General features: G+C 65.5%; 46 protein-coding genes and 1 pseudogene (1 of these 47 running past the window's edge). 34 read left to right on the top strand and 13 right to left on the bottom strand.

Translation table 11 applies throughout. The features are described from left to right. From QZ613_RS11915 to QZ613_RS11890, 6 genes are all read left to right on the top strand, one after another. Positions 1-67: the final stretch of a rod shape-determining protein gene (locus tag QZ613_RS11915; protein WP_043565700.1), read on the top strand. The gene continues 977 nt to the left of window position 1, outside the view; 67 of the gene's 1,044 nt are visible here — the last part of the coding sequence; its start codon lies off the left edge, out of view; the stop codon is at positions 65-67. Between the two features lie 48 nt (positions 68-115). Next, on the top strand, positions 116-1,048 hold the full coding sequence (gene mreC / locus QZ613_RS11910) for a rod shape-determining protein MreC (RefSeq protein ID WP_043565696.1): 933 nt from the start codon (positions 116-118) through the stop codon (positions 1,046-1,048). A 5-nt stretch (positions 1,049-1,053) separates the two neighbouring features. Continuing rightward, positions 1,054-1,575 carry a rod shape-determining protein MreD gene (mreD, locus tag QZ613_RS11905; protein ID WP_043565695.1) on the top strand — a complete coding sequence of 174 codons (522 nt, stop codon included), beginning with the start codon at positions 1,054-1,056 and terminating at the stop codon, positions 1,573-1,575. Positions 1,576-1,670: 95 nt separating this feature from the next. Then, positions 1,671-3,566, top strand: a complete 1,896-nt coding sequence (mrdA, locus tag QZ613_RS11900; RefSeq protein ID WP_043565693.1) for a penicillin-binding protein 2 — start codon at positions 1,671-1,673, stop codon at positions 3,564-3,566. Positions 3,567-3,569: 3 nt separating this feature from the next. After that, on the top strand, positions 3,570-4,673 hold the full coding sequence (gene rodA / locus QZ613_RS11895; protein WP_043565691.1) for a rod shape-determining protein RodA: 1,104 nt from the start codon (positions 3,570-3,572) through the stop codon (positions 4,671-4,673). Next, positions 4,670-5,776, top strand: coding sequence for a septal ring lytic transglycosylase RlpA family protein (locus QZ613_RS11890; protein WP_043565689.1), 1,107 nt, complete (start codon positions 4,670-4,672; stop codon positions 5,774-5,776). The genes rodA and QZ613_RS11890 overlap by 4 nt, the downstream gene beginning before the upstream one ends. Here the strand turns inward: QZ613_RS11890 and QZ613_RS11885 are convergent, their stop codons facing one another. After that, positions 5,777-6,703: a GAF domain-containing protein gene (locus QZ613_RS11885; RefSeq protein ID WP_291982648.1), complete on the bottom strand. Its 927-nt coding sequence runs from the start codon at positions 6,701-6,703 to the stop codon at positions 5,777-5,779. Between the two features lie 193 nt (positions 6,704-6,896). On the opposite strand from QZ613_RS11885, the gene QZ613_RS11880 reads away from it, so the two are divergent. The 5 genes from QZ613_RS11880 to lipA all read left to right on the top strand — a co-directional run bounded on the left by QZ613_RS11880 (position 6,897) and on the right by lipA (position 10,910). Then, positions 6,897-8,030 (top strand): D-alanyl-D-alanine carboxypeptidase family protein, encoded by a 1,134-nt coding sequence (locus QZ613_RS11880; protein WP_291982646.1) that lies wholly within the window; start codon positions 6,897-6,899, stop codon positions 8,028-8,030. Positions 8,031-8,061: 31 nt separating this feature from the next. Continuing rightward, positions 8,062-8,928 carry a D-amino acid aminotransferase gene (locus QZ613_RS11875; protein WP_043565684.1) on the top strand — a complete coding sequence of 289 codons (867 nt, stop codon included), beginning with the start codon at positions 8,062-8,064 and terminating at the stop codon, positions 8,926-8,928. After that, positions 8,921-9,190 carry a DUF493 domain-containing protein gene (locus QZ613_RS11870; RefSeq protein WP_043565769.1) on the top strand — a complete coding sequence of 90 codons (270 nt, stop codon included), beginning with the start codon at positions 8,921-8,923 and terminating at the stop codon, positions 9,188-9,190. The genes QZ613_RS11875 and QZ613_RS11870 overlap by 8 nt, the downstream gene beginning before the upstream one ends. A gap of 179 nt (positions 9,191-9,369) precedes the next feature. Next, a complete protein-coding gene (lipB, locus tag QZ613_RS11865; protein WP_291863605.1) occupies positions 9,370-9,930 on the top strand; it encodes a lipoyl(octanoyl) transferase LipB in 561 nt (186 codons plus the stop codon). Continuing rightward, positions 9,927-10,910, top strand: a complete 984-nt coding sequence (gene lipA / locus QZ613_RS11860) for a lipoyl synthase (RefSeq protein WP_291982645.1) — start codon at positions 9,927-9,929, stop codon at positions 10,908-10,910. The genes lipB and lipA overlap by 4 nt, the downstream gene beginning before the upstream one ends. A gap of 62 nt (positions 10,911-10,972) precedes the next feature. Here lipA and QZ613_RS11855 read toward each other — a convergent pair whose 3' ends face one another. Further along, positions 10,973-11,491, bottom strand: a complete 519-nt coding sequence (locus QZ613_RS11855; protein WP_291982643.1) for a hypothetical protein — start codon at positions 11,489-11,491, stop codon at positions 10,973-10,975. A 294-nt stretch (positions 11,492-11,785) separates the two neighbouring features. Between QZ613_RS11855 and QZ613_RS11850 the strand changes: the two genes are divergently transcribed. The 16 genes from QZ613_RS11850 to QZ613_RS11775 all read left to right on the top strand — a co-directional run bounded on the left by QZ613_RS11850 (position 11,786) and on the right by QZ613_RS11775 (position 40,942). Next, on the top strand, positions 11,786-12,325 hold the full coding sequence (locus tag QZ613_RS11850; protein WP_291982641.1) for a septal ring lytic transglycosylase RlpA family protein: 540 nt from the start codon (positions 11,786-11,788) through the stop codon (positions 12,323-12,325). Between the two features lie 133 nt (positions 12,326-12,458). Continuing rightward, positions 12,459-13,634 carry a 2-methylcitrate synthase gene (gene prpC, locus QZ613_RS11845; RefSeq protein ID WP_291982639.1) on the top strand — a complete coding sequence of 392 codons (1,176 nt, stop codon included), beginning with the start codon at positions 12,459-12,461 and terminating at the stop codon, positions 13,632-13,634. Between the two features lie 479 nt (positions 13,635-14,113). Next, complete coding sequence (locus QZ613_RS11840) at positions 14,114-15,556, top strand: bifunctional 2-methylcitrate dehydratase/aconitate hydratase (protein WP_291863794.1); 1,443 nt, start codon at positions 14,114-14,116, stop codon at positions 15,554-15,556. Positions 15,557-15,602: 46 nt separating this feature from the next. Then, positions 15,603-15,797: a DUF5668 domain-containing protein gene (locus tag QZ613_RS11835; RefSeq protein ID WP_043565679.1), complete on the top strand. Its 195-nt coding sequence runs from the start codon at positions 15,603-15,605 to the stop codon at positions 15,795-15,797. Between the two features lie 245 nt (positions 15,798-16,042). Then, positions 16,043-17,416 (top strand): HlyD family efflux transporter periplasmic adaptor subunit, encoded by a 1,374-nt coding sequence (locus tag QZ613_RS11830; protein WP_291982637.1) that lies wholly within the window; start codon positions 16,043-16,045, stop codon positions 17,414-17,416. A 1-nt stretch (position 17,417) separates the two neighbouring features. After that, positions 17,418-19,562, top strand: coding sequence for a biotin/lipoyl-binding protein (locus QZ613_RS11825; RefSeq protein WP_043565674.1), 2,145 nt, complete (start codon positions 17,418-17,420; stop codon positions 19,560-19,562). A gap of 25 nt (positions 19,563-19,587) precedes the next feature. Beyond that, complete coding sequence (locus tag QZ613_RS11820) at positions 19,588-20,091, top strand: hypothetical protein (protein WP_291982636.1); 504 nt, start codon at positions 19,588-19,590, stop codon at positions 20,089-20,091. 28 nt (positions 20,092-20,119) lie between these two features. After that, a protein-coding gene (locus QZ613_RS11815; RefSeq protein WP_291982415.1) for an IS3 family transposase occupies positions 20,120-21,684 on the top strand; the annotation gives its coding sequence in 2 pieces (ribosomal slippage) (positions 20,120-20,561 and positions 20,561-21,684; 1,566 coding nt in all). Positions 21,685-21,702: 18 nt separating this feature from the next. Continuing rightward, positions 21,703-23,241 (top strand): hypothetical protein, encoded by a 1,539-nt coding sequence (locus tag QZ613_RS11810; RefSeq protein WP_291982634.1) that lies wholly within the window; start codon positions 21,703-21,705, stop codon positions 23,239-23,241. A gap of 23 nt (positions 23,242-23,264) precedes the next feature. Continuing rightward, positions 23,265-24,212, top strand: a complete 948-nt coding sequence (locus QZ613_RS11805) for an efflux RND transporter periplasmic adaptor subunit (protein WP_291864343.1) — start codon at positions 23,265-23,267, stop codon at positions 24,210-24,212. Between the two features lie 24 nt (positions 24,213-24,236). Continuing rightward, entirely contained in the window at positions 24,237-31,223 is a 6,987-nt protein-coding gene (locus QZ613_RS11800) for a DUF4347 domain-containing protein (RefSeq protein ID WP_291982632.1), read from the top strand. Position 31,224: 1 nt separating this feature from the next. Continuing rightward, complete coding sequence (locus tag QZ613_RS11795) at positions 31,225-33,714, top strand: ATP-binding protein (RefSeq protein ID WP_291982630.1); 2,490 nt, start codon at positions 31,225-31,227, stop codon at positions 33,712-33,714. A 181-nt stretch (positions 33,715-33,895) separates the two neighbouring features. Beyond that, entirely contained in the window at positions 33,896-35,773 is a 1,878-nt protein-coding gene (locus QZ613_RS11790) for an EAL domain-containing protein (protein ID WP_291982628.1), read from the top strand. 230 nt (positions 35,774-36,003) lie between these two features. Next, positions 36,004-37,776 (top strand): HlyD family efflux transporter periplasmic adaptor subunit, encoded by a 1,773-nt coding sequence (locus QZ613_RS11785; protein WP_291982626.1) that lies wholly within the window; start codon positions 36,004-36,006, stop codon positions 37,774-37,776. Positions 37,777-37,807: 31 nt separating this feature from the next. Beyond that, entirely contained in the window at positions 37,808-38,803 is a 996-nt protein-coding gene (locus tag QZ613_RS11780; RefSeq protein ID WP_291982624.1) for an efflux RND transporter periplasmic adaptor subunit, read from the top strand. A gap of 1,824 nt (positions 38,804-40,627) precedes the next feature. Then, complete coding sequence (locus QZ613_RS11775; protein ID WP_291982622.1) at positions 40,628-40,942, top strand: phospholipase D-like domain-containing protein; 315 nt, start codon at positions 40,628-40,630, stop codon at positions 40,940-40,942. A gap of 79 nt (positions 40,943-41,021) precedes the next feature. On the opposite strand, the gene QZ613_RS11770 is transcribed toward QZ613_RS11775, so the two are convergent. After that, positions 41,022-41,861: an ethylbenzene dehydrogenase-related protein gene (locus tag QZ613_RS11770; RefSeq protein ID WP_043568290.1), complete on the bottom strand. Its 840-nt coding sequence runs from the start codon at positions 41,859-41,861 to the stop codon at positions 41,022-41,024. Between the two features lie 112 nt (positions 41,862-41,973). Beyond that, positions 41,974-42,579, bottom strand: a complete 606-nt coding sequence (locus QZ613_RS11765; RefSeq protein WP_291982620.1) for a NapC/NirT family cytochrome c — start codon at positions 42,577-42,579, stop codon at positions 41,974-41,976. A gap of 37 nt (positions 42,580-42,616) precedes the next feature. Here QZ613_RS11765 and QZ613_RS11760 point away from each other — a divergent pair, with 37 nt between their 5' ends. Further along, entirely contained in the window at positions 42,617-43,975 is a 1,359-nt protein-coding gene (locus QZ613_RS11760; protein WP_291863770.1) for an IS1182 family transposase, read from the top strand. Positions 43,976-44,300: 325 nt separating this feature from the next. On the opposite strand, the gene ccmI is transcribed toward QZ613_RS11760, so the two are convergent. The 9 genes from ccmI to ccmA are packed head-to-tail and all read right to left on the bottom strand — an operon-like array spanning position 44,301 to position 51,414. Continuing rightward, positions 44,301-45,515, bottom strand: a complete 1,215-nt coding sequence (ccmI, locus tag QZ613_RS11755; RefSeq protein ID WP_291982618.1) for a c-type cytochrome biogenesis protein CcmI — start codon at positions 45,513-45,515, stop codon at positions 44,301-44,303. Then, on the bottom strand, positions 45,512-45,988 hold the full coding sequence (locus tag QZ613_RS11750; protein WP_043568283.1) for a cytochrome c-type biogenesis protein: 477 nt from the start codon (positions 45,986-45,988) through the stop codon (positions 45,512-45,514). Before QZ613_RS11750 ends, ccmI begins: the two co-directional genes overlap by 4 nt. Before the next feature lie 8 nt (positions 45,989-45,996). Continuing rightward, the gene (locus QZ613_RS11745) at positions 45,997-46,581 is read right to left on the bottom strand and encodes a DsbE family thiol:disulfide interchange protein (protein ID WP_043568281.1); all 585 of its coding nucleotides are present in this window, start codon (positions 46,579-46,581) and stop codon (positions 45,997-45,999) included. A 9-nt stretch (positions 46,582-46,590) separates the two neighbouring features. Then, a complete protein-coding gene (locus QZ613_RS11740; protein WP_291982615.1) occupies positions 46,591-48,594 on the bottom strand; it encodes a heme lyase CcmF/NrfE family subunit in 2,004 nt (667 codons plus the stop codon). Positions 48,595-48,627: 33 nt separating this feature from the next. Then, the gene (gene ccmE / locus QZ613_RS11735; RefSeq protein WP_043568276.1) at positions 48,628-49,107 is read right to left on the bottom strand and encodes a cytochrome c maturation protein CcmE; all 480 of its coding nucleotides are present in this window, start codon (positions 49,105-49,107) and stop codon (positions 48,628-48,630) included. A gap of 3 nt (positions 49,108-49,110) precedes the next feature. After that, entirely contained in the window at positions 49,111-49,341 is a 231-nt protein-coding gene (gene ccmD / locus QZ613_RS11730) for a heme exporter protein CcmD (RefSeq protein WP_043568272.1), read from the bottom strand. Between the two features lie 4 nt (positions 49,342-49,345). After that, positions 49,346-50,095, bottom strand: coding sequence for a heme ABC transporter permease CcmC (gene ccmC / locus QZ613_RS11725; protein ID WP_043568270.1), 750 nt, complete (start codon positions 50,093-50,095; stop codon positions 49,346-49,348). Next, positions 50,096-50,764, bottom strand: a complete 669-nt coding sequence (ccmB, locus tag QZ613_RS11720) for a heme exporter protein CcmB (protein WP_043568268.1) — start codon at positions 50,762-50,764, stop codon at positions 50,096-50,098. 8 nt (positions 50,765-50,772) lie between these two features. Then, complete coding sequence (gene ccmA / locus QZ613_RS11715) at positions 50,773-51,414, bottom strand: cytochrome c biogenesis heme-transporting ATPase CcmA (protein WP_291982613.1); 642 nt, start codon at positions 51,412-51,414, stop codon at positions 50,773-50,775. A 140-nt stretch (positions 51,415-51,554) separates the two neighbouring features. Between ccmA and QZ613_RS11710 the strand changes: the two genes are divergently transcribed. The 6 genes and pseudogenes from QZ613_RS11710 to hypD form a co-directional block, all read left to right on the top strand. Further along, positions 51,555-52,547: a nickel-dependent hydrogenase large subunit gene (locus QZ613_RS11710; RefSeq protein WP_043568265.1), complete on the top strand. Its 993-nt coding sequence runs from the start codon at positions 51,555-51,557 to the stop codon at positions 52,545-52,547. Then, a complete protein-coding gene (hypA, locus tag QZ613_RS11705) occupies positions 52,540-52,881 on the top strand; it encodes a hydrogenase maturation nickel metallochaperone HypA (protein ID WP_043568263.1) in 342 nt (113 codons plus the stop codon). The genes QZ613_RS11710 and hypA overlap by 8 nt, the downstream gene beginning before the upstream one ends. A gap of 21 nt (positions 52,882-52,902) precedes the next feature. After that, positions 52,903-53,907: a hydrogenase nickel incorporation protein HypB gene (gene hypB / locus QZ613_RS11700; protein ID WP_043568261.1), complete on the top strand. Its 1,005-nt coding sequence runs from the start codon at positions 52,903-52,905 to the stop codon at positions 53,905-53,907. Position 53,908: 1 nt separating this feature from the next. Further along, positions 53,909-56,212, top strand: coding sequence for a carbamoyltransferase HypF (gene hypF, locus QZ613_RS11695; RefSeq protein WP_043568259.1), 2,304 nt, complete (start codon positions 53,909-53,911; stop codon positions 56,210-56,212). A 12-nt stretch (positions 56,213-56,224) separates the two neighbouring features. Then, a complete protein-coding gene (locus QZ613_RS11690; protein WP_043568256.1) occupies positions 56,225-56,473 on the top strand; it encodes a HypC/HybG/HupF family hydrogenase formation chaperone in 249 nt (82 codons plus the stop codon). A gap of 81 nt (positions 56,474-56,554) precedes the next feature. After that, positions 56,555-57,671: pseudogene (hypD, locus tag QZ613_RS11685) on the top strand (hydrogenase formation protein HypD); the annotation flags it as partial.

The raw sequence follows: 57,671 nt of genomic DNA, 5'->3' as shown, positions 1-57,671 counted from the left end.
GGCCAGGGGTTGTGGGCTGGCGCTCGAGAAGATGGACAATCTCGGCAGCATTTTCGCTTCCGATTGAGGTGCTACGGCCTGAGCGCCGTAGCCTGCTCGCCTAGATGATCGATTGATGGACGAACAGCCGCCGCCTTTTTTCAAGCGCGGGCCGGCCCCGCTCGCGCTGCTGTCGTTTTACGTTGCGCTGGCGCTGGCCCTGCTGGTCGTCGATGCTCGCTTCCAGACGCTCGAGGTGCTGCGCCAGGCGCTGTCGATGTTCACCCATCCGGTGCAGAGCCTGGCGCATCTGCCGGCGCAGTTCCTGGACAACGCAAGAAGCTATTTCGCCAGCGCCGCTCGCTTGCAGACGGAGAGCGCGGAGTTGCAGCGCGGGCGACTGGAGCACGCGGCGATGCTGCAGCGCAGCCAGCACGTCGAGGCCGAGAACGAGCGCTTGCGAAAGCTGCTCGGTGTCAAGGAGCGGCAGCAGGTCAGCGGCCAGGTCGCGCGTATTCTCTATTCGGCACGCGACCCCTACGCCCGCCGCGTGATCGTCGATAAGGGCCAGCAGGACAGGGTGATCGCCGGGCAACCGGTGGTCGACGACATTGGCATCGTCGGGCAGGTCACGCGCGTCTTCCCCTTCGTCGCCGAAGTCACCTTGATCACCGACAAGGAGCAGGCGGTGCCGGTGCAGGTCGTGCGCACCGGCATGCGCTCGGTGGTTTTCGGGCTTGGCAACGGTGAGCTCGAACTGCGTTTCATGCCCCTCAACGCCGATATTCGGAGCGGCGATGTGCTGGTAACCTCGGGGCTGGACGGGATTTTTCCGGCCGGTTTCCCGGTCGCCAAGGTGGTGCACATCGCCAGTGATACCACCTACACCTTTGCCCAGATCCGCTGCGCTCCCGTGGCCGGTGTCGAGCACTTCAGCGAAGTGATGATCCTCGATCCCCGTCCACCGGTGGCTTTGCCCGAGGAACTGGCCGAAGAAGTCGCCGGCAAGAATGCAGCGACTTCGCCAAAAGGCACGCGCGCGAAGAAGAAGCGCCCGAAGAAGGACTGAACGAGATGCAGACCAGCTACTCCTCATCGCGTATCCTGCTGCCGGTTCGCCCGTGGTTCATTGGCTGCAGCCTGTTGCTGGCCTTGCTGCTCAACTTCCTGCCGACATCGGTCTGGCCTGGCGTGCCGGATTGGCTGGCGCTGGTGATCGTTTTCTGGAGTGTTCGCGAGCCTCGCCTGGTCGGAATGGGTCTGGCCTTTCTGCTTGGTTTGGCGATGGACGTTGCCGATGCCAGCTTGTTGGGCCAGCATGCCCTGGCCTACGTGCTGGCCGCCTACGGCGGCGCGGCGCTGTCACGGCGAATTCTGTGGTTTCCTCTCGGGCAGCAAGCGCTGCAGGTGTTTCCGCTGTTGCTGCTGGTCCAGTTGGTGCAGTTCACGGTGTGGGCGATGGTGGGTGCCGACCTGCCGGGGATGGCGTACTTTCTCGGACCTTTTCTGGCAACTTTTCTGTGGCCGCTGCTGACGCTCATCCTCCTGTTGCCGCAGCATCAGCCGGTTGACCGCGATGAAAACCGACCGCTGTGAATGGCTGGGAATCGGTTCGACGCACGCCTATCTAGGCGCGCTCCGGCCTTCGGGCTGCCGCGCGCAGCCGTTTCCCGGATGCTGAGGAGTCTGCCGTGCTAGCTCGTCAGTCGTCGCTTCATGCCTCGGATAGAGAACTTGCCCGTTTCCATTTTCGTGTCGTTCTGGCGGCGGTCGCGGTACTCGCGGCGTTGTCCTTGTTGGGCGCCCGCTTTTTCTATCTGCAGGTCGTTCAGCACGATTACTACAGCACGCGCGCCGAGGACAACCGCATATCGGTCGTTCCGATCGTTCCCAACCGGGGGGTGATTGTCGATCGCGCCGGAATCGTCCTGGCGCGTAATTACTCCGCCTTCACCCTGGAAATCACACCGTCGAAGGTCGACGACCTGGAAGCGACGATCGACGGTCTGGGTAAGCTGATTGAAATCGAGGCCAAGGATCGGCGGCGTTTTCGCAAGCTGCTGGACGAGGGCAAGACCTTCGAAAGCCTGCCCATTCGCACGCGCCTGACCGAAGAAGAGGTGGCACGCTTTGCGGCCAACCGCTATCTCTTCCCGGGTGTCGAAGTCAAGGCTCGTCTGTTCCGTCAGTATCCGCTCGGGTCGACCGCGTCGCACGCCATCGGCTACATCAATCGCATCAACAAGCGTGATCTCGAGAAGATAGCCGAGAGCGAGGAGGCGGCCAATTACAAGGGGACCGACCACATCGGCAAGACCGGCCTCGAACAGAAGTACGAGTTCGCGTTACACGGCGAGACCGGCTACGAGCAGGTCGAGATCGACGCCGGCGGTCGAGCCATCCGCAGTCTGTCGCGCACCCCTCCGGTACAGGGCAGCCACCTGACCCTGACGCTGGACGTCAAGTTGCAGGAAGTGGCCGAAGAAGCCTTTGGCGACCGCCGCGGTGCCCTGGTTGCCATCGAGCCGTCGACCGGTGGCATTCTGGCGCTGGTCTCCAGTCCCACTTTCGATCCGAATCTGTTCATCGATGGTATTCGCAACGAGGACTGGGATGTGCTCAACAAATCACGTGACAGGCCGATGCTCAACCGCGCGCTGAATGGAACCTATCCGCCGGGTTCGACGTTCAAGCCGTTCATGGCCCTGGCCGGACTCGAAACGGGCAGGCGCACGGCGGGCCAGAGCATTTCCGACCCCGGATTCTTCAACTTCGGCGGGCACCATTTCCGGGACGACAAGGTGGGTGGGCACGGAACCGTAGACATGTACAAGTCAATCGTTCAGTCGTGCGACACCTATTACTATCAGCTCGCCACTGACATGGGTATCGATGCCATTGCCGGCTTCATGGGTCAGCTGGGATTCGGTCAGCGCACCGGCGTCGACATCGAGGGTGAATCGGAAGGCGTGCTGCCGTCTCCCGAGTGGAAGAAGCGCCGCTTCCGCAGGCCCGAGCAGCAGAAATGGTATGCCGGCGAGACGGTCTCGATCGGCATCGGCCAGGGTTACAATTCCTACACGCCGATTCAGCTGGCGCAGGCGACGGCCACCGTTGCCAACAAGGGCGTCATGTTCCGCCCCCATCTCGTCAAGTACATCACCGACAGCCGCACTGGCGAAAAGACGATGATCGAGCCGGAGCCCTTGCGCCGGCTGCCGTGGAAGCCGCAGCATGTCGAGACCATCAAGAACGCGATGATTGGCGTGAACACCCAGGGCACGGGCGCGCGCGCCTTCGCCGGTGCCGGCTACACGTCGGGAGGGAAGACGGGTACGGCGCAGGTGTACAGTCTGAAAGGCAGCACCTACAAGGAGTCGGCCATACGCAAGGAACTGCGCGACCATGCTCTGTTCATCGCCTTTGCGCCCGCTGACGAGCCGAAGATCGCCTTGGCCGTGATCGTCGAGAATGGCGGCTTTGGTGCCCAGTCGGCGGCGCCGATCGCGCGCATGGTGATCGATTATTATCTGCTCGGCAAGCTTCCCAAGGGCGCGGCAGCGGAAGATGACGTCAAGGAGGACTAGCTGATGCACGAATTCCTGGCGCGTGTCTGGCGCGGTCTCGTCGCGCATGTCGACGCGCCACTGCTCCTGATTACCCTCACGCTGATGGCGGTCGGGCTGACGACCGTCTATAGCGCGACCTATGATGCCAACAGCCATCTCCTGGCGCAGATGCTCAATATGGCGATCGGATTGTGCGCGATGTGGACGGTGGCGCAGGTTCCCCCGCAGAAGCTGATGCGTTTCGGCGTACCGCTGTACCTTGTTGGCGTCGTGCTTCTGATTCTGGTGTTTTTTTTCGGGATCAAGGTCAATGGTGCCCGGCGCTGGTTGTCGCTCGGATTCACCCGCATACAGCCCTCCGAAGTCCTCAAGATAGCCGTGCCACTGATGCTCGCCTGGTACTTCCACAAGAACGAAGCGGTGCTCAAGTTTCGCCACTACGTCGTCGCCAGCCTGCTGCTGCTGGTGCCCTTCGCGCTGATCGCCAAACAACCCGACCTGGGAACGGCGATTCTCGTTGGCGCTGCCGGTTTCTACGTGATCTTCTTCGCGGGCCTTCCCTGGCGGGTGATCGGCGGCCTGTTGGCGATCGCCAGCGCTGCCACGCCTTTTGCCTGGGGCATGCTGCATGACTACCAGCGAAAACGCATCCTGACCCTGGTCGACCCGACGACCGATCCGCTTGGGTCGGGCTATCACATCATCCAGTCGACCATCGCCATCGGCTCCGGCGGCAAGGTCGGCAAGGGTTGGCTGGCCGGCACGCAGACTCACCTGGAGTTCATTCCCGAGCGCCACACGGACTTCATTCTTGCCGTGTTCTCGGAGGAGCGCGGTCTGCTCGGCAACGGCATTCTGCTCCTGCTCTACCTGCTGATGATTGGCCGGGGGCTGATGATTGCGGCCAGGGCGTCGACGCTTTTCGGGCGGGTGATGGCGGGTTCGGTGACGCTGAGCCTGTTTACCTATGTCTTCGTCAATATGGGCATGGTCAGCGGGATCTTGCCGGTGGTCGGCGTGCCATTGCCGTTCATGAGTTACGGCGGCACCGCACTGGTGACGCTTTCGGTCGGTATTGGTATCCTGATGAGTATCAACACGCACCGGATGCTGGTCAGGTCATGAGGCGAGAAACAACGGAATGGATCACTGCGCGGCGCTGCTGCGCGGCGCTCGCGCTGCTGGCCCTGCCAGTATTGCTCACCGCCTGCGGCGGTTCGCCGTCGCGTTCATCCGAGGCGACGGCCGAGCGCAGCAAGCTGGCCCGCAAGTCGGGCGTGGTGCAGAAGCGCGGAGGTGGCTATTACAAGGACGATGGGCCGGGCGATGAAATCCCCGACAATCTCGACGACATTCCCGACGCACAACCCAGGCTCGAGCCCCTGCATCGTTTTGCCAATCGCCCGTACGTCGTTCTCGGCAAGGCCTACCAGCCAAGAACCAGCCTTGCAGCGTATCAGGAACGCGGCATTGCCAGCTGGTACGGCAAGAAATTTCATGGCCAGAAGACGTCGATTGGCGAGCCCTACGACATGTTCTCGATGACTGCTGCCCATCCGACCCTGGCGATTCCCTCTTATGTCCGGGTGACCAACGTCAGCAATGGCAGGTCGGTGGTCGTTCGGGTCATCGATCGTGGCCCTTTCCATGCTGACCGCGTCATTGACCTCTCCTACGCCGCCGCCTACCGGCTGGACTACGTGGACAGCGGCAGCACCATGGTGCAGGTCGATTCGATTCTGCCGGATGGCGCGACGACCATGACCTACGCGCAGGTGATGCCGGCAGCAGCCCCGGCGCCGGCACCGGTACCGGCACCGCTTCCACGCCAGGCGCCGCTCCCTGGCGAGCGCGACCAGATTGCACTACTGGCGGCCAACCTCGGCTTCGCGGCGGCGCCGGTGGCCTCGTCGTCGCCGGCGGTCGTTCCCGAGCGCCCGTCGCCGCTGCCATCGGCGTCCGTACCGGCCGCGATGCCCGCCATGACGACGGCGCTGCCGGGTGTCTTCCTGCAGCTCGGTGCTTTCGCCAGCGCTGAAAACGCCGAAAGTCTGCGCCTGCATTTGCAGCGTGAGCTGGATTGGCTGAACGAGGGAATCCAGATCAACGCCGGCGGTGGCATGCACCGCGTGCACATGGGACCGTATCGGAGCCGCGCCGACGCCGAAAAGGTCGCCGAGCGGATTCGCCTGGCGCTGGGTTACAAGCCGACCTTCATCAGCCGCTGATCAGGTCTCGCCGTGGCTTTGCCCTGTCGATAGGGGACGGAAAACGCCCTGCACGATCTTGCGCCCGTGTTCGAGCTGTACTTCGTGGCCGATGATCTCGACCGGAATGACCGTGCCGTCAGGGTTGACCACCGTGCTGCGCACGGCTTCGACGCCATTGACCTGGCCCAGGGTGAGCAGTTGGCATATGTCCAGTCCGCCACCACCGGCATGCAGCTCGCTTTGCAGAAGACCGAGGAGCTGCTGCAGTTGCCGTCCGAACAGCTTCTCGGCCTGCGGGTTGGCGTCGAGAATGTGTCCGGTCCTGGCGTCGGAAATGAGAATGGCGTCACGAGCCCCGGTAAAGAGCGCCAGGCGCAGACTGTTTGCGTCGCGCAGTTCCTCCTCAATTTGCAGCACCTGGTGCTGGACCAGCGCCAGGCTCACCAGGTTGGCCACCGCGTGTGCGAACAGCCGCTGTACCGAAGTCCACGCCGAGTGCGGGCCGACGCGTTCGATACACAGCACCCCCTGGAGTTCTCCATTGACATGAATCGGCGAGTTGATCAGGGCGCTGATGCCGTTCATCAGCAGGTAGTCCTCGGTGAGTGCCTGGGTACTGGGATGCGTCATCGCGTCATCGGCAACAATCGGCTCGCCGCGGATCAGTGCCTGGAAATACTCGGGGTGGCGAGCGGCATGCAGGGTCAGGCCGATGCTGTGCCGGTTACGGGAAAGCTCATAGAGATCAATGCACTTCAGACTTGCACGCTGAGCGGTCAGGCCCCACAGGCTGACCCGCTCGATGTTCAGCATGCGCCCGCTTGCGGCGGTGAGTTGGCGCAAGGCGTCGTCCAGGCTGTCGCTGGAGAAGCTGCGTCTTGACAGTTGCGCAAAGGCACCTTGCAGGTCAAGAGAGCTTGAGAGTGGTCGAAAGGGTGGCAGCATACAGTCCAGGGAACGCCACTTTCAAGTGGGCAGGCGGGCAGGGAACTGCCGTCATCGTACGTGCCCCCAGGCCACGGCGAGTGTGCGCAATATCACGGAAGACGGGATTCTGCGTTGTGCGCTGGTCACAAAATGGCTACAGGCCCGAGCCGGAGGGCTTGCTATAATCCGCCCTTTTGCCGTGAATCCCGCCATGCTCAAGCTACGATCCCTGCTTTCCGTTCTGCTCTGTTTTCCCATTCTGGCGCTCGCCCAACAGTTGCCGATACCGCCGGCGCTGGCCGCCAAGTCATGGCTCCTGATCGAAATGACTTCAGGCCAGGAGCTGGCCGCCCAGGCGCCCGACGAGCGCCTCGAGCCGGCGTCGTTGACCAAGCTGATGACCGCTTATCTGGCGTTCTCGGCTCTCAAGCAGGGAACGCTCAAGCTTGACCAGGAAGTGCTCATTTCGCGCAAGGCCTGGAAGACCGGCGGTTCCCGGATGTTCATCCAGGTGGGTACCGAGGTCAAGGTCGAGGACTTGCTCAAGGGCATGATCGTGCAATCGGGAAATGACGCCTGCGTGGCCTTGTCCGAGGCCATTGCCGGCGACGAGGAAAACTTCGCCCAGATGATGAATCGCGAGGCGCACCGACTGGGCATGAAGGGCTCGAATTTCCGCAACTCGAACGGCTTGCCTGACCCCGAGCACTACACCACGGCGCGCGACCTGGCGACTCTGGCCAGCGCGCTGATTCGCGATTTCCCCGAGGAATACGCCAAGTACTGCTCGCTGAAGGAATACACCTACAACGACATCACGCAGCCGAATCGTAACCGTCTGCTGTGGATCGATCCGACGGTCGATGGTCTGAAGACCGGCTACACCGCGGCTGCCGGCTACTGCCTGGTGTCGTCGGCAAAACGCGGTCCGCGTCGCCTGCTGTCGGTGGTCCTCGGCGCGTCGTCGCCGAGCGTGCGCATCCAGGAGTCGCTCAAGCTGCTCAACTACGGCTTCCAGTTCTATGACGGCGTGCAGTTATACGCCAAGAACGCCCCGGTCTCCAATCTTAAAGTCTGGAAGGGCAAGGAAGCGACGGTGAATATCGGTTTTGCCGACGATCTGGTAATTGTCGTGCCCAAGGGCTACGGACCGAAGATCAAGACCGAACTGGTTTCCCAACAGCCCTTGCTGGCGCCGGTGACCTTGGGGCAGCCCTTGGCGACGCTGAAGGTCAGCGTCGATGGCAAGCCCTACGGCGACTATCCGGTGGTGGCGCTTGAAGCGGTGCCGGTCGCCGGAATCGTTGGCCGGGTCATGGACACCGTCCGGATGTGGTTCAACTAGGCGCGGCGTCCGAGGTGAAGGGAGGCTGTCGATGACCGCCTATCTCAACGGGCAGTTCATGCCGCTTGACGAGGCCAGGATCTCGCCGCTCGATCGTGGCTTCCTGTTTGGTGACGGCGCCTACGAAGTGATCCCCGTCTATGCTCGTCGTGCGTTTCGGCTCGAACAACACCTGGCCCGTCTGCAGCGCACCCTCGACGGCATTGCCCTGGCCAATCCGCATACGCTCGCCGAATGGTGCGAACGCCTGCAGCGGGTGATCAGCGAAAGCGAATTCGCCGATCAGTCGCTCTACCTGCAGGTCACTCGCGGCGCCGACAGCAAGCGCGACCAGAGCTTTCCGAGAGCGCTGCCGCCGACGGTCTTCATTTTTGCGACCGCCTTGCCGTCGCTGGCCGCGCAACGCGAGAACGGTGTCGCCGTGCTCAGTGCGGTGGATAATCGCTGGTTGCGCTGCAACCTGAAAACGGTCTCGCTGCTGCCCAACGTGCTCCTGCGCCAGCAGGCGATCGATGCCGGTTGTGCAGAAACGATCCTGCTGCGCGACGGCATTCTCAGCGAGGGGGCGACATCGAACATCCTGATGGTCAAGGACGGCGCGCTGCTGGCGCCGCTGCGGGACCACCGCATGCTTTCCGGAGTAACCTGCGATCTCGTTCTCGAACTGGCCGCAGCGCACGGCATGCCATGCCAATTGCGTGACATTGCCGACGCCGAACTGCGCGTCGCCGACGAGTTGTGGCTGACCTCATCGACGCGCGAAGTACTGCCGATCACCCGTCTCGACGGGCAGCCTGTGGGCAGCGGAAAGCCCGGCCCGGCGGTACGCCAGATGCAGGCCTGGTACACCGCCTTCCGTCAGCAGCTGGCGGGCCAGGGCAATGCCGGCGATGTCTGAAGAGCGTGACAGCCTGTTCGACTTCCCCTGTGCGTTTCCGCTCAAGATCATGGGCCTGGCCGACACCGCCCTGGCGCAGGAGGTGCTCGCCGTCGTCTTGCGGCACGCAGCGGATTTCGACGCGGCGACGATGTGCATGCGCGCTTCGAGCGGCGGCAAGTACGTCAGTCTGACCTGCACCATCAACGCGACCAGTCGAGCGCAGCTCGACACCCTGTACCGGGAACTAAGCAGCCATCCGCTAGTCAAGATCGTCCTATGAGCGACGAAGTGCGGCGCCCGCAGTCGGCGCCTGTGGCGGTCGTGGCAGCGAGGGCGGAGGGCGCGGAGGGGGTGGACTTGGCGGAGGAGGGCGGTGGTGCCCCATTGCGCGCCGTTGCGCCGTTGCCGTTGCGGGTCCGCAATCTCGGCCAAAGCGACTACCAGAAGACCTGGCGGGCGATGATCGATTTCACCGCCGCGCGCACTGACGAGACCGCCGACGAACTGTGGTGTTGCGAGCACCCGCCGGTGCTCACCCTCGGTCAGGCGGGCAGAGCCGAGCACCTGCTGGCCGATCTTGGCCTGCCGCTGGTGAAGACCGATCGTGGCGGCCAGATCACCTATCACGGTCCTGGCCAGGTGGTAGTTTACGTGTTGCTCGACCTGGGCCGGCGCAAGCTGAAAGTTCGCGAACTGGTCACCGCCATCGAGCAGGCGGTCATCGACCTTCTCGCCGCGCACGCGGTGCGGGCCGAAAGGCATGCTGGCGCGCCGGGGGTCTATGTGGGTCCGGCCAAGGTCGCGGCGCTGGGTCTGCGCGTGCGCAGGAGCTACAGCTATCACGGCGTCAGCCTGAACGTGGACATGGATTTGTCGCCTTTTGCGGCGATCAACCCTTGCGGCTACCCTGGTCTTCCGGTCACCCAGACCCGGGACCTCGGCATTTCGCTGACTCCGTCGCAAGCGGCGACGGCGCTGGCAGAACACTTGGCAGTACAACTGGAGCGCAGGCAACGATGAGCACGCAGGATCAAGATCGCGACGTGGCCAGGCCAGCGGCCCGGGTCGCCGGTGTCAAGGAGAGGGGCGAGCTGAAGACGGCGCGCATTCCCATCAAGATCGTTCCGCAGGCGCCGCAACGCAAGCCGGACTGGATTCGCGTCAAGGCCGGCAACGCCTCGGGTCGCTTCGGCGAGATCAAGAAGATGCTCCGCGAGCAGAAGCTGCATACCGTCTGCGAAGAGGCGGCGTGCCCGAATATCGGCGAATGCTTCGGCCGCGGTACGGCCACCTTCATGATCCTGGGCGACGTCTGTACGCGGCGCTGTCCATTCTGCGACGTTGGCCACGGCAAGCCGCTGCCGCCTGATGTTGACGAGCCTGCACATCTCGCCGACAGCGTGGCGCGGCTGCAACTGCGCTACGTGGTGATCACCAGCGTCGATCGCGACGACCTGCGCGACGGTGGCGCACAGCATTTCGTCGACGTGATCAGCGCGGTGCGCCGCAGTTCGCCGGCGACGACGATAGAAACGCTGGTCCCCGATTTCCGGGGGCGCATGGAAATTGCGCTCGAGGTGCTCGGCAGCTCATTGCCCGACGTGCTCAATCACAACATGGAAACCGTGCCGCGGCTCTACCGACAGGCGCGCCCGGGGGCCGACTACGCGCATTCGCTGGCGTTCATGAAAGGTTTCAAGGCGCGCTACCCGCAGATTCCGACCAAATCCGGACTGATGGTCGGTCTCGGCGAAAGCGACGACGAGATCCTCGAAGTGTTGCGCGACCTGCGCGCCAACGAAGTCGAAATGCTCACCATCGGTCAATACCTCGCGCCGTCCAGCCATCACCTGCCGGTCGCTCGCTACGTCCATCCGGACGTGTTCAAGATGTACGAGGAGCAGGCACTGGCGATGGGCTTTACCGGCGCCGCCTGCGGGCCGATGGTGCGTTCGAGTTACTGGGCCGACGTCCAGGCGGAAAGCGCTGGCGTGGCCTGAGCATCGGCGCTTCGTCCTTCGCCGCTCGCGCTCTGGCTGGTCGGCCGCTGGCCCGGCGGCTCTCAGTTATAGCGCATGAAGCGCGTCGGGTAGTGGGCCGTCGCCCAGGCCATGAACAGATACTTGGCGGTCTTGCCGATCGCCACGGCGGCAAGGATGCCGAGCGACGAAACGTCGGCCAGGGCGCAGAAGAGCAGCGCCGGGGTTTGCGGCATCGGTGAGCCGGCGATGATCAGTACGGCCAGCAGCCCCCAGTCCTGCAGCCATTCGCTGGCCCGCTGCCAGACCTCCATGCTGACCAGCTCGGGGTAGCGTGCGACGACGAACTCCCCTCCCAGGTACTGGAATATCTCGACCAGCACGGCTGCTCCACAGCCGCTCGCCAGGCCGCAGAGCAGGCCGAGCGTGCGCCAGCGTCGCGGTGCCAGGAGCACCGCCGGGATGAGGACGGCGACGAACGGGAAGCTGAAGGTGATGGTGGTGACAAAGGCGATGGCCGCGACGACCAGCGAATAGTGGCGGTAGCCGACGCTGCGCATGAGTAGCGCGCGCAACCATTCCGGAAGCAGGTGAGTTTTCATTCTTGCCGCATTTCAGGGTAATGCCGGGGAAATCGCCGTGTCGCCGTGGCTTGTGTCGGCGCCTGCGAGCAGGCTATTCTTACGCGCTCGGGCCACCACCGGTGACCAAAGGCCACGACGGAGGGACGTTGCATGCGCGGTTGCGTACAGATGGCGGGAATTGTAAGCGCTTTGCCGAGCCGCGCGCAGACTTTGGCGTTCGCAGCCCGTGGCAGCTAGGTCGCAGGGAGCGGTGCGGCCCGCATTGGCCGTACGACGGCCGGCCGGGTCGCCGCTGGCCAGGACCGCAGTTCGGTGAAGCTGCTGTTAGCGCTGGTCGCCCTGGCCGTGTCGGCATTGCCCGAACCTGCCTTGGGCGAACCTTCAGCCGCCCTGAAAAGGGCCGGCGAGTGGCCCGAAATTCCGCCGATCCTGGCGGGTCGGGCGAGTTTCTACGGGAAGCGATTCAGCGGCCGGAAGACCGCCTCCGGCAAGTCCTTTCAACACGAGAAGCTCTCGGCGGCGAGTAATCGCTTCCCACTCGGGACGATGGTCGCCGTGCGCCGCCCCTTATCCACCCATTGCGTGGTGGTCAGGATCAACGACCGCATGGGGCACGGTGGTCGCGTCATCGACCTTTCGCGAGCGGCGGCCGAACTCCTCGGAATGATTGAAGTGGGGGTCACCGACGTGGAAATCGTCCCCTTGCCGAAGCCCTTGATCGGGCACGAAAGTGCCTGCACCCTGGCCTTCATGCCGCCGGTCCGGCTGCCCTCCGCCGAAGGACGGCTGTCCGATCGCGCCGCAGACGACCGGCTCGCTGGAGGGCAGGCGTCCGACAATTGGCGCGATTGAGGACGCAGGGGTGGCGAGCGGCTGCCGCTTGCCGAGCAGGCGCTGTGCTGCTTGAACGCCGCCACGGTTGACCGCGCTAGGCAAGCTCGGGAATACTCATCCACAGCGTGCAGGCCCGGTGGCCAGGGGAGGGATGATGGACGAGGTGCTCGGCAACGAAGCGGCGACGAGAGAGGCGCCAAGAGGCAAGAAGTCGGTTGCCCTCTCCGGCGTCGTGGCCGGCGACACGGCCATCTGCGCGGTCGGCCGCAACGGCAATGACCTCCACTACCGCGGCTACGACGTCATCGCCCTCGCCGAGCACGCCACTTACGAAGAAGTGGCGTATTTGCTCCTCTACGGGCGCTTGCCGAGCGTGAACCAGCTCAACCAGTACCGCAAGAAGCTGAAGACGCTGCGCGGCCTGCCGGTGCGTCTGCGGCCGGTCCTCGAAAACCTGCCGGCGTCGGCGCACCCGACCGATGTGCTGCGCAGCGGCTGCTCGGCGCTGGGAACCATCCTGCCGGAGGCGCAGGATCACAACCCCGGTGGCGCGCGCGAGATTGCCGACCGGCTGATTGCCAGTTTCGGGTCGATGCTGCTCTACTGGTATCACTGGTCGCACAATGGTCGGCGCATCGAAACCGAGACCGACGACGACTCGATCGCCGCGCACTTTCTGCACCTGCTCTGCGGCAAGGCGCCGTCGGCGCTGCACGCCAGCAGTCTCGACAAATCGCTGGTGCTCTACGCCGAGCACGAGTTCAACGCCTCGACCTTTACGGCGCGAACCATCGCCGGAACCGGTGCCGACCTGTACGCCGCGGTCAGCGGCGCCATCGGCGCGCTCAGCGGTCCCCGACACGGCGGCGCCAACGAAGCGGCGTTCGAGATCCAGAGCCGCTACAACGATGCGCAGCACGCCGAGAGCGACATCTGCAACCGCCTGGCCAGGCAGGAGATCATCATCGGTTTCGGTCACCCCCTGTACACCATCGCCGATCCGCGCAACAAGGTGATCCGCGCCGTCGCACAGCAGTTGTGCAGCGATGGCGACAATCAGGCGCTGTTCGACATTGCCAGTCGAATCGAGCAGGTGATGTGGGAGCAGAAGCGCATGTTCCCCAATGTCGACTGGTTCTCGGGAGTGGCCTATCACATGCTGGCCGTGCCGACGCCGATGTTCACGCCGCTGTTCGTGATCGCCCGCACCAGCGGCTGGGCCGCACACATCATCGAGCAACGCATCGACGGCAAGCTGATTCGCCCGTCGGCCAACTACGTCGGGCCGGAGGTGCAGGAATTCGTCGCGCTGAACGCACGAAGCTAGCGTTGCCCGCGGAATCAAACCTGGGAATGCCGGCGACGACATGGTTTTGAGCGGCTCTCCTCTCCGGCGTGCTGGAAGTGGCGGCGGAAATGCGGCGCCACAGCCGCCCGCAGGTCATTGCGAGGAGGCGTCGCCGACGTGGCCATCCAGAGGTTTTGTTTTGCGCCTGGCTGACGTGGCGCGCAGTTCTTCAGAGAATGGAACTGGATTGCCGCGTCGGCTGCGCCCCCTCGCAATGACGGTGGACCGGGAATGGTTGCCCGGATTTGGCGACGCGGGCAGCGGTATGGGCCGGGCGAACTCGATCCACCCATCCACCCTACGCTTTCACGCTGCTGCCAGGGTCGCTGAAAGCCTCATCAAGAACGCAGCAGTACACTAGAATTGCGTCTCGTGCCGATTTTCCGGACTGGCCAGCGCAGCGCAGGTCGCTGCCTGGCCATCGCCGGGCGGCCCGGCAGGGCAGCAGGAGTAACACCATGTCATCGCGAATTGCCAAGTCTCGCCCCGAACCCGATCGGTTGCTGGTCGATATCGCCAGTTACGTTCTCGATTTCAAGGTCGAGTCGAGTGCGGCCTTCAATACCGCACGCTATTGCCTGATCGACGCCCTCGGTTGTGGCCTCGAAGCGCTCGCCTACCCGGCATGTACCAAACTGCTCGGGCCGGTCGTTCCGGGTACCGTGGTGCCCCACGGCGCGCGCGTTCCCGGTACCCGCTTTCAGCTGGACCCGATTCAGGCGGCCTTCAACATCGGCACCCTGATCCGCTGGCTGGACTTCAACGACACCTGGTTGGCGGCTGAATGGGGTCACCCCTCGGACAACCTGGGCGGCATTCTGGCCACCGCCGACTGGCTGTCGCGAACCCGCGTCGCCAGTGGCCAGGCGCCGCTGCAGATGCGCCAGGTTCTTGAAGCGATGATCAAGGCCTACGAGATACAGGGCGTTCTGGCGCTGGAGAACAGCTTCAATCGCGTCGGCCTGGATCACGTCCTGCTGGTCAAGGTGGCGACGGCGGCGGTGTGCGCCTGGCTGATGGGTGGCCAGCGCGAGCAGGTCATCAACGCCGTTTCACAGGCTTTCGTCGATGGCACTCCGCTGCGCACCTATCGGCACGCGCCGAACACCGGTTCGCGCAAGTCCTGGGCCGCCGGCGATGCGACCGCGCGCGGGGTCATGCTGGCCCTGTTTTCGCTCAAGGGCGAGATGGGTTATCCAAGCGCGCTGACTGCCCGCACCTGGGGCTTCCAGGACGCGCTGTTCAGGGGGCAGGCCTTGCGCGTTGCCCGCCCGTTCGGCAGCTACGTGATCGAGAACGTCCTCTTCAAGATCAGTTTTCCGGCCGAGTTTCACGCCCAGACGGCGGTCGAGTCGGCCGTTGAACTGCATTCGCAGGTGTGGCAGCGCTTGGCGAGCATCGAAAGAGTCGTCATCCGTACGCACGAATCCGCGCTGCGTATCATCGACAAGCGAGGGCCGCTGCACAATCCCGCGGATCGCGATCATTGCCTGCAGTACATGGTTGCTTTTGCCCTCATCAACGGCGCCCTCAGCGCTGACGCCTACGAGGACGAAGCAGCGGCGGATCCGCGCATCGACGCCTTGCGCGCGAAAATCGAAGTGGTCGAGGAAGCACGTTTCTCGGCGGACTACCTGAATCCCGAGAAGCGTTCGATCGCCAACGCGCTACAGGTCTTCTTCACCGACGGCAGTGCGACAGACGAGTTGATCTGCGAATACCCGCTTGGCCACAGTCGCCGACGCGCGGAAGGGATCCCGGTTCTGCTCGAGAAGTTCAGGAAACACCTGGCCCGGCAATTCAACTCCGCGCAGCAGGCCGTCATCCTCAAGTCGTCGCTCGACGTACGTGGCCTGGGGACGCTGGCGGTGAACGATTACGTCGATCGCTTTGTGCCGTGAGCCATTCGCCGTGGAGATCAGCGCCGCGCACCGGGGAGGAAGAAGGATGAGAGGCAATCTTGGCGCCAGCGCGCTGATCGTCGTCGGGAGCCTGGCGCTGGCCAGCAACCTGGGCCTGTTTGACGTCGATCTCGGGCAATTGCTGCGTACCTGGTGGCCTGTCCTGCTGATCCTTCTCGGCGTCGGGATGTTTCTCGCGCCGGGAACCGACGAGCCACGCAAGCGGCCGGAAAAGCGCTAAGCGACGGGGTTTCTGAGCGCAGCGCACTATCGCCGCCCGCCCCACTGCGCTTGCCGTTCGTCCCCTGCTGACGAAGGCGGCTGAAGCCTTATCCGCAAATTCTCCTGAATTCCCCCTAAAGACCCTTCTGTTTAAGCCGTTAGAAGCCTGTGGCCTGGAAAAAACCAGCGACCCGGGTTCGCCATCGGTGCGCGTACCGGAAAGGCTCGGCCGCGTGCCCGATGGGGGAGGCAGGAAGGAAGACGATGAGCGAATTCGCAAGGCCATCCGACGCGGCGCAGCGCCGGCTGCTGCAACTGCAGACGCCACTCCTTGCGCCGCAACCGCTCGAGCAGGCTGCCAGCACGCTGTGCAGCGAACTGGCCTGCACTCTCGCTTTCGATCGCGTCAGCGTCGGGCTCTCTACGCGTGCGGGCTTGACGCTCGTTGCCGCGTCGCCTACCGCCGGGTCCGGTGACGGCGAGGAACGCTCGCAGGCGCTGACCCTGGCCATGCAGGAAGCCATCGACCAGAATGCCTCGATTGTCTATCCGCTGCCTTCCGAGGCAGCACCGCGCGTTGTCCAGGCACACGCCCGACTGGCCGCGCAGGGTTCGGGCACGCTGCTCAGCGTCCCGTTGATCGGCGCCGGTCAAACGATCGGCTGCCTGTGCTTCGAGCGTCAGCGTGCCGTCACCGCCGACGAGTTGCGCGTTATCGAGCCTCTCGTCTGCATGCTTACGCCGTTGCTGGCACTCAAACAGCGGGCTGAACTGGGCTGGTCGGCGCGCGCCAGTGAAGCGCTGCGCGGCTACTGGGGCGGATCCGGGCGGCGCACGCGACGGCTGGCCTGGCTAGGTGGGCTGGTGGCGATCGTTGCTTTGGCCATGTTCCCGGTCAGCCACCGCATCGGTGCACCGGCGCGGCTCGAAGGCGCAACCCAGCGCGTGCTGGCAGCCCCCAGCGATGGCTATTTGCGCGCCGCGCACGTGCGCCCGGGCGACGTCGTCGCGGTCGGGCAGGTGCTGGTCGAACTCGCGCAGCAGGACCTGCTGCTGCAGAACCGCAAATGGGAAGCCGAACTCACGCAGCACCAGAACAGCGCTGCAGCGGCCCTGGCGCGCGCCGACCGCAGCCAGTACGCCATCGCCCAGGCGCGAGCTGCCGAGGCCGGTGCGCAACTCGAGCTGGCGCAAGCGCAACTGGTGCGCAGCCAGGTCACCGCCCCGATCGACGGCCTGGTCATCCAGGGCGACCTGTCGCAAGCGCTTGGCGCGCCGGTACAGCGCGGCGACGTCTTGCTCACTCTCGCCCCGCGAGACGCTTTCCGGCTGATCATCGAAGTCGACGAGCGCAGCATCGGCGGCGTCGTTCTCGGTCAGCGCGGCCAGTTGGCGCTGTCGGCTCTGCCCGGTGAGCGGCTCGACTTCGCGGTGACCCGTATCAGCCCGATGGCACTCACCCTGGAGGGGCGCAATGCCTTCGAAATCGAGGCTGCTTTCGGGCAGCCGCCCGCCGGGTTGCGCCCAGGGCTGAGAGGCGTCGCCAAGATCGACGCCGGGACCCGATCGCTGGCTTGGGTGGCGACGCATCGCGTCGGCGACTGGCTGCGCATGGCGACCTGGACATGGGGGCTTTGAAATGACGCAATCGCTGTTCAGCACGCAGTGGTATCGAGTCGCTCAACTTCATCCCCGCCTGCGCCCACAGGTACGGACGCAACGCCAGAACCGGCGCGGCCAGCCCTGGTACCTGCTTTCCGATACGGCGACCGGCCGCCAGCACCTGATCAACGATCCGGCTTACCAGTTCATTGGTCGTTGCGATGGACGCCACGACGTGCAGGGGGTCTGGGACAGCGTACTGGCGACGCTCGGCGATGCGGCGCCGACCCAGGACGAGGTGATTGCGCTGCTGGCGCAGCTCAACGAGCACGAGCTGCTGCAGTGCGAGCACACGCCGGATACCGCCGTTCTCTTCCAGAGGCGCACCGAGCGTCGTCGCCGCAGGCGCCGGGCGATGGTCAATCCCTTTGCCTTCCGCCTGCCCCTGGGCGACCCTTCGTCGTGGTTGCCGCGCTTCGATCCTCTGGCCTCGCTGCTCTTTCGTCCGGCGCTGTTGTGGGTTTGGCTGGCGCTCGTCGCCGTCGCCTTGCTGGTGGCGGGGGCCAACTGGAGCGAGCTGCAGGCCGAAGTCCGAACGCAGATGCTGACGCCCACTTATCTGGCGCTCGCCTGGCTCGTTTTCCCGCTCGTCAAGGCCCTGCACGAGCTCGGACACGCTCTGGCGATCAGGCGCTGGGGAGGCGAAGTGCACGAGATCGGCGTTGCCCTGCTGGTGCTGGTGCCGGCACCGTACGTCGACGCATCGGCGTCCTCCGGCTTCGCGCGGCGCAGCCAGCGGGCAGCCGTCGCCGCGGCCGGAATCATGGTCGAAACGACGCTTGCCGCGCTCGCTCTGCTGCTGTGGTTGAACGTTCAGCCGGGGCTGGTGCGCGACGTCGCGCTGGTGGTGATGTTCATCGGCGGCGTCTCGACGCTGCTCTTCAACGGCAATCCGCTGCTCCGCTTCGATGCTTACTATGTCCTCTGCGACCTGCTCGACCTGCCCAATCTGGCGACTCGCAGCAGCGCCTGGTGGAGCTATCTGGTGCGCCGCCACCTGCTGCAGGCGCCGGGCGAGGCACCGCAGTTCGTTGCCGGTGAATTGAAGTGGCTGTTGCTCTACGCGCCGCTCTCGTTTGCCTACCGGCTGCTGATTTCAGTGGCGATCATCCTCTGGTTCGGCGCCAAGTGGTTTCTGCTCGGCGTCGTCGCGGCGATCTATCTGACGGCTTCGATGATTGTGCGACCGATCGGGAACTGGGTCAGACACGCGCTTGCCGCCGCCGCACCAGGGTCGGAACTGACCCGTGTGCGTACCGGCATTGCGCTGCTGCTGGCGATTCCGGGTGTCCTGCTTTTCGTTTTGCCGTTGCCCTTATCGACCGTCGCCCCGGCGGTCGTGTGGTTGCCCGAGCAAGCGCAGGTGCGCCCCGAGGTCGACGGTTTCATCCGCCAGCTGCCGGTTCGCGACGGACAGTCGGTACAGCCTGGCGACCTGCTCGTGGTCCTCGAGAATATCGACCTCGTGGCCGCCCGCGAGCAGTTGACCGGTCGTCTGGGCGGGCTGCAGGCCGACCAGTACCAGCTTCTCCTGCGCGACCCGACCGGCGCGCAGAACCTCGCCGAACAGATCGCCCGTACCGAGGCCGAACTCGCGCGTGCCGAGCAGCGCATCGGCCAGCTCGAAGTGCGCGCCAAGGTTGCCGGCACCCTGGTCATGCCGCACCAGGACGACCTGCCGGGAACCTTCAGCCGCCAGGGAACGATCCTCGGTTACGTCCTTGAAGCGAGCGAGTTGCGCGTCCGCGCCGCGCTCGCCGACGAGGACGCGCATCTGGTGCGCAATCGTACCCGTCACGCCGAAGTGCGCCTCGCCGAGGCGCCGGGCAGGGCACTCTCGGCGAGTCTCGGCCAGGATGAGCCTGCCGCCTCGCACCTCTTGCCCAGCCCGGCACTTGGCGAGCGTGCGGGCGGGCCCTACGCGACCGATCCGGGCGACCCGGACGGCCGGCGCAGCATCGCGCCGGTTTTCCTGATCGACCTGACGCTCAAGGGCGCGCCGCTGGAGCGTGTCGGCGGCCGGGCCTGGGTCCGTTTCGATCACGGTTTCGAACCCCTGGCCGGACAAGTCTTCCGGCGCGCGAGCCAACTCTTCCTGAAACATTTCGATCCCGGCGAATGAACGCTCGGCTCCCTGACTATCTGCCATGAGATGCGCCGACCTGCCGATCCCCGGATTGTTCTGGGGCGACTACCCGGAACGCCAGCCTGCTGCCGCCGAACCGCAGACGCGCCGCTTCCCGGCTGCGCTGAAGGTGCTTGGCGATCGCGCGCAGGGGCTGCTGTCGAACACGCCCCCACTCCTGCTGAGCGCATTTTCCGGCCAGCGCAAAGCGTTCCGCCGACTCGGCCCGGCGCAGTTCAGGGAGGCCGTACGCACGCTGCGGCTGCAGCTGCAGACGGACGGCATGCGCGATACCCATCTCGCCAGCGCCTTTGCGCTGGTCGGTGTCGCTTGCGAGCGCGAGCACCAGATTCGAATTTTCGACACCCAGGTCATCGCCGCCTGGATCGTGCTCGGTAATCGCCTGGCCGAGATGGCCACCGGCGAGGGCAAGACCTATGCCGTGGCACTGGCGGCCGCCACTGCCGCGCTGGCCGGCATTCCGGTCCCCCTGTGTCAGAGTAGTTGCCGCCTCGATAGAATCTGAAACTTGGGGGCGATAGCGAGGTAGCGAAATGGCACGATACGGACAAGCGATGAAGGATCGAGTGGTGGCGAGGTTGCTGCCGCCGGAGAGTCTGGCGATAGAGGCCTTGTCGCAAGAGGTAGGCATCTCGGTGACGACGCTGGAACGCTGGCGGAGCGAGGCGCTGACCAGGCCCGCTCGCGAGCGGGCCTGGTCAGCGGCCGCCCGGCTGGAGGCGGTAGTGGCCACGGCGGCGCTGGATAAGGTGGGACAGAACGCCTGGTGCCGGGAGCACGGACTGTATCCCAGCGAACTTGAACGCTGGCGGCAAGGCGCCACCGAAGCACTCGCCGAGCCGGGCGAAGCACGGGCCAGCCACGGCGAAACTCGAGCCGACAGGAAGCGCATCAAGGAACTGGAACGAGAGCTGTTGCGCAAGGACAAGGCCCTGGCCGAAACCGCCGCGCTATTGGTGCTCTCAAAAAAGCTCTCGGCGATCTTCCCGGGGGGCGCGGACGAATGATCCGCCTGGAAGATCGCCGAACCCTCGTGGCCCACATCGACAGCGCACGCCAGGCCGGCGCTCGGCTCGCCAAGGCGTGCGAGATTGTCGGCATTGATGCGCGCACTTGCCAGCGCTGGAAGGCGGGCGCCGGCCTGCAAGACGGTGATGGTCGGCCACTGGCGGAGCGCCCCATCCCGGCGCACGCACTGACCGATACCGAGCGTGCTGAGATCGTCAGCGTCGCCAATGAGCCCCGCTTCGCGGCATTGCCACCTGCCCGCATCGTCCCCGCCTTGGCCGACGAAGGGCGTTATATCGCCAGCGAATCAAGCTTCTACCGGGTCTTGCGTGAACACGATCAAGTGCACCACCGCGGTCGCGCTCAGGCGCCAACGGCCAGCCCCAAGCCGCCCACGACGCAGATCGCTACCGGCCCGCGTCAGGTCTGGTGCTGGGACATGACTTATTTGCCCACCCAGGTCATCGGGCAGTGGTTCTATCTCTACCTGATCCTGGACTTGTATAGCCGCAAGATCGTCGGCTTCACGGTCGAGACCAAGGACGATTCTGACCATGCCGCACACTTGGTCAAACGCACGGCCTTGGCCGAGGGTATTCACTCCCTGGCGTCCAAACCGGTTCTGCACGGTGACAACGGCTCAACCCTGAAGGCCACCACGGTCCTGGCGATGCTGCATTGGCTGGGGATCAAACCGTCCTACTCGCGACCGCGCGTGTCCGACGACAACGCTTATGCCGAAGCGCTCTTTCGCACGGCGAAGTACCGGCCGGAATTCCCGGCACGGGGTTTCGCGAGCATCGAGCAAGCACGCGTCTGGGGTCGCGACTTCGTGCGCTGGTACAACACGGAGCACCGCCATAGCGGCATTCGCTACGTCACCCCAGAGCAACGTCATGCCGGCGACGATGAGGGCCTCTTGGCGGCCCGTCATTTGCTCTACCAAGCAGCGCGTGCGAAGCACCCGGCGCGTTGGAGTCGACACACCCGGAATTGGTCACCCATCGCTGCCGTGACGCTCAACCCGGAACGGGATGGCGTCGTGGCCGCGGTCACCACTACTAGCAAGAGTATGCCATTGGCAGCATGAACTCAGGCGACAACTGTCTTGACATCTACCGCGGTGCACGTGGTCACCGCCAATGATTACCTGGTCGCCCGTGACGCAGACCTGCTGCGACCGGTCTACGCCGCGCTCGGTCTGGCGGTCGGCGCGGTGATCCAGGGACAGCAGGCCGGCGAACGCCGCGCGGCCTACGCCTGCGACATCACCTGCTGTACGGCTCGGGAACTCGTATTCGACTACCTCCGTGACGGGCTTGGCCGGACACGCGACCCGCTGCGTCGGCGGGTCGACCAGCTGAGCGGCGAAGGAAGCTCGCCACCGCTGCTGCGCGGCCTGTGCATGGCCATCGTCGATGAGGCCGACAGCATCCTGATCGACGAGGCGCGGGTGCCGTTCATTCTCGCGCAAGCGGTCGGCAACGAACAGGAGACCGACTACCTCAAGCAGTCGCTAGAGATCGCGCGCCAGCTCGGCAGCGCCGTCGACAGCCCGCACTTCCGACTGGACCCGGCAGCGCGCACTGCGCGGCTCACGCTGTCGGGGCAAGAGCGGGTCGATGCGCTGGTACGGCCGCTGGCGTCGGTCTGGCGCAACCGCCTGCATCGCGAAGAGAGCATTCGCAGCGCGCTGGCAGCGCTGCATATCTACCGTCGCGACCGCCATTACCTGGTCCGTGACGGCAAGGTGCTGATCATCGACGACACCACCGGGCGAGTCGCGGCTGGCCGCGCCTGGTCGCGCGGCTTGCATCAGCTGATCGAACTCAAGGAACAATGCCTGCCCACCGCTGCTCAGGTCACCGCCGCGCAAATCACCTATCAGCGCTTCTTCCCGCGTTATCTGCGCCTTGCCGGCTTGAGCGGCACGCTCAGCGAATCCGCCGGCGAACTGCGCGCGCACTACGACCTGGCGGTGTCGTGCGTGCCTTTGCGCCGCCCGAATCGGCGCACGGTTCTCCCCAGCCGGCTGTTTGCGAATCGCCAGCTGCTGCAGGAAGCCATTGCCTGCCGCGTCGTCGAGTTCCAGCACAGCGGCCGGCCGGTGTTGATCGGCACCGACTCGGTCGCCGATTCCGAGGCGCTGTCGCAGCTGCTGGAGCAGCGCGGCGTCGCACACGCCCTTCTCAACGCGCGCAACGACCTCGCCGAAGCCAAAATCGTCGCCCGCGCGGGCGAGCGCGGAGCGATCACCGTGGCCACCAACATGGCCGGTCGCGGGGTCGATATCACCCTCGGCAAAGGGGTCAGCGAGCTCGGCGGCCTGCACGTCATCTGTTGTCAGTTCAACGCCGCCCGGCGCATCGATCGCCAGCTGGCGGGGCGCTGCGCGCGCCAGGGCGATCCGGGAAGTGTCGAAACCTGGTTGACGGCCGATGCGTCGCTGTTCGTGACCGCACTGGGAGGCGGCACGCGTCGCCTGCTTGCCGCCCATGCCGCAGCGCTGCCAAGCCGGGTGGTGCACGCGCTCGCCGCGCTGGTGCAGCGGCGTATCGAGCGTCGCCACGTGCTCGAACGCAAGCGCCTGCTGCAACACGACCAGAGCATGGACCGCCGCCTGTCGTTCGGCGGCCCGCTCGAATGAAATCCGTCAAGGGAGAAGAAGTCATGAGCAGAACACGCAACTGGGGGATGTTGTTCCTGGTCGGCGTCAGCGGATCGCTGGCCGCCGCGCAGCCCATGGGTTGCCTGATCGAGCCCGAGCGGGTGGCCGAGGTCGGCTCGCCGGTGATCGGCGTGATCGAGGAGATTCGCGTCGAACGCGGTGACCGGGTGCGCCAGGGGCAGGTCCTGGCCCTGTTGCGCGGCGACGTCGAGCGCGCCGCCGTCGGTGTCGCCAGCAGCCGCGCCCAGGCCGCCGCCGACGAGCGGGCGGCGCGCGCCAACGTCGGCTTCGCGCGCCAGAAGCTGGCGCGCAGCGAGGATCTGTTGAGCAGGAAGTTCATTTCCCAGCAGGCGCTCGATCAGGTACGCACCGAATACGAGGTGGCCGAGCAGAAGCTGGTGCAGGCGGGGGAGCAGAAGCGCGTGGCGCAGCGCGAGCTCGGCCTGGCCACGGCGCAACTCGCGCAACGCAGCATCCGCAGCCCCTTTGACGGCGTCGTCGCCGAGCGCTACCTGTCGGTCGGCGAGCGGGTCGAGGAGAAACCGCTCTTTCGGGTGGCCAAGGTCGATCCGCTGAAAGTGCAGGTGGTCGTGCCGGCGGCGCTGTACGGCAAGATCAAGCCGGGCACTTTGGCCAGCGTACAGCCGCAGCTGCCCGAGGTCGCCGCGCTGAGCGCCGAGGTTATCTTGGTTGACCAGCTGATCGACGCGCCGAGCAATACCTTTCGTGTCCAGCTGGTCTTGCCCAACCCGGAGCTGAGCTTGCCCGCCGGGTTGCGCTGCCTCGCCGACTTCGCTTTGGCCCTGCCGTCGTCGGGCGGCACACAAGCCGCCGCCCCGGCCGCCCGGATCTCCCCGCCAGCGCCGCCGAAGTCGATCCGGCCGGCGAACCTGCCGCTGGAAGCGAACCACGCCGGCGTCGCGCCAGCCAGGCCGTCGCGCGCGTACTGACCGCCAAGCAGAGCGCCCACTCGCATGTTCCTGCGTCGCCGCCCGCCCGCACGCCAGCGCCCGCTCCTCGAGGAGCTGGAGCCGCGCATCCTGTATTCCGCAGACGTCGCTGCCGGGCTGCTCGATGCGCATCATCGGGACGGTGAGGCCGAGGTGCGCCAACTCGAAGCGTCCGCTGTGGCAGCAGCCTCCGGCGCCATTCAGGCGGATGCTTCGGCGCTGCCCCGTGCGCCGCAGGCGGCCGGGGAGTCAGAGCTAGGCGCACGCGAAATTACCTTCGTCGATATGTCGGTGGCGAACGCCGAGTCGCTGCTAGCCGGCCTGTCGGCCGAGCGAGACGCCGGCCGGGTGATCGAAATCGTGCGTATCGAAGCAGGTGCTGACGGCATCGCGGTGATCAGCGACACGCTCGCTCAGCGCGAGGCCGTAACGGCCGTTCACCTGTTGTCACACGGCAGCGACGGGCAGCTCCGACTGGGAAGCACGACCCTCGACGCGCAGACGCTGCTGGCGCGTGCCGATCAGGTGGCCGGCTGGGGCGCCGCGCTGACCGACGACGCCGATCTGCTGCTCTACGGCTGCGACTTCGCGCAAAGCGCCGTCGGGCAAGACCTGGTGCAGGAGTTGGCGGCGCTGACCGGCGCCGACGTGGCGGCCAGTACCGATCTGACCGGCGCCGCCGTGCTCGGCGGCAACTGGACGCTGGAGTACCAGACCGGGTCGATAGAAGCCCGCGTGGCCCTGCCGTCCTGGGCGCAAAACCATTGGGCCGGGCTGCTCGCCACCTACAACGCCGACCCGACCAAGGCCGACGGCGCCGTCGGCTCCTTGCGCTGGGCGATCACCCAGGCCAACGCCAACCCCGGTGCAGACACCGTGCAGTTGCTGCCCGGCACCTACACGCTGAACCTTCCGGGTACCGGCGAGGATCTCAATGCCAGCGGTGACCTCGACCTGCGCGGCAACGTGACGATCACCGGCGCGGGCAGCGGATCGACGGTCATCGACGGCAACGCGCTCGATCGCGTGTTCGATATCCAGGCCGGCGTCACGGCAACGTTGAGCGACGTCACGATTCGCGGCGGCTCGCTCACCAGCAGTGTCGGCGCCGGTGTGCGGGTGCAGGCTGGCGCAACGCTGAACCTGTTCCGCGTCGTGGTCACCGAAAACACGACCACCAAGGACGCCGCGGGGCTGTACAACAGCGGGACGCTCAACGCCACGGACACCACGATCAGCAACAACGCGGCGTCGTTGTGGGGTGGGGGCCTGTACAACGACGGCGGCGTCGTGGTGCTCGATCGGGTCACGATCAGCAGCAACAGCACGAGCAAGGACGGCGGGGGCATCTACAACGACGGCGGCAGCGTTTCGCTGACCAACGTCACGGTGAGCGGCAACGCGGCCACCCTAAAAGGCGGCGGTATCTACACGAATACCGTGATCACGGTCACCAACTCAACGATCGCCAACAACAGCTCGGCGGGCGGCGCCGGGGGGATCCACAAGCAGGGCTCGGGCGGCGCCACGCTGAAAAATAGCATCCTGGCCAACAACGTCGGTGGCAACTCGAACGGCAGTCTGACCTCGCTCGGCTACAACATCGACACCGCCAACACCGCCGGGCTCGCCGGTACGGGTGATAAGATCAACACCGATCCGCTGTTGGGCCCGCTGCAGTACAACGGCGGGACGGTGAAGACCCACGCCCTGCTCACCGGCAGCCCGGCGATCAATGCCGGCAACGCCACGGCGGCGCCGTCGACCGATCCGCGCGGTGCAGTCCGTCTTGGCCAGACCGACATCGGCGCCTACGAATACACGCTCATCGCGTACGAGCCGTTCGCCTACGCGCCGGGCAGTTTCAACGGCGCCAACGGCGGCAGCGGCTGGGCGGCGGGCTGGAGCAGCGTCGGAAGCAAGACCACCATCGCCGCGACCGGGCTCCAGGACCCGGTCGTCGCCATGCCGGTCAGCGGCGGAAGCGCCGAGTTATCGCTGTCGGCCTTCCAGTTCTTCGTCACGCAGACGCGCGACCTGGCCAGCAATATCGCCAGCAACGGGACGACCGCCTGGTTGAGTTTCCTGGTCAGGCCGGGGGCGACAAATCCCACCGACTACATCGGGCTGGAATTCGGCAGCGGGGTGGGCACGCCCGCCTTTGCCGGCTACAAAGGCAGCCAGTTCATCCTCGAGAAGGCCGGCGGCACCGGTACTGTGACGGTCGCCGGAATCACGCCGCAGGCCGGACAGACCTATCTGCTGACGGTAAGAATCGACTTCGCCGCTGGCGCCGACAGCATGACGCTGTACGTCAATCCGACTCCGGGAAGCAATGCCGCGGCGTCGGTGTACAGCGTCACCAAGAGCGACTTCGACCTCGGCACCTTCACGCGCATTGGCCTTGCCGGCGGTACCATCCTCGGCGGCAACAACGCCGCACTCGACGAAGTGCGCATCGCCGGCAGCTACCTCGACGTGGCGCCGACGAGTCCGTCATCGGTCGTCAACCATGCCCCGGCCGGCACCGACAGGACGGTCACCACGCTCGAGGATACGGCCTACACCTTCAGCGCCGCCGACTTCGGTTTCAGCGATAGCAACGACAGCCCGGCCCATAACTTCACCGCGCTGCGCATCGGCAGCCTGCCCGTCGCCGGCACGCTGAGCAACGATGTCGGGGCGGTGGGCATCGGGCAGAGCATTGCCGTCGCCGACCTGATCGCCGGCAAGCTGAAGTTCACCCCGGCGGCCGACGCCAACGGGACAGGCTACGCCTCGTTCACCTTCCAGGTGCAGGACGACGGCGGCACGGCCAATGGCGGCGTCGACCTCGACCCGACGCCGAACACGCTGACCGTCAATGTCAGCGCGGTGAACGACGCCCCTGTGCTCACCGGTTCGAACGACCTCAACGCGATCGGCGAAGACCCGGCGAGCAACGACGGCACGCTGGTGTCGGCGCTGATCGCCGGCCGGGTCAGCGATGTGGACAGCGGCGCGTTCTCCGGCATCGCCGTCATCGCGGTCGACGACAGCCACGGGCGCTGGCAGTACACGACCAACGGCGGCGGGTCGTGGAACGACTTTGGCACGCCGAGCGCGCCGAGTGTTGGCGCCGCGCGCTTGCTGGCGGCGAATGCCAGCACCTCGGTGCGCTTCGTTCCCGACGCCAACTGGAACGGAAGCGTGGCCGGCGGCCTCACCTTCCGCGCCTGGGACCAGAGCAGCGGCACGGCCGGGGCCACCGCCGACACGAGCAGCAACGGCGGCAGCAGCGCCTTCTCGACGACGACCGCCAGCGCCGGCATCAGCGTCACCTCGGTCAACGACGCGCCGGCCGGGACCGACAGGACCGTCACCACGCTCGAGGACACCGCCTACACCTTCAGCGTCGCCGACTTCGGTTTCAGCGACGCCAACGACAGCCCGGCCAACGTCCTCGCCGCGCTGCGCATCAGCAGCCTGCCCGTCGCCGGCACCTTGAGCAACGACGGCGTGGCGGTGAGTTCCGGGCAGACGATCGTCGTCGCCGACATCAGCAACGGCAAGCTGAAGTTCACCCCGGCGGCCAACGCCAACGGCAGTGGCTACGCCTCGTTCAGCTTCCAGGTGCGCGACTCCGGCGGCACCGACAATGGCGGTGTCGACCTCGACCCGACGCCGCGGACGCTGACCATCGACGTCACGGTAGTCAATGACCCCCCGGCCGGCACCGACAGGACGGTCACCACGCTCGAGGATACGGCCTACACCTTCAGCGCCGCCGACTTCGGTTTCAGCGATAGCAACGACAGCCCGGCCCATAACTTCACCGCGCTGCGCATCGGCAGCCTGCCCGTCGCCGGCACGCTGAGCAACGATGTCGGGGCGGTGGGCATCGGGCAGAGCATTGCCGTCGCCGACCTGATCGCCGGCAAGCTGAAGTTCACCCCGGCGGCCGACGCCAACGGGACAGGCTACGCCTCGTTCACCTTCCAGGTACAGGACGACGGCGGCACGGCCAATGGCGGCGTCGACCTCGACCCGACGCCAAACACGCTGACCGTCAATGTCAGCGCGGTGAACGACGCCCCTGTGCTTACCGGTTCGAACGACCTCAACGCGATCGGCGAAGACCCGGCGAGCAACGACGGCACGCTGGTGTCGGCGCTGATCGCCGGCCGGGTCAGCGATGTGGACAGCGGCGCGTTCTCCGGCATCGCCGTCATCGCGGTCGACGACAGCCACGGGCGCTGGCAGTACACGACCAACGGCGGCGGGTCGTGGATCGACTTTGGCACGCCGAGCGCGCCGAGTGTTGGCGCCGCGCGCTTGCTGGCGGCGAATGCCAGCACCTCGGTGCGCTTCGTTCCCGACGCCAACTGGAACGGAAGCGTGGCCGGCGGCCTCACCTTCCGCGCCTGGGACCAGAGCAGCGGCACGGCCGGGGCCACCGCCGACACGAGCAGCAACGGCGGCAGCAGCGCCTTCTCGACGACGACCGCCAGCGCCGGCATCAGCGTCACCTCGGTCAACGACGCGCCGGCCGGGACCGACAGGACCGTCACCACGCTCGAGGACACCGCCTACACCTTCAGCGTCGCCGACTTCGGTTTCAGCGACGCCAACGACAGCCCGGCCAATAACTTCAACGCGGTGCGCATCAGCAGCCTGCCCGTCGCCGGCACGCTCACCAATAACGGCGCGGCGGTGAGCTCCGGGCAGAGCATTGCCGTCGCCGACCTGATCGCCGGCAAGCTCAAGTTCACCCCGGCGGCCGACGCCAACGGAACAGGCTACGCCTCGTTCACCTTCCAGGTGCAGGACGACGGTGGCACGGCCAATGGCGGCGTCGACCTCGACCCGACGCCGAACACGCTGACCATCGACGTCACGGCGGTCAATGACCCCCCGGCCGGGATACCGGGCATCACCGGCACGCCGACCGAAGACCAGACGCTGACCGTCGACGTTTCCGCGATCAGCGACGCCGACGGCCTCGGCAGCTTCAGCTATCGCTGGCTGCGCGACGGCGTTGAGATCACCGGTGCCAGTGCTTCGAGCTACACCCTGGGCGACGCCGACGTGGGCACCCGGATCAGCGTGCAGGTCAGTTACCTCGATGCCCAGGGTACGCCGGAAGGTCCGCTGAGCAGCGCTCAGACCGCGGCGGTGGCCAACATCAACGATGTGGCGCTGATTTCCGGCGTCACCAGCGGTACGGTGAGCGAGGACGGCGTCCTCGTCACTGGCGGCCGGCTGTCGATCAGCGACGCCGATGTCGGCGAGGCGGCCTTTGTGGCCGCCAGCGGGGGTTCGGCGAATGGCCACGGTGTCTTCTCGCTAAGTGCGGCTGGCGACTGGACCTATACGCTGGACAACGAACAGGCGGCAGTGCAGGCGCTGGCCGGCGGGCAGCTCCTGGCCGACAGCTTCGTCGTCAGCAGTATCGACGGCACCAGCCTGTCGATCAGCATCGTGATCGTCGGCAGCAACGACGTACCGACCGCGTTCGCGGTGAACGCCAACGGCAGCGAAGACCAGCCGCTGGTGATTGCGCTCAGCGCTGCCGATGTCGATGGGCTTATCGCCAGCTTCCGCCTGCTGTCGCTGCCGGTGCCTGGCGGCAACCTGTATCTGGACGCCGCGGCCAGCGTGCCTGCCCTGACTGGCGTGCCCTACCTCGCCACCGCTAACGCGCTGACCCTGCATTTTCGGCCGGCGGCCGACTGGAATGGCGTTACCGCGTTCGCCTATCAGGCCATCGACGCGCAGAATGCGGTCAGCGCGCCGGTGACGGTTCGTCTCGCGCTTGCGCCGGTTGCCGACTCGCCGCGGGTGATCGGCTTGACCAGGTCGCATACTTACCTGCCGAACAACGCGCTCGATCTGGGCGGCATGGTGGTCAGCGACGTGGATAGCAGCCGCGTGTCGGTGACGCTCACCCTGTCTGACCCGGCGGCCGGGAGCTTGAGCAGCAGCGAATCCGGAAGCCTGCGCGCGAGCTACGACGCGGCGACCGGTACCTGGTACGCCAGCGGGCCGATCGCCGACGTCAATGGCCTCCTGGCAGGCGTCCGCCTTGTTCCGAATGCGAGTTACAGCGGCGACCTGACGCTTGCCGCCACCGTCGACGACGGTGAAGCACCGCCGGTTAGCGGGACGCAGACGATCAGCGCCCGGCGCACGCCGATCAGCAGCAGCATCGCCGGCGCCGGCGAGGGGAGTACGGCCGGAGTCCGCGGCGACTATCAGGTGCCGGCGTCGGCCGTCGCTGCGCCGTCCGCCCAGGCGGCCGGGCCCGAAGCGTCGGCGGGCAGCGTTGACGGCGGCGCTGCGCCTGCCAGCACGCTTACCCTCGACCAGATCCTGACGGTTGGCTATTCCCTGCCGACGGGTCTGGCGAGCAACCGTTCGTCCGGGCCGGCAACGGACGCCTCGGCAACTGCCGTCGTCGTCGACAGTACGCGCCACTCGGCGCTCGCGGCCAACTATCGGATGGCCGTCGTACCCGACTGGATGAGTGCAGAATTTCCTCAGTTCGTCGATTTCAGTGCCCATCCCGCCAGCTCGTCACTCGGCCTGTCCGGGCTCGCCCAGGCGGGTTCAGGCGCTGCCGGCAAGGCCGAAGCCTTCGCTCGCGACCTCGACGACTTGCGCGAGAGCGTCAAAGAAGGGGTGTCCTTCGAGAAATATGCGCTGAACTCGGCAGTGGCGGTCAGTTCCGGGCTGTCGGTCGGCTACGTGGCCTGGCTGATTCGCGGCGGCGTGCTGGTCACTGCCATGCTCTCGTCGATGCCCGCGTGGCGTGTACTCGACCCCTTCCCGGTGCTTGCCCGGCAGCAGGGTGGGGTGGGTGGCGACGGCTATGACGACGATGAAGACGACGATTCGCTTGAATCGCTGGTTGGCGATGGCGATGGCGATGGCGAGGGTGGCGAAGGTTCGTTTGCGGTTGCCGATCCCGTCGCGCCCGACGAATCCGCGCCATCCGGCAACGCTGCCAGCCCGCTGGCACCTGGGAGCTAAGATGCGCTTTCTGAATACCAAGACCCACGTCTCTTTCGGACTCGCGGCGCTGGTCGCCAGTATCCTGCTCGTCGCCGCGGTACTGGGACTTATCCCGGATCGGGTCGGTGCCCTGCGTGATGGCCGCGTCGCCCTGGCCGAGAGCATTGCCGCCAGCACCATGACCTTGATCGCCATTGACCAGCCGGATCAGATCGAGAGCATGCTTGGGCTGATGGTCACGCGCAACCCGGAGATGTTGTCGGGAGGCCTGCGGCGCGACGATGGGACGCTGGTGATGAGCGTCGGAGATCATGCCCGATCGTGGACCCTGCCGGACAGCGAGCTCTCGACCGACAGCCAGCTCAAGGTTCCGATCCGGGCCGACAGCAAGCGTTGGGGGCAACTTGAGCTGAGCTATCGCCCGCTCGCTGCGCCGGGCCTGCGCGGGGTGATCGAGAGCCCCTTGTTGCTGCTCATCGGCTTCCTCGCGATTTCGGGCTTTACCGCCTTCTACCTGTATCTGTCGAAGGTCCTGCGCTATCTGGACCCGTCGCGTGCCGTGCCGGCGCGCGTTCGCGAGGCGCTCGATACCCTCGCCGAGGGACTGCTGGTGATCGATCGCAAGCAGCAGATCGTCCTTGCCAACCACGCCTTCTCGACCATGCTCGGTAAATCGCCGGAAGCGCTGGTCGGGCGCCAGGCGTCAAGCCTGCCCTGGCTCGGTGCCGGAGGTGCCGTCTTGGCCGAGGCTAGCCTGCCGTGGGTGACCTCGTTGCGCGACGCGTCCGTGCAGCGCAACGTCCTGCTGCGCATCAGCGATGCCTCGGCGAAAGTCCGCACCTTCATGGCCAATTGTTCGCCGGTGCTCGGCAGCAACGGCAAACCCGGCGGCGTGCTGGTCAGTCTCGACGACGTCACCCAGTTGCAGCAGAATGAAATCGAGCTGCGCCAGGCGCAGGCGCAGGCGGAGGCGGCCAACCGCGCGAAGAGCGACTTCCTGGCCAACATGAGTCACGAAATCCGCACGCCGATGAACGCCATCCTCGGCTTTACCGACCTGCTCAAGCGCGGCTACGTCAAGAACGCCGAGGAAGAGCGCAGCCACCTGAATACCATACACAGCAGCGGCCAGTTCCTGCTCGGGCTGATCAACGACATCCTCGACCTGTCGAAGATCGAGGCCGGTCGCGTCGACGTCGAACGCATCGCCTGCGCGCCGTACGCCATCTGTGAGGAAGTCGTGCATGTGCTGGCGGTCAAGGCAAGGGAGAAGAATCTGTCGCTGACCGTCGCGGCGGGCGGGCCGATTCCGGCACGCATTCACAGCGATCCGGCACGCTTGCGGCAGATCGTCACCAACCTGGTCGGCAACGCGATCAAGTTCACCGAACGCGGTGGCGTGCGCGTGTTGATCAGGCTTGATCAACAGGGACCAGCGCCGCAGCTGGTCATCGAGGTGATCGACAGCGGCATCGGTATTGCGCCCGCGCAGGTCGACCGGCTTTTCGAAGCCTTCATTCAGGCCGACGAAACGATCAACCGGCGCTTCGGCGGCACGGGTCTCGGGCTGGCCATCAGCCGCCGCTTCGCGCGTGCGCTCGGCGGCGACATTGTCGTCCGTAGTGCGCCGGGAGAGGGCAGCATTTTCGCCGTCACTCTGGAAACCGGTTCTCTGGCCGGGGTAGCGCTGCTGTCGCCCGCCGAGATACCACGGCTCGAGCCACTCGCCGCCAGTACGGTTGACGTGCGCTGGGCTTTCCCGGCGGCCAATGTGCTGGTGGTTGACGATGGGCCGGAGAACCGCGAACTCGTCAGGCTGGTGCTGCAGGAGCATGGACTGCTCATCGCCGAGGCGGAGAATGGCGCCATGGCCGTCGACAAGGCGCTCGCGCAGCGCTTCGACGTCATCCTGATGGACATGCAGATGCCGGTGATGGACGGTTTCGAAGCAACCCGAAAACTGCGCGCTGCCGGTTTGCTGGTGCCGATCGTTGCGCTGACCGCCAACGCCATGAAGGGTTTCGAGCGCGAGGTTCTGGCTGCCGGTTGTTCGGCTTACCTGACGAAACCCATCGATATCGATCGGCTGGTTGAAACGACGGCCGGCGTCCTCGGCGTTCAGCCACTGGCAGCTTCGGCAAGCCGTGTGCCGGAGGCCACCGCCGGGCACGACGACGAAGGCCTTCCCGTGGTTTCGCGTTACGCGACGCATGCGCGTTTTCGCTCGACGGTCATCAAGTTCAGCCAGCGCATCGGCGAGCAAATGGCGATCATGGAGCAGGCCTGGGGCGAGCGTGACGGCGCTGAACTGGCGCGTTTCGCGCACTGGCTGAAAGGCGCGGGCGGTACGGTCGGTTACGATGTGTTCACCGAACCGGCGACGCTGCTTGAGCAGCATGCCAAGAGTGGCGATTTCGAGCGGGCCGTCCCGGTTGTCGAGCACCTGCGCGCTCTCGTACGGCGCATGGAGATACCCGACGAACGTTCGCCCGAGGCGGTGCTGCGATGAGTGCAGGGGCGGGAGATGACGATCGAGCAACCGGCGCTGCGCGCGGGCGCGAAGTTCCTGCTCCTCTCTCTGGCCGCAACGCGTACAGGGTTAATGGTATGCTGGTCGCTGTCGCCGAAGCGCGTCAAGTGTCGCCATCGCCGCGGTGGGCGCGCCTACATCTGAACCAGGATGGTCGTAAATGAACAAGCTTCCGAAGGACTTGGCACAGCAGGTGGATTGGGAAGCTGCCGCCAGCGAGAGCGTGGTACTGAGTGGTCTGCCAGATGCGGAGCTGGCGCTGCCTGATGCCAATGACGGTGGCGCGTCGAGCAAGGCAGCCAAGATCATGCTCGTTGACGACGAGGACATCAGCATCGAGATGCTGCAGGCTTTTCTCGAGGATGTCGGCTACCAGAATTTCGTCTCGACCACCCAATCTCCAGAAGCTTTCGACCTGCTGCATAACGAGCGGCCCGATGTGTTGCTGCTCGACCTCCACATGCCGGAGGTAAATGGCTTCGAAATCCTTTCGCGGATGCAGGCCGACCCCACCCTCAAGCGTATTCCGGTGATCATGCTCACCGCAGCGGCCGATGCTGCGACCAAACTCGAGGCCTTGAAGCTGGGCGCAACCGACTTTCTTGCCAAGCCGGTCGACCCGAGCGAACTGGTGTTGCGCTTGCGCAATACGCTGGCCGCCAAGGCCTACCAGGATCAACTCGCGTACTACGACGTGCTGACCGGCCTGTCGAATCGCGAGCGCTTCCTCGATCGCCTGGATTGGACGATCCGATTTTCGCGGCGCTATGGTACTGCGGGTGCCGTGTTGCAGATCGGCCTGGACCGTTTCAAGCACATCAACGAAGCGCTTGGGCCGGGGGTCGGCGACCGGGTCTTGCGCGCGATCGCACAGCGCCTCGATGAATCGCTGCGCGACAGCGACATCGTTGCGCGCACGACGGCTGAAGGCCTGCAACCCTTGCTTTCGCGGATGGGGGGCGACGAATTCACGGTGTTGCTTCCCGGCGTCGTGAAAAGCGACGTCGCGGGCGCCGTCGCGCAGCGAATTCTCGACGTCGTCGCGATACCCTTGTCGATCGGTCGGCAGGAGCTTTTTGTCACCTGCTGCATCGGCGTCGCTCTTTTTCCGGCGGACGGCACCGCGCGCGATACCGTGTTGAAGGCTGCGGGGGTCGCCATGCGGCACGCGAAAGTGGATCGCCGCGGCAGCTATCGCTTCTTCTCGCGCCAGTTGAACGCCCGCTCGCGCGAGCGGCTGAGTCTCGAGACCGATCTGCGCCGGGCCATCGAGCGCGATGAGCTGGCGCTTTTCTACCAGCCCAAGGTGGACCTGAAGACCAATCAAATGGTCGGCGCCGAAGCCTTGCTGCGCTGGCGCCACCCGCAGCACGGTATCGTCGGTCCGGCCAGCTTCATTCCGCTGGCCGAGGACACCGGGCTGATCATGCCGCTTGGCACATGGGTGCTGAATACCGCTTGCCGGCAGCTGCAGATCTGGCAGGCCGCCGGACGCAAACTGCCGCGGGTTTCGATCAACGTTTCCAGCCATCAGTTCCGGCAGCGCGGCTTGGTGCAGGGAATACGCGACGCGCTAGCGGGCGCTCAGCTGGACGCCCGCCATCTCTGCGTGGAGATCACCGAGAGCGCGATCATGGACAACGCGCAGGAGAACATCAGCACACTCGACGAGATCAAGAGTGGCGGTGTAGCGCTGTCCGTTGATGACTTCGGCACCGGCTATTCGTCGTTGAGCTACCTCAAGCGCTTCCCGATCGACGAGATGAAGATCGATCGTTCCCTGATCGCCAACGTCGATGGCGACAAGGACAACGCGGCGATTGTCACCGCGATCATCGCCATGGCCCACAGTCTACACTTGCGTGTGGTTGCCGAAGGCGTCGAAAGAACCCCGGAGCTTGCGTTCCTGCGCCATCTCGGTTGCGACGAGTGTCAGGGCTACCTCTACAGCCGGCCACTATCCGCCAGGGACTTCGCTGCGCTGCTGCTCGTCGATCAGCTACCGCTCCTGGAGCCTGCTTCCGCAGCTGGCGCCTGAGGTCCTGGCCCGCCGCCGGGGCCGCGGCCAGGGTTTTCCCGAGCGAGCCCGATTCGGCAACATTCGCCAGCCAGACCGAAGTCACCACGCAACGAACTCCACTCTAAAGAAGCGGGTACTTTGTGCCGCTATAGACTGATGGCTCCCCGGCCTGATGGTCTTCAGCGCCGCGGATTCGCGGGCGAAGGCCCTTTCTTGCGATCCATGGTGTAGTGGCAGATGCCACCAGAATGAGCGAAACCACAACCCAATCCAACCCGGCGCAACGCTGGCTGCACGGCTACTGCGAGAGTGACCCGCGCGTCCAATCGGCGCTCGTTCTGCTGGCTACCGGTGGGGCGCAGCAGGAAGCTGCGTGTTGGCCGGTCGGCGATGCAGCCAGTGTTTCGTTGCTGGCGGCGGCGCGGGTGGTTACCCGACGCGCTCAAGCGCTCGTACTTACGCCACCGGTCGGCGGCGGCGCCGGTGGCGAACCCGGGCGCATCGTTGCCCTGCCGCTGGTGCACGCTCAGAGCGCACTCGGCGTCCTTGCTGTCGCCGTCCAGCCCGGGCCGGCAGAAACCGATCAGGTACTGCTCGGCGAAGTCGAAAAGGCGGCCGTGGCCTTGCTTGTGGCCTTGCAGGAGGCCGCTGGCGTGGCCACTCCGAGCGCCGGAAACCGCTTGCTGCAACTGCAGCTGCCGCTGCTCGGAAGGCAGTCTCTCGATCAGGCCGCCAGCGCGCTGTGCAGCGAGCTTGCCAGCAGCCTCGGCTTCGACCGCGTCAGCCTCGGATTGATCCAGCGCACTGGTCTGAAGCTCACTGCCCTGTCGCATGGCGCCGAGTTCGGTCGCCGCCAGGGTCTCAGCCAGGCGCTGGCCGCTGCCATGCAGGAAGGCATCGACCAGGGCGTAGCGATCGCCTACCCGCTCGCCGCCGAGGTCCCGCCACGCCTCGTCCGGGCGCACGCCACGCTCGCCGCTCAAGGCCCGGGCAGCGTGCTCAGCGTGCCGCTGATCGGTGCCGGCGAAGCCATCGGTAGCCTGTGTTTCGAGCGTGAGCGCCCGGTCGCCGTCGACGAGCTGGGTGTCATCGAAGATCTCGCCAGCCGGCTGGCCCCGCTGCTTGCCCTCAAGCAACGCGCCGAGCACCCCTGGTCGGCGCGCGCCGCCGACCACCTGCACGCCTGGTGGGGCGGGCGAAGCCAGCGCAGTCGGCGTCTGGCGTGGTTCGCCGCACTTGCCGCCGCCGTCCTTCTCGCGCTGATGCCCTACGACTACCGCATTGGCGCGCCGGCACGTCTCGAAGGCGAAGTCGAGCGCGTCGTCGTCGCCCCCACTGACGGCTACCTGCACGCCGCCCACGTGCGCCCGGGCGACACGGTCAAGGCCGGACAGCTGCTCGTCGAACTCGCGCAGCAAGACCTCCAGCTGGAGAACCGCAAGTGGGAGGCCGAGCTCAATCAGCACCAGAACAGCGCCGCCGGCGCCCTGGCCCGTGGCGATCGCACCCAGTATGCGCTGGCGCAAGCGCGCGCCAGCGAAACCGCCGCCCAACTCGAACTGGCACGCGAGCAGCTCGCGCGTACCCAGCTTGCCGCACCGATCGACGGCCTGGTCGTCAAGGGTGACCTTTCGCAATCGCTCGGCGCGCCGGTGCAGCGCGGCGAGGTGCTGTTGACGCTCGCTCCGCGCGCGGCTTTCCGGCTGGTCATCGACGTGGACGAGCGCGATATCGGAGCGGTCGCCCTCGCTCAGCGCGGCCAGCTAGCGCTCTCGGCGCTGCCGGGCGAGCGCCTTGAGTTCATCGTCAGCCGCATCACGCCGGTGGCGCAGACCCGCGAAGGGCGCAACGTCTTCGAAGTCGAAGCGTCCTTCGACAAGCCGCCCGCCGGACTGCACCCGGGTTTGCAGGGGGTCGCCAAGATCGACTCCGGAACGCGGCGCCTGGGCTGGATCGCGACGCATCGGCTGAGCGAGTGGCTGGGATTGACGTTTTGGGGGTGGACCGGCCTCGGCCGGTGATCGCGTGGTGATGGAACAGGAGATGAAAACAATGAAGATCGAGGTTGGCGTTGTTCTACCCCGTGTGCTCGGCGGCCTGGCGATCTCGCTTGCCGTCGCCGCCGTCGGTAGCGGTGCGGCGCTCGCGGCCCAGCCGCTGGGGTGCCTGATCGAGCCCGAGCAGGTCGCCGAGGTGGGCTCGCCGGTGATCGGGGTGATCGAGGCGATCCAGGTCGAACGCGGCGACCGGGTGAGCAAGGGGCAGGTGCTGGCCTTGCTGCGCGGAGAGGTCGAGCGCGCCGCCGTCGGCGTTGCCAGCAGTCGCGCCAGGGCCGAGGCCGACGAGCAGGCGGCACGTTCCAACGTCGCCTTCGCGCGCCAGAAACTGGAGCGTACCCAAGGCCTGCTCGAGAAGAAATTCATTTCGGAGCAGGCGCTCGATCAAGTCCGCACCGAATACGAGGTGGCCGAGCAGCGGCTGGTGCAGGCCCGCGAACAGAAACGGGTGGCGCAACGCGAGCGTGGCCTGGCCGAGGCCCAACTCGCGCAGCGCAGCATCCGTAGCCCCTTCGACGGCGTCGTCGCCGAGCGCTATCTCTCGGTCGGCGAGCGGGTCGAAGAAAAGCCGCTGTTCCGGGTGGCCAAGGTCGATCCGCTGCGCGTGCAGGTGGTGGTGCCGGCAGCGCTCTACGGCAAGATCGACACCGGCGCTTTCGCCAGCGTGCAGCCGCAGCTGCCCGAGACCGCTGCCGTGCAGGCGCAGGTCGCGCTCGTCGACCAGTTGATCGATGCGCCGGGCATGGTGTCTTCTCCGTTTCTCGGCGAGCGCCTGGTTCGGCATGGGGCAGGTCAATGGCGCTCGATATTCGACATTAACGGCCGGCGCACGGGAAAACTTGATAGTCCCGACCCTCCTCCGGCGAACACGGGAGGGCCTCGCATGTCGCGGCCGATCGGTGCGGCCTGGCCTGAGCGTATAATTTCGCGCGGTGAAGAAGAATCTCGAACCTCGTTCCAGGACCGCCACCTTCCTTGCGCGGGCACATGATAGTTCGCCTTGCGGCGAAGACTGCCCCCGGCTGCGTCGCACGCGCCCCATCATCCCGCCAGGCCACACACACACCCCACCCACACCCTCTCGCAGCTCTGATCGGCGACCTTGTGTCTAGCAATAGCGCACACATCACAGTACAGACGACCTTGCTAGCGCACACCTATTCCGGGTGCCGCACCAGCAGAGCACGCTGGACCACCTGGTCTGGTGGCCCTGGGTTCGTCAGATGGCCCACACGCTACGGTGGCCGTTGTGATCGCCGATTTTGCCGCGTCGCGGATTCTTTGATTTTGTTGCTGCGTCCTTTCTATCTCAGGTTCTGCTGACGCGGTGGCGAGGTTGTCTTGTCACGCCTTGTCTGACACGGCGCTCGAGCCGAAGCCGCACACGACAGCTGAAGAATCACACGCGGACAGAACGATACTTGTGCGCTTCTGAGCACAGCGCAGGCACGAGATTAAACGGGGGTTGACGATCCGTATGGCACTGCCTTTTTGCCGCAGTTATAGTAGTGACACACACGTGCCCCCCCAATGCCGCACACATAGAACGCCTACAAGCCTCGGTTAGATTTATATATTTAAATGGCGGTGTTTTCTATTTTTTTTGTGTGCGTTAGTTTTTTAACTAAGAGGGTATTAGCGTAGTTTTACATCGTAGTGTGGTGCAGACATTGGTAGACGTGGACGGAGCACGAGCTTGCACGACGATGACGAAGGAAACACCATCTGATAGGAGCGACAGCAGCTGACGACTTTTGAGAGAGTGTGAAGTTCGGGTTCTTTAGACGCATGAGCCCATTTGTCGACTCTTGACGGCCACTATGGGGAAGAAGGTTACAGGGTGGAATCAAAGATAATCTTAGACTACTGACAGTCGACAGCGCGGACACAGGCAGCGAATCGGCTCGTAATAGCAGCTATTCACCGAGAGGGGAATGACTCCACACAGTGAGCCAACTCGCGAACTAACTTGCCGGGTACTGAGCAGTCGCACGCATGGCGACGAGCCCGGACTGAGGATTCGACAGCTAGTGTGGCGCAGCGGGGTACCGAGTGTGACCGCACGACGCGGCGGAAGGACCTCAGCGAGTCAGCACGGGCGACGATGAGTGCAGGCTTGCAGCCGCGGAACAGATTCCATGGGCGAAGAGAGAACCTCACGATAGACTTCAAGGCATGGCGCCAACCTCTGAGTGGTCCGTCGTGGACACACGAATATCGCGAGGGATCACGGTGACGCAATGAGTGTGTGACGGGACCCGCCGCTTAGCGGGGTTGGGGCGCGCGTGTGAACGAACGCGGTGAACCCGGCCCTGCTGTGGGGGTCTCGAGCAGTTGATCTCGAGCGACAGTGACCGACGCAGAACGGCCCGTTGTGCTTGTAATTTTGGCACGATATATCTTAATAGTAATGAGGACACAGCGTATGCACGTCCGGCACCGGAGCAGGCACGCAGACAATCGACGAAGACAGATCAGGGGACGAAGCACACTAAGCTGGCCAGGTCGTTACCGCAGTATCCGCCAGCGTGCGCTGGCAGCGGCACAAGACGGCCGCGTAGCGACTAGCATATGCACCATCAGACCGACCGTGTGGTCAGAAACCGATTCTCGTACGATGGCGCCTGTGAGTCACGCGACACTACTACGAAGAGACGACCAACGATGTCGTCCTTATTGCCACGGTTATGTACATTCTATGAAGCGGTTTTGACGGACCCTACGAGCATGCGCCGTCGTTGGTGGAAAAGCAGCACACCGTTCAGGCAGGGGTATACACAATATAACAGAAGATACACTGTCTTGCACACCCTCGGTGGTACGGCACGAGCAGCACAGCTTTCACCTGAAGGGGATACTGGTCGACGACGATTACGCGCTGCTCACCGGGAGCAACATCAATCCGCGGGCGTGGCGTCTTGACCTCGAGAACGCACTGCTGATTCACGACCCGCAGCACGGCCTGCGCGAGCAGCACCGGATTGAGCTCGAGCGTGTGCTGGCGCACGCGCAGCGGCTGCAGCACCATCACGCACTCGACGCTGTCGACAGCTACCCGGCGCCGGTCCAGCGCCTGCTCAAGCGCCTGGCGCGTACGCGTGCCGATCACCTGGTCAATCAACTGCTCTGATCGAGCGCCCGTCCTGCCTGCTTCGAGGCCAAAAAAAGCAGGGCCGCAGCCCTGCTTTTCGTACCACTCTGGGGATCGCTTACTGCTTGACCGACTTCACGTCGCCATCGACACCGAAGCCCATGGTGTAGCCCATCGACACGTGATGGAAACGACCGGTGGCATGGTCGGCGTGGACGGCGACTCCGAAAGGTACGGCCTTGCCTTCGGCGAGAGCCCCCGACAGCTTGCGGGTGAACGTCACCGTGTAGGTGTCGCCCGACTTGCCGCCGGTAACCTGTACGTTGGCGGTGCCGCCTTCCATGTTGCGCTTGTCGGTCACCGAGCCATCGACGGCTTTGGCGCCCGCGGCACTTTTCCACTGCATCAGCTCGTAGGCACCGCTCTTGGTGTACTTGGTTTTCTTGTCGTCGGCACCCGGCATCGTCCGTGCGTCGCCGTGGCAGGTGGCCCAGCAGCCGACCTGGTCGCCCTTGGGAACCTCGGCGTTGGCGAACATCATCGCCACCTTGACTTCATTCTCCTTGTCGACCGGGTCGAACGCGCCGGCCGGGGCCTTGAAGCTGACGCGGATATAGGCGTTCTCCTTGTCGTACGCAGACTGGATGGTGACCGGGAAGCTCATCGTTTTCGGTGCACCCTTGGGTTCGAGCTCCTTGCTTGCCAGGCGCTTCATGTCGAAGTTGAGGCCGCCCTTTTCCTCATGGCAGCCGACGCAGCTTTCGCCCTTGTTGATGCCGGTGCGACCGCTGTGGTCCGACTTCTTCATCACCCATTCGACCGGCGTCACGCCGGCGTGGAATACCTGAACGGTACGGCTGGGAACCTTGCTCCAGTCAGGCGCGGCGGCTTGTGCCAGCTGTGATCCGACGGCCAGCAAAGCACCGAAAAGGGCCAGGGAAACGGTCGTTTTTTTCATTTCACACTCCATTCAGGATTGATACGGTTGGCGGCGGGCAAAGGCGGGCAAGTGTCCGTCGCCCGCCCAGTCCGCAGTTTATGTCGGATGTCTGTCGACTCTGTTGCGAGGACTAGAAAGAGTTCCCCCCGTCGTCATCCTCGTCTTTCTCTTCCGGCATGTTCTTCGGCTTGTGGTGTGCGATGCCCTTGTGGCAATCGATGCAGGTCTTGTTCTCTTCCTGACCGATCGTGTGCATCTTGGAAGCACGTTTCTTCTGTTTTTCGATGTCCATGGCCGTAAACGAGTGGCAGTTGCGGCACTCGCGTGAGTCGCTGGCCTTCATGCGTTCCCATTCATGGGTCGCCAATTCCAGGCGTTTGGCCTCGAATTTCTCCTTGGTGTCGATGGTTCCCATGACTTTGCCGTAGAGCTCCTGGCTCGCCTGGATCTTGCGCATCATCTTGTGCGTCCAGTCCTTGGGCACGTGGCAGTCGGAACAGTAGGCGCGCACACCGGTCCGGTTGCTGTAGTGAATGGTCGTCTTGTACTCCTGGTAGACGTTGTCCTTCATCTCGTGACAGCCGATGCAGAACTCGAGAGTGTTGGTCGCTTCCATGGCGGTGTTGAAACCCCCCCAGAAGAAAACGCCGGAGGCGAAGCCGACCGATAGCAGCGTCAGTAGCGAGTACTTGACGCTAGCAGCCTGTCGGACTTTCCCGGCGCCAGATCCGAACATGCTATAATCATACTTCTTCGAGCAACCGAGTCATCGCATGTCCAACTTTATCGTTGCTGACCGCCAGACGGACTATCTGCTGCCGCCGTCGGTGGACGATTGGCTGAACCAGGACCATCTGGCGCGCTTCATTGTCGAGGTAATCGACCAGCTGGATCTGTCGAAGCTGACGCGTCAGTACGCGGGGCGCGGATCGAAAGCCTACCACCCGGCGACGCTGCTGGCGATTCTGGTCTATGGCTACGCCACCGGTGTCTTCTCGAGCCGCAGGCTGGAGCAGGCCACCTACGACTCGGTCGCCTTCCGTTTTCTTGCCGCCAACCGGCATCCCGATCACGACAGCCTGGCGGCCTTCCGCCGACGTTTCCTTGACGAACTGAGCGACCTGTTTCTGCAGGTCCTGGAAATGGCCAAGGAAATGAAGGTGCTCAAGGTGGGGAACATCTGCCTTGACGGCACGAAGATCGAAGCCAACGCCTCGCGGCACAGTGCGTTGTCGCACGGGTACATCGAAAAGCTGGAAGTGCAGCTCAAGGGCGAAATTCAGGAACTGCTGGCGCTGGCGGAACAAGCGGATCGAGCCGATATCCCGAATGGCGTCAGCCTGCCCGAGGAACTCAAGCGTCGCGAAGATCGGCTGGCGGCCATGGCCGCCGCCAAGGCCACGATAGTCGCCCGGGCCAAGGAGCGCGATCAGCGTGAGAAGGCCGAATATGACGAGAAGATGGCCTGCCGCGCCGCCAAGGAAAAAGCCACCGGCAAGAAGCCGGGCGGCAAGCCGCCCAGGGCGCCCGAGCCTGGACCGCGGGACAAAGATCAGCTCAATCTGACTGACGAAGAGTCACGCATCCTGCCGGTGGCCGGTGGCGGCTTCGAACAGGCGTACAACGCCCAGGCGGCGGCCGATGCGGCAACGATGCTGATCGTCGCCACCGGGGTCACGCAAGCGCCCAACGACAAACAGCAAGTCGAGCCGATGCTGGCGACCCTCAAGGCGCAGGCGGTGGTGCTCGGCGCCGTGGAATGCCTGATCGCTGACAGCGGCTACTGCAGCGAGAAGAACATCAAGGCGTGTGAGGCGGCCGGCATCGATCCCCTGATCGCCGTCGCTCGTGACGAGCACCACCCGGGCTGGCGGGAGCGCCACAGTGAGCCGGCAGCCTTGCCCGACAATGCCACCCCCGTGCAGGCCATGTCTCATCGCCTGAAGACCCAGGCAGGACGGGCGCGCTATGCGTTACGCAAGCAGACCATCGAACCGGTGTTCGGGATCATCAAGTCGGTGATGGGCTTTCGCCGCTTCTCGCTGCGCGGTTTGAACAAGGTCACCGGCGAGTGGACGTTGGTTTGTATGGCGTGGAATTTGAAGCGCCTGGCCGTATTGCGCCTGCAGTAGGGAAAATGAGGGGAAAACCCTCGGAAAAGCCTGAAAACCGACGAAATTCGGCTTTTTTGTTGCGTATGGTGAAACGCGCCGGCCAGGCCGGCGGTCAGTCCGACAGGCTGCTAGGACGTTTGAGTTTTGCCCAGAATCCTGAGCCGTTGTCTGACACGATACTTCCCTCCCCTTGGACTTTGCAGCGAAACGCCTTCTGGCCAGCGCCGAGGCTGCCGAGAGTCTAGCGGAGGAGGGCGCACCGACGGTTTGATCTAGGTTAACAAACCGGGAAATCGCGCCTCCGGCGGGCCTCCAGCCGGGCTTCTGGCGACAGCTTGAAGGCTCAGGGTTGCACCTGGTCGATGAGCAGGCGCAGACCCTGGCTGCCGGGTTTGACGCCGCTGAGCGTGCCGTAGAGGTCGCCGCTCGAGCTCTGTGCCTTGCCCGCCTTGGCGATCCGCGCCTCGATGCTGACGGTCTTGAAATCGGAGAGTTTCTTGCCCCCGGGAAGCGCCATCGAGTCGTCGAAGCGGAAGCGCAGCGGCAGGTCGCCGACTCTTGCCCGCGTCGCGGCGAGCGGCATGCGCGGACCTTCGTCGGGGCGGGCAAAGACGAACAGGACGTCGTCCGGAGCGGCCTGGCCGGCGATCTCGCCGCTCAACGTCACTTCGCCGCTGACGGCGCTGCCGCCGGCAACGGCGGTCTGGCCGGCTGGCTTGCCGGACGCCGTCTGCGCGGCGAGCTCGCGCGCTCGTTCGACCGCCGTGGCGAGCGCCCTGGCTTCTTCCGAGCCGGGCTCGACTTGCGCGAGCAAGCGTGCCCAGTAGTCGGCGGCAAGGGCGAACTGCCGTCGGTCGCTGGCGGCGGCGCCCGCCAGCAGCAGGGCCTGCGGTTCGTTGGGGTCGATCTTCAGCGCCCGTTCGACGAGCTCGGTTGGTTTGCCCTGCAGGTCACCGCCCTGGGCGCGGCTGAGGACCTCGGCATAATCGGCGAGCAGTTCCGGATTCTGGTCGACCAGTGCACCGGCCCGGCTGTAGGCGTCGGCGGCCTCGGGGAAACGTTCCAGGACCTTGTAGGAACGCGCCAGCATCAGCCATCCCTTGCTGTCGTCGGGGTTCTCCCTGAGTTTTGCGACCAGCCCGGCGACCATGCCCTCGATCTGTTGCGGCGTGACCCTCGCCTGGCGCTGCAGCGGGTCGAGGGCTGCCTGGTTGCCGAGCAGGGCGTAGCCACCTGCCGCCGCGAGCGGCAGGACGACGAGCAGAGCCAGAGCCGTCTTGCGTCCGGGGCGTGCGTCACTCTGGCCGCTTGTAGGCGGTTGAATGTCGTCGAGCAGGCGACGCTGCAACTCGCTCTGTGCCTGCTCGAAATCGGCTTCGGCGAGCGAGCCGTTGGCGCACTCACGCTCGAGTTCCGCGAGTTGGTCGCGGAAAATGGCCAGAGTCGCTTCACGCTGGTCAGCTCCTCCGGACGATCTTGGCGCGCGCAGCAGCGGTGGCAACAGAATGGCGGCAACGGCGACGACAAGCAGCGCCGCGAGGAGAATGAAGCTGGTCATGAACGTCCTTGACGGGAGTCGTTGTCGTGCAGCAGCGCCTCGGCCCGGCGGTGCTCTTCGGCGCTCAGTGGCGCGTCGGTGATGGCCTTGTCACGGCGGCGCAGGTAACGCAGCAGTCCGGCGAGGCCAAGGATGAAGAGCAGGCCCGGGCCAAACCACAGCACGAGCGTCGTTCCTTTCAATGGCGGTCGGTAGCGGACGAAATCGCCGTAGCGGCTGACCATGAATTCCATGATCTCGTCGTCGCTCCTGCCGTCTTCGATCAGCGTGCGGATCTCGCGGCGCAGGTCGTTGGCCAGTTCGGCATGTGATCCGGCCAGCGATTCGTTCTGGCAGACCAGACAACGCAGCTCCGCGGAAATCGCGAGCAGGCGTTTCTCGGTCGCCGGGTTCTCGGCGAGAGGCTGCGCTTCGCCAGCATGCAGAGTGCTACCGCTGCCGCCGAGCAGCACCAGCAGCAGCACCATCCTCATCAGTGGCCTCATTTCGAGAGCTCGGTGATCAGTGGCAGAATCGTGCTCGACAGGGCGTCGGGCGTGATCGGCCCGGTGTGCTTCATGCGGATGATGCCGGCCTTGTCGATGATGTAGGTTTCGGGCACGCCATAGACGCCGTAGTCGATGCCGACACGGCCGTCGATGTCGAGGGCCGAAAGCGTGTAGGGGTCGCCGTGTTGGCTGAGCCAGGCGCCGGCGCGCTCGATGACCATGCCCTTTTCCTGGTCCGCAGGCACTTTGTCCATGTCGATCGCGCCGTCTCCGCGAACTTCCTTGTAGTTCAGCCCGACCAGCGGCGCGCTATGGCGCTTGGCCAGTTCGACGAGCAGGGGATGCTCCTGCCGGCACGAGACGCACCACGACGCCCAGACGTTCAGTAGCCAGACCTTGCCGAGCATGTCCCTGGGCGAGAACTGCTCGTCCGGTGCGTGCAGGCGCGGCAGCGAGAAGGCTGGTGCCGGTTTGCCGACCAGCGGCGAAGGGACGTCGCGCGGGTTGAGCGTCAGCCCGACGCCGAGCAGGACGACGAGAACGACGAAGCCGATAAGCGGCCAGAGAAATCGGTTCATGACGTGTCCTCAGGCGTTTTGCGCCAGCGTCGTGGCGACCGTCGCCGAACTGGCTGCTGTCGCACGCGCCTTGATCCGATAGCGGCGGTCGCTCATCGCCAGCAGCCCTCCGATGGCCATCAGCACACAGCCACCCCATATCCAGTCGACGAAGGGCTTGTAGTAAACGCGAACGGCCCACGCCGCTTCCGGTCTGGCCTTGTCGATCGGCTCGCCGAGCGAGACGTAGACGTCGCGCAGGAAGCCGCTATCGATCGCCGCTTCGGTCATCGGCATCGATGAGGCGACGTAGAAGCGTTTCTCCGGGAAAATCTTCCGCAGCACGCGGTCGTTCTTGCGCAGGTCGATGTCGCCGACCAGCGCGCGATAGTTCGGCCCCTTTTTCTCGTGCACGCCGTTGAACACGAAGCTGTAGCCGCCGACGCTGACCGTGTCGCCGATTTCCATCTTGACGTCTTTCTCTTCCTGATAGGCGCTGACCATGGTCACCCCGACGATGAACACCGAGATCCCGATGTGCGCCAGATGCATGCCGAAAAAACTGCGCGGCTGCTTGCTGGCAGTGCTCAGGAAGGATTGCCCGGCGCGCGTCGACTGGACCCGTTCGACAATGCTGAGCAGGGCGCTGAAAACGATCCACGTGGCGAGCAGGAGGCTCAGTGCCACCAGCGGCTTCCACTCGCCGTGCAGGAAGGGCGCGGCGACGCCGACCACGGCCGCGGCCAGAAAAGCCCAGCGCAGGGTGTGCGTGAGTTCGCCGACGCTGGCGTGCTTCCAGCGCGCAAAAGGCGCGACCCCCATCAGGAACGCCGCCGGCAACATCAGCGGCACGAAAACGGCGTCGAAGTAGGGAGGGCCGACCGACAGCTTGCCGGCGCCGAGAGCGTCGATGAGCAGCGGATAGAGCGTACCGAGGAGCACCGAAGCACAGGCGACGACGAGCAGCACGTTGTTGGTGAGCAGCAGCGATTCGCGCGAGAGCAGGCCGAAGCGACCGCCGAGACCGACCTTCGGCGCCCGCCAGGCAAACAGTGCCAGCGAGCCGCCGATGACCACGACCAGGAAAGCGAGAATGAAGACACCGCGCCCCGGGTCGGTGGCGAAGGCATGGACCGACGTCAGGACGCCGGAGCGGACGAGAAAGGTGCCGAGCAGCGAGAGCGAAAAAGCCGAGATCGCCAGCAGCACCGTCCAGTTCTTGAAGCTGCCGCGTTTTTCGGTCACCGCCAGCGAGTGCAGCAGCGCCGTGCCGACCAACCAGGGCATGAACGAGGCGTTCTCGACCGGATCCCAGAACCACCAGCCTCCCCAGCCGAGTTCGTAGTAGGCCCACCACGAACCGAGCGCGATGCCCAGGGTCAGGAAAATCCATGCCGCCGTGGTCCACGGCCGCGACCAGCGTGCCCAGGCGGCGTCGAGCTGGCCCGAGAGCAGTGCGGCGATGGCGAAGGCGAAGGCCACCGAGAAGCCGACGTAGCCCATGTACAGCATCGGTGGATGAATGATCAGGCCCGGGTCCTGCAATAGCGGGTTGAGGTCGCGTCCTTCTTCGGCGCCCGGCAGCAGGCGGTCGAAGGGGTTCGAGGTGAGCAGGATGAAGAGCAGGAAGCCGGCGGTCACCAGGCCGAGCACGCCGAGCACGCGCGCGACCATGTGATCGGGAAGTTGCTGCGAGCGCATGGCAACGGCCAGTGCCCACAGCACGAGCATCATCACCCACAGCAGCAGCGAGCCTTCGTGCCCGCCCCAGACCGCGGCGACGCGGTACTGCATGGGGAGCAGGGTGTTCGAATGCTGGGCGACATAGACCACCGAGAAGTCGTTCTGCACGAAGGCCGTGGTCAGGCAGCCGAAGGCGATCGCCAGGAGCAGCGCCTGCGCGACCGCTGCCGGCCGCGCCAGGGCTATCCATTGCTGCCGGCCGGTGTGCGCGCCGATCAGCGGCAGCGTGCCTTGCGCCAGGGCCACGCAAAGCGCGACGATCAGTGCGAAGTTGCCGAGTTCAGGGATCATGGGCCTATCGTCCGAATGTTGCGTGTGTACATGCTATTGCTTGCTGGTCTGGCTGGCGGCTTCCGCCGCCGCCTTGTTGGCCGCCGCCCGCTCGTGGGCGTCACCGACGGCCTTGGCCGCTTCCGGCGGCATGTAGTTCTCGTCGTGCTTGGCGAGCACTTCGGAAGCGGTGAACACGCCTCCGTCGCCGAGCTTGCCCTGCGCGACGACGCCTTTCCCTTCGCGGAAAAGATCGGGGAGGATTCCCTGGTAGGCAACCGTCATTTCCTTGTCGGTGTCGGTGACCACGAAACGCATGGTGATGCCGTCGGCCTGACGCTCCAGGGAGCCTTCCTTGACCATGCCGCCGATGCGGAAGCTCTTGCCGGTCGGTGCTTCGCCGGCGGCGACCTGGGTCGGCGAAAAGAAGAACACCAGATTGCTCTGGAAGGCATTGAGCACCAGCATGGCGGCGATGCCGAGAATGGCCAGGCCGCCGGCGATCAAGGCAATACGCTTGTGACGAGGTTTCAAGCTTTACTCCTGTGGGGTGTTGCGACGCGATTGCCTGCTTGCCGAGCGATTGGCCAGAGTTTCCGCTTGCTCGGCGCGCAGCTGGCGTTTGAGGCGCGCCACCAGGGTCTTCCGACCGCGCATCAGCAGCATCGGTTCCGCAAGCATCAGCACGGCCATCACTACCACCGAGCCCCAGACGTAGAGGCCGTGGTTGCCCATGGCCAGGAACTCGGCAAAACTGTTCCAGTGCATAGTCCTACTCCTTGCCGGCGAGCAACTCGCGCACCCAGTCGGTGTGTCGTTCGCGTTCGAGCATGATCGCCCGCACGCGCATCAGCCCGACGGCGATGCTGTACATCCAGCAGCCCAGCGCGCAGAGCAGCATTCCCCAGAGCATCATGGCGGCCATGCTCGGGGCCTTGGTCAGACTCACCGAGGCGCCCTGATGCAGGGTGTTCCACCACTTGACGGAAAAATAGATGATCGGAATGTTCACCACTCCGACCAGCGCCAGGATCGCGCCTGCCTTGTCGGCGCGGCGCGGATCGTCGATCGCCGCCTGCAGGGCGATGAAGCCGATGTACAGGAAGAGCAGGATCAGTTCCGAAGTCAGGCGCGCGTCCCACACCCACCAGGTGCCCCACATCGGTTTGCCCCACAGGGCGCCGGTCCATAGCGACAGGAAGGCGAAAAGCGCGCCGGTCGGCGCCAGCGCCGAGGCCATCATTCCCGACAGGCGGATGTTGAAAGCCAGCCCGATGCCGGCCCAGAAAGCCATGACCAGGTAGAGGAACATCGACATCCACGACGCCGGTACATGCAGGAAGATGATCCGATAGCCTTCGCCCTGCTGCGCGTCGGTCGGCGCGATCAGGAAGCCGATCACCAGCCCGGCGATACCGAACAGCGCAGCGAGTGCCCAGAACCACGGAATCAGCTTGCCGGCGAGCGGGTAGAAAGTCTGCGGACTGGCGTACTTGAACCAGTTGATTACTCTGTCAGTCATTTATTCCAGCGCAACTCTGAGGGCCGCGGCAGTTGGCCACGGCGCAAAAAACACGCCGCCCAGCGCGAGTGCGCCAAGCAGCGACAAATGGGCTTGCGGTCCCAGTCCGCTGACCGTCGCATCGACCGCGCCGGCACCGAAAATCAGCACCGGAATGTACAGCGGCAGGACCAGCAGTGACAGTAGCACACCACCACCGCGCACGCCCAAGGTCAGCGCCGCACCGATGGCGCCGATCCCGGACAGCGCGGGCGTGCCGATGAGCAGCGAAACGGTGAGCACCGCCAGCGCGTCCTGGCTCAGGTCGAACTGGATGCCGAGGACCGGTGCGAGCACGACCAGCGGCAGTCCGGCAACCAGCCAGTGGGCAATGACCTTGCCGAGCACGATCAAGGCCAACGGCTGCGGCGCCAGCGCCAGTTGTTCGAGCGTCCCGTCGCGATGGTCGTCGGCAAACAGCCGCGGCAGCGAAAGCATCGTCGCCAGCAACGCGGCGACCCACAAGACCCCGGGCGCCATGCGCCGCAACTGGTCGGGTTCGGGTCCGACGCCGAGCGGGAAAAGGCTGACCACGATGATGAAAAAGAACGCTGCTGCGACGATGTCGGCCTGTCGGCGCATGGCCAGGCGCAGGTCGCGGCCGATCACGGCGCGGAGCAATATTAGCATCTTGCTAACTACCGCGACCGCTGCGTGGCATCGCCATCGCCAAGCCACAATCCGCGTACGGCACCCGCCCGCACGGCGACCGTCTGGTGAGTGGTCAGCACCGCCAGCCCGCCGGCCTGCAAATGGGCGCCGATCAGTCCGGCGACCAGTTCGACGGCAGCCGGGTCGAGCGCCACGTAGGGCTCGTCGAGAACCCAGAGCGGACGTTTCTCGTTGACCAGGCGGGCCAGCGCCGCGCGCCGCTTCTGACCCTGCGAAAGGTAGCGGCAGGCGAGATCCTCGCGCCCGCGAAGCCCGACCAGGGCCAGCGCGTCGAGCGCCGCGTCCTCGTCGAGCGCTGCCTGCGCCAGTCGGGCCGCAGAGAGCAGGTTTTCCAGCGGCGTCAGTTCTTCCTTGATGGCGTTCTGGTGCCCGAGGTAGCACAGCTGGCTGCGAAACTCCTCGCCGAGCTTGCCGATCGGGGTGCCCCGCCAGCGAATCTCGCCACTGAGGGCCGGGGTCAGGGCACAGAGCATGCGCAGCAGGCTGGTCTTGCCCGAGCCATTGGTTCCCTGCAGGTAAAGCATCTCGCCGCCATCAAGCCGAAAGCTGACGTCGGCGAAGAGGCTGCGCTCACCGCGTACGCATTCCAGATTCGAAGCTTCAAGCATGCAGAGGGAAATCCCGGGAAAGAGGCAAGGGCCGGCGAGGCCGTATTGTGAAGGCGGCAGTTTAGCCGCGGATTGACCGAAATCAAAATCGATTCAAAGGCTTTTGCTATCGTCTGAAGACACTTTCCGGGAGCGTGACGGTGGAACAGGGCGTTCTGCAGCTGGAGCTCACGTGGGATGGCCGGCAAATCGTTGCCGCCGGGGTTGCTTCGACGCGACCGATGGCCGCGCGTGCGCTGCGCGGACTGCCGTTTGCCCGCGTCCTTGAATTCGTTCCCCGCCTGTTCGGCCTTTGTCGCCATGCTCAGGATTCGGCGGCGCGTCTGTCGCTGCTGGCCGCGCGTGGTCAGCGCTCCGACATCTCTGCGACGCCGGCGCAGACACTGGCCGTGACCCTGGAAGCCATCGGCGAACACCTGTGGCGGCTGTTGCTCGACTGGCCGCAGTTGCGCGGAGAGCCGTCGCGGCAGGGTGAATTCCTGCTCTGGCGCAAGCGCTTGCTGGGCGTCGCTGATGGCCTAGGCGCGGCGGCCTTCGGCGCCCGGCTGCTTGCCTGGCTGGACGCAGAAGCGCCGCCGTGCTTCGACGATCGTCTGCGCTCCGCCCCGGTGGCCTTGCTGCCGCGCCTGTCGGCAGCCGAGTGGGAGTCGCATTTCCACGGCGATCATTTTTCCGAACGACCCACTTTCGCCGGCCAGCCGGCCGAGACGGGAGCGCTCGCGCGACACGCCGACGATCCCGCGGTGTCGGCGCTGCTCGCTGACGGGCAGCGGCTGCAGGCACGGCTGCAGGCCCGCTATGCCGATCTGCGCGGGCTTGCGCGGGGATTGGCCGAGCCCGAACAGTGGTCGACCTGTCTCGATGCGGCGGCGGTTGCCGAACGTTGCGGGCTGGCACGGGTCGAAACGGCCCGCGGCACCCTGTTGCACCGCGTCGAACTCGACGGCGACCGGGTGGCGCGTTACGCCATCGTCGCGCCGACCGAATGGAATTTTCACCCGCAGGGCGCCTTTGTCCGCGAAATGGCCGGTCGCCCGGCCCGAACGCGTGCCGAAGCGGCGCTGGCGGCTCGCCGCCTGGCCTTGTCGCTCGACCCCTGCGCCGCCTTCGCGGTGACCGTCGACGATGCATGAGATGTCGCTGGCCATGGGCGTGCTGCAGCTTGTCGAGGACGCGGCGCGTGAGCAGCGCTTCGAGCGGGTGAGGACCGTGTTCCTGGAAATCGGCGAACTCGCTGCCGTCGAGCCGGAAGCCATGCGCTTCTGTTTCGACGCCGTGATGAGCGGCACGCTGGCCGATGGCGCTGTTCTGAAGGTGATTGAAGTGGCTGGCGAAGGTTTATGTTTTAATTGCAATCAGACGGTGCGGCTTGCTGCCCGTTACGACCCCTGCCCAGCCTGCGGAGGTTATCCGGTTCAAGCAACCGGCGGAACCGAGATGCGGGTCAAGGAGCTGGAGGTCGAATAATAATGAACAAGGAGACAGTAGATGTGTACCACTTGCGGTTGCGGTGCCGGGGAGACTCGGGTTGCCGGTAAGGCAGTCTCCGGGCAGGAAGACAATCAGCAGTTCGCGCGCGGCCATGCGCCGCCACGATCGATCGACGAGGGCGCCGGCCCGGCTCATCGCCGCATGAGCTACGTTGCGCTTGCTGCAGACGGCGGCCGGAACGCGCAGCGATCGGCTGCCGGGCACGCGCATCACCATGCGCACCACCACGCCGGCGAAGCGGCCGCGGCAGACGCCGGGACGCCATCGCGGAGGCTGCGCATCGAACGCGACATTCTGGCCAAGAACAACGCCTACGCGGCCCAGAACCGGCGTCGTTTCGAGGACCATGGCATCTTCGCCGTCAATCTCGTTTCCAGTCCCGGTTCGGGAAAGACCAGCCTGCTCTGCCGCACGATTGCGGCGTTGAACGGGAGACTTTCCATCGCCGTCATCGAGGGCGACCAGCAAACCAGCCACGACGCCGAACGCATCCGCGCCAGCGGCGCGCCGGCAGTGCAGATCAACACCGGCAAGGGCTGTCATCTGGACGCGCACATGGTCGGCCACGCGGTCGACGAGCTGGCGCCGGCCGACGATTCGCTGCTGCTGATCGAAAACGTCGGCAATCTCGTTTGTCCGGCGGCCTTCGACCTTGGCGAGGCGCACAAGGTGGTGATCCTTTCGGTGACCGAGGGCGACGACAAGCCGCTGAAGTATTCCGCCATGTTCGCCGCCGCGTCGCTGATGCTGGTCAACAAGGTCGACCTGCTGCCCTACGTCGCCTTCGACAGCGAGCGGGCGATCGCTTACGCCAGGCAGATCAATCCGGCGCTGCAGGTGATCGAGGTCTCGGCGACCACGGGTGAGGGTGTCGAGCAGTGGCTGGCCTGGCTGAGCGCTGGTTGCAAGGCGCGACAAGAGAAGAAAGAAGGGGCGATGGCGACGCTGCGGCGGCGCATCGTCGAGCTTGAAACGCAGCTCTCTGCGGCTTCGGGAGGCTGACATGGCGGAGAGCGTGGTTTGCCAGAACATCCGCGTCAGCGGCGTCGTTCAGGGCGTTGGTTTTCGCCCCTTCGTCTGGCGCCTGGCCCGCGAACTGGGGCTCGGCGGCTGGGTTCGCAACGACTCGCGTGGCGTCGAAATCGAGGTCTGCGGGGCGGCCGAGCAGGTCAAGAGTCTCATCGACCGACTCGAGCAGGAAGCACCGCCGCTGGCTCGCGTCAGTGGCGTGGTCGCCCGTGCTGCGGCGCCGGCAGCGCACGATGGCCGCGAGTTCGTGATCATCGACAGCCGCAGTGGTCGGGTGGGGACGATGATCGGGCACGATACGGCGGTCTGCCGCGACTGCCTGGCCGAGACCTTCGAACCCAGCAATCGGCGCTGGCGCTACGCTTTTTCCAACTGTACCAATTGCGGGCCGCGCTACACGATCAGCCGTGGCCTGCCCTACGACCGCGTGCGCACCAGCCTCAAGCCCTTCGTCATGTGCCCGAAGTGTCAGCACGAATATCGCAAGCCCGAGGATCGTCGTTTTCACGCCGAGGCCAACTGCTGTCCCAAATGTGGCCCGCAGTTGCGCCTCGTCGATGCCGAGGGGCAGCCCCTGCCTGGCGACCCGCTGGCCGCGACCCTGGCCCTGCTGCGCGCCGGGAAGATCGTCGCAATCAAGGGGCTGGGGGGCTTTCATCTGGCCTGCGACGCCCGCAATGCCGTCGCCGTCGCGCTCCTGCGCGAGCGCAAGCAGCGCGACGAGAAGCCCTTCGTGGTCATGCTCGCCAATGCCGCCTCGGCGGCGATGTTCGTGCAGATGGGGATCGGCGAGCCGGGACTGCTGACCCTGCCGACGCGGCCGGCGATCCTGATCAAGAAGCGCGGCAACTGCGACGCCGCCTTGCCCGGCGTGGCGCCCGGGCTGAGCTGGCTGGGGGTGATGCTGCCTTACACGCCGCTGCAGTTCCTGCTCTTTCACGAAGCGGCGAATCGTCCGCCGGGCCTGGGATGGCTCGAAAGGGCGCAGGATCTGGCGCTGGTGATGACCAGCGCCAACCCCGGCGGCGAGCCGCTGGTGGTCGGCAACAATGAAGCCCTGCTGCGCCTCTACGGCATTGCCGACGCCTTTCTGACCCACGACCGCGACATCGTCACCCGCTGCGACGATAGCGTCGCACGCATCACCAGCGGTGGCCTGCAGTTTATCCGGCGGGCGCGTGGCTATACGCCGCGGGCGATCAAGTTGCCGATCTCGGGCCCTTCGGTGCTCGCCGTCGGCGGCTGGTTCAAGAACACGATCTGCGTCACGCGCGGCGACGAGGCTTTCGTGTCGCAGCATGTTGGCGACCTCGACAACGCCGCTGTCTGCGATTTCCTCGAGGAGAACGTCGCCCAGATGGTGAAACTGCTCGGCGTCGAACCGGCCATCGTCGCGCACGACCTGCACCCGGATTTTCACTCGACCCGCTTCGCCGCTGAATTCGCCGAGCAGCGGCGACTGCCCCTGCTCGGCGTACAACACCATCATGCGCACGCCGCGGCGGTTCTCGCTGAACACGGCATGCAGGGCAAGGCGCTGGCCCTGTCGCTGGACGGTGTCGGCGTCGGCAGCGATGGCGCGGCCTGGGGGGGGGAACTGCTGCGCGTCGATGGCGACAGCTTCAGGCGCCTCGGCTCGCTGGCGCCGCTGGCGCTTCCCGGCGGCGACCGCGCGGCCAGCGAACCCTGGCGGATGGCGGCAGCGGTGCTGCATCGACTCGGGCGCAACAAGGAGATCGTCGAGCGCTACGCGGCGCAGCAGGCGGCACCGGCCGTCGCGCAGATGCTCGCCGGCAATGTCAACTGTCCGCCGACGTCGAGCATGGGGCGGATCTTCGACGCCGCCGCCGGTCTGCTCGGGATCAAGGCAGTGATGGCCTACGAAGGCCAGGCGGCGATGCTGCTCGAGGGCATGGCGCAGCGCTACGGCGACGTCCTGCCCCTGGACCTGGGCTGGAAGATTTCCCAGGGCCGGCTCGATCTGCTGCCGCTGCTGGCGGTGCTGGCCGATGAAAAGAACCCCGAGCGCGGTGCGGCGCTGTTTCATGCGACGCTGATCGCCGCGCTCGCCGACTGGCTGCGCACGCTGGTGCCGGATGAAGAGGCGGTGGTCGGCAGCGGCGGCTGCTTCCTCAACCAGGTGCTGGTCAGCGGCTTGCGGACTCGACTGAGTGCGCAGGGGATGCGTCTGATCGAGGCGCGCCAGGTGCCGCCCAACGACGGCGGGCTGAGCGTCGGTCAGGCGTGGGTCGCCCTGCAGCACCTGGTGGGTCGCTAGGGGAGCGGCGCGATGTGTCTGGCCTTGCCGTGTCGGATCGTCGAATTACGGGGCGCCGACCAGGCGCTGATCGACGTCGCCGGCGTGGGCAAGGAAATCTCGCTGGCGCTGGTCGAAGACGTCGCCGTCGGCGATTACGTCATCGTGCACGTCGGCTACGCGCTGACGCGGCTCGATCCCGAAGGAGCCGAAAAGACCCTGGCGCTGTTTGCCGAACTGGGTGCGGCTGCGCTTCAGGAGGCGACACGGGGGGTCGCCTGAGGTGGCCGGCCGGCGGGTGAGGAGGGGGTTGCGCATGGGGTTGTCGGACAAACGGCGCTGTGACGGGAAAAGCGCTGGCCAATGAGGTTCATCGACGAGTTTCGCGACGGTCAGCTGGCGCGCGGCCTGGCCGCCGCGATCAGGCAGGCGGCGCACGCAGATCGCGACTACTCGTTCATGGAGTTCTGCGGCGGGCACACGCACGCCATCGCACGCTACGGGGTCAGCGATCCTGCTGCCGCCTGCGGTGCGTCTGATCCACGGCCCCGGCTGTCCGGTCTGCGTGCTGCCGATCGGGCGCATCGACATGGCGATTCGCCTTGCCCTCGACGCCGGCGTCACCCTGTGCAGCTACGGCGACCCGATGCGCGTGCCGGCTTCCGCTGGCCTGTCGCTGATCAAGGCCAAAGCGAAGCTGGGCAGGGACAAGGAAACGACGACAACGGCCGGGTCTGCGCCCGCGTGCGGCGAGATTCGCATGATCTATTCGCCGGCCGACGCGCTGGCGCTGGCGCAGCGACACCCCGAGCGGCAGGTGGTCTTCCTGGCCATCGGTTTCGAGACCACGACGCCGCCGACGGCACTGCTCATCAAACAGGCACAGGCGTTCGGCCTGAGCAATTTCTCGGTTCTCTGCTGCCACGTGCTGACGCCGTCGGCGATGGCCAGCATTCTCGAATCGCCGGAAGTCCGCCGCTGGGGAACGCTGCCGCTCGACGGCTCATCGGCCCGGCGCACGTGTCGACGATCATCGGCACGCGCCCCTACGAATTCTTCGCCGAGGAGTATCGCAAACCGGTGGTCATCGCCGGCTTCGAGCCGCTCGACGTGATGCAGGCGATCCTGATGCTGATCAAGCAGGTCAACGCCGGAACAGGCGCTGGTCGAGAACGAGTTCTCGCGCGCCGTCAGCCGCGACGGCAACCGCAAGGCGCAGCAGCTGGTCGCCGACGTTTTCGAGCTGCGTCGCTCGTTTGCCTGGCGCGGACTCGGTGAGCTGCCCTACAGCGCGCTGCGCATTCGCAAGGAGTTCGCCGACTTCGACGCCGAGCGCCGTTTCGGCGTCGGCTACCACACCGTCGCCGACCACCCGGCGTGCGAATGCGGCGCCGTCCTGCGCGGCGTCAAGCGGCCGCAGGACTGTCGCATCTTCGCCAGCGTGTGCACCCCGGAAAACCCGGTCGGCTCGTGCATGGTG

Origin of the sequence: Candidatus Accumulibacter sp. ACC005 (assembly GCF_907163215.1) — a bacterium.
Lineage (GTDB): Bacteria > Pseudomonadota > Gammaproteobacteria > Burkholderiales > Rhodocyclaceae > Accumulibacter > Accumulibacter regalis.
This window is presented reverse-complemented; position numbering and strand designations above follow the sequence as displayed.

What these genes read in the sequence shown, in the direction of transcription:
- QZ613_RS11870 (WP_043565769.1), top strand. Translation starts at nt 8,921, where the DNA reads ATGTCTGAAGAGCGTGACAGCCTGTTCGACTTCCCCTGTGCGTTTCCG.
- QZ613_RS11875 (WP_043565684.1), top strand. Translation starts at nt 8,062, where the DNA reads ATGACCGCCTATCTCAACGGGCAGTTCATGCCGCTTGACGAGGCCAGG.
- QZ613_RS11885 (WP_291982648.1), bottom strand. Translation starts at nt 6,703, where the DNA reads ATGCTGCCACCCTTTCGACCACTCTCAAGCTCTCTTGACCTGCAAGGT.
- hypF (WP_043568259.1), top strand. Translation starts at nt 53,909, where the DNA reads ATGGCGGAGAGCGTGGTTTGCCAGAACATCCGCGTCAGCGGCGTCGTT.
- QZ613_RS11690 (WP_043568256.1), top strand. Translation starts at nt 56,225, where the DNA reads ATGTGTCTGGCCTTGCCGTGTCGGATCGTCGAATTACGGGGCGCCGAC.
- QZ613_RS11890 (WP_043565689.1), top strand. Translation starts at nt 4,670, where the DNA reads ATGAGGCGAGAAACAACGGAATGGATCACTGCGCGGCGCTGCTGCGCG.
- lipB (WP_291863605.1), top strand. Translation starts at nt 9,370, where the DNA reads ATGATCGATTTCACCGCCGCGCGCACTGACGAGACCGCCGACGAACTG.
- QZ613_RS11740 (WP_291982615.1), bottom strand. Translation starts at nt 48,594, where the DNA reads ATGATCCCTGAACTCGGCAACTTCGCACTGATCGTCGCGCTTTGCGTG.
- QZ613_RS11760 (WP_291863770.1), top strand. Translation starts at nt 42,617, where the DNA reads ATGTCCAACTTTATCGTTGCTGACCGCCAGACGGACTATCTGCTGCCG.
- ccmB (WP_043568268.1), bottom strand. Translation starts at nt 50,764, where the DNA reads ATGCTAATATTGCTCCGCGCCGTGATCGGCCGCGACCTGCGCCTGGCC.
- QZ613_RS11765 (WP_291982620.1), bottom strand. Translation starts at nt 42,579, where the DNA reads ATGTTCGGATCTGGCGCCGGGAAAGTCCGACAGGCTGCTAGCGTCAAG.
- prpC (WP_291982639.1), top strand. Translation starts at nt 12,459, where the DNA reads ATGATGGACGAGGTGCTCGGCAACGAAGCGGCGACGAGAGAGGCGCCA.
- QZ613_RS11880 (WP_291982646.1), top strand. Translation starts at nt 6,897, where the DNA reads ATGCTCAAGCTACGATCCCTGCTTTCCGTTCTGCTCTGTTTTCCCATT.
- ccmA (WP_291982613.1), bottom strand. Translation starts at nt 51,414, where the DNA reads ATGCTTGAAGCTTCGAATCTGGAATGCGTACGCGGTGAGCGCAGCCTC.
- ccmC (WP_043568270.1), bottom strand. Translation starts at nt 50,095, where the DNA reads ATGACTGACAGAGTAATCAACTGGTTCAAGTACGCCAGTCCGCAGACT.
- QZ613_RS11820 (WP_291982636.1), top strand. Translation starts at nt 19,588, where the DNA reads ATGAGATGCGCCGACCTGCCGATCCCCGGATTGTTCTGGGGCGACTAC.
- QZ613_RS11790 (WP_291982628.1), top strand. Translation starts at nt 33,896, where the DNA reads ATGAACAAGCTTCCGAAGGACTTGGCACAGCAGGTGGATTGGGAAGCT.
- QZ613_RS11770 (WP_043568290.1), bottom strand. Translation starts at nt 41,861, where the DNA reads ATGAAAAAAACGACCGTTTCCCTGGCCCTTTTCGGTGCTTTGCTGGCC.
- QZ613_RS11800 (WP_291982632.1), top strand. Translation starts at nt 24,237, where the DNA reads ATGTTCCTGCGTCGCCGCCCGCCCGCACGCCAGCGCCCGCTCCTCGAG.
- QZ613_RS11830 (WP_291982637.1), top strand. Translation starts at nt 16,043, where the DNA reads ATGAGCGAATTCGCAAGGCCATCCGACGCGGCGCAGCGCCGGCTGCTG.
- QZ613_RS11795 (WP_291982630.1), top strand. Translation starts at nt 31,225, where the DNA reads ATGCGCTTTCTGAATACCAAGACCCACGTCTCTTTCGGACTCGCGGCG.
- QZ613_RS11825 (WP_043565674.1), top strand. Translation starts at nt 17,418, where the DNA reads ATGACGCAATCGCTGTTCAGCACGCAGTGGTATCGAGTCGCTCAACTT.
- QZ613_RS11805 (WP_291864343.1), top strand. Translation starts at nt 23,265, where the DNA reads ATGAGCAGAACACGCAACTGGGGGATGTTGTTCCTGGTCGGCGTCAGC.
- rodA (WP_043565691.1), top strand. Translation starts at nt 3,570, where the DNA reads ATGCACGAATTCCTGGCGCGTGTCTGGCGCGGTCTCGTCGCGCATGTC.
- hypA (WP_043568263.1), top strand. Translation starts at nt 52,540, where the DNA reads ATGCATGAGATGTCGCTGGCCATGGGCGTGCTGCAGCTTGTCGAGGAC.
- QZ613_RS11835 (WP_043565679.1), top strand. Translation starts at nt 15,603, where the DNA reads ATGAGAGGCAATCTTGGCGCCAGCGCGCTGATCGTCGTCGGGAGCCTG.
- hypB (WP_043568261.1), top strand. Translation starts at nt 52,903, where the DNA reads ATGTGTACCACTTGCGGTTGCGGTGCCGGGGAGACTCGGGTTGCCGGT.
- QZ613_RS11780 (WP_291982624.1), top strand. Translation starts at nt 37,808, where the DNA reads ATGAAGATCGAGGTTGGCGTTGTTCTACCCCGTGTGCTCGGCGGCCTG.
- QZ613_RS11745 (WP_043568281.1), bottom strand. Translation starts at nt 46,581, where the DNA reads ATGAACCGATTTCTCTGGCCGCTTATCGGCTTCGTCGTTCTCGTCGTC.
- mreC (WP_043565696.1), top strand. Translation starts at nt 116, where the DNA reads ATGGACGAACAGCCGCCGCCTTTTTTCAAGCGCGGGCCGGCCCCGCTC.
- QZ613_RS11785 (WP_291982626.1), top strand. Translation starts at nt 36,004, where the DNA reads ATGAGCGAAACCACAACCCAATCCAACCCGGCGCAACGCTGGCTGCAC.
- QZ613_RS11855 (WP_291982643.1), bottom strand. Translation starts at nt 11,491, where the DNA reads ATGAAAACTCACCTGCTTCCGGAATGGTTGCGCGCGCTACTCATGCGC.
- ccmD (WP_043568272.1), bottom strand. Translation starts at nt 49,341, where the DNA reads ATGCACTGGAACAGTTTTGCCGAGTTCCTGGCCATGGGCAACCACGGC.
- QZ613_RS11750 (WP_043568283.1), bottom strand. Translation starts at nt 45,988, where the DNA reads ATGAGGATGGTGCTGCTGCTGGTGCTGCTCGGCGGCAGCGGTAGCACT.
- lipA (WP_291982645.1), top strand. Translation starts at nt 9,927, where the DNA reads ATGAGCACGCAGGATCAAGATCGCGACGTGGCCAGGCCAGCGGCCCGG.
- QZ613_RS11840 (WP_291863794.1), top strand. Translation starts at nt 14,114, where the DNA reads ATGTCATCGCGAATTGCCAAGTCTCGCCCCGAACCCGATCGGTTGCTG.
- mreD (WP_043565695.1), top strand. Translation starts at nt 1,054, where the DNA reads ATGCAGACCAGCTACTCCTCATCGCGTATCCTGCTGCCGGTTCGCCCG.
- ccmI (WP_291982618.1), bottom strand. Translation starts at nt 45,515, where the DNA reads ATGACCAGCTTCATTCTCCTCGCGGCGCTGCTTGTCGTCGCCGTTGCC.